The 56,839-nt window shown below is 69.9% G+C and carries 53 protein-coding genes and 1 tRNA gene (2 of these 54 running past the window's edge); 21 read left to right on the top strand and 33 right to left on the bottom strand.

From position 1 onward, the window contains the following. Both galT and galK read left to right on the top strand, forming a co-directional pair. Positions 1–383, top strand: the 3' end of a protein-coding gene (gene galT / locus ACX80W_RS10730; protein ID WP_459283081.1) for a galactose-1-phosphate uridylyltransferase. The gene continues 751 nt to the left of window position 1, outside the view; only the last 383 of its 1,134 coding nucleotides appear in the window; its start codon lies off the left edge, out of view; the stop codon is at positions 381–383. Next, positions 380–1,534 carry a galactokinase gene (gene galK / locus ACX80W_RS10725; protein ID WP_459283079.1) on the top strand — a complete coding sequence of 385 codons (1,155 nt, stop codon included), beginning with the start codon at positions 380–382 and terminating at the stop codon, positions 1,532–1,534. The genes galT and galK overlap by 4 nt, the downstream gene beginning before the upstream one ends. A 132-nt stretch (positions 1,535–1,666) precedes the next feature. Here the strand turns inward: galK and ACX80W_RS10720 are convergent, their stop codons facing one another. After that, positions 1,667–2,518 (bottom strand): Bax inhibitor-1/YccA family protein, encoded by an 852-nt coding sequence (locus ACX80W_RS10720; RefSeq protein ID WP_459283077.1) that lies wholly within the window; start codon positions 2,516–2,518, stop codon positions 1,667–1,669. A gap of 298 nt (positions 2,519–2,816) precedes the next feature. Between ACX80W_RS10720 and ACX80W_RS10715 the strand changes: the two genes are divergently transcribed. From ACX80W_RS10715 to ACX80W_RS10685, 7 genes are all read left to right on the top strand, one after another. Then, positions 2,817–4,118 (top strand): branched-chain amino acid ABC transporter permease, encoded by a 1,302-nt coding sequence (locus tag ACX80W_RS10715; protein WP_459283129.1) that lies wholly within the window; start codon positions 2,817–2,819, stop codon positions 4,116–4,118. An 8-nt stretch (positions 4,119–4,126) separates the two neighbouring features. After that, entirely contained in the window at positions 4,127–5,107 is a 981-nt protein-coding gene (locus tag ACX80W_RS10710) for a branched-chain amino acid ABC transporter permease (protein ID WP_459283075.1), read from the top strand. 113 nt (positions 5,108–5,220) lie between these two features. Then, a complete protein-coding gene (locus ACX80W_RS10705; RefSeq protein WP_459283127.1) occupies positions 5,221–6,210 on the top strand; it encodes an ABC transporter ATP-binding protein in 990 nt (329 codons plus the stop codon). Continuing rightward, on the top strand, positions 6,207–6,947 hold the full coding sequence (locus ACX80W_RS10700) for an ABC transporter ATP-binding protein (protein WP_459283073.1): 741 nt from the start codon (positions 6,207–6,209) through the stop codon (positions 6,945–6,947). The genes ACX80W_RS10705 and ACX80W_RS10700 overlap by 4 nt, the downstream gene beginning before the upstream one ends. Before the next feature lie 147 nt (positions 6,948–7,094). Continuing rightward, positions 7,095–9,287 (top strand): copper-translocating P-type ATPase, encoded by a 2,193-nt coding sequence (locus tag ACX80W_RS10695; protein WP_459283071.1) that lies wholly within the window; start codon positions 7,095–7,097, stop codon positions 9,285–9,287. Between the two features lie 52 nt (positions 9,288–9,339). Beyond that, positions 9,340–9,987 carry a DUF305 domain-containing protein gene (locus ACX80W_RS10690; RefSeq protein ID WP_459283069.1) on the top strand — a complete coding sequence of 216 codons (648 nt, stop codon included), beginning with the start codon at positions 9,340–9,342 and terminating at the stop codon, positions 9,985–9,987. A 65-nt stretch (positions 9,988–10,052) separates the two neighbouring features. After that, on the top strand, positions 10,053–10,976 hold the full coding sequence (locus ACX80W_RS10685) for a hypothetical protein (protein ID WP_459283067.1): 924 nt from the start codon (positions 10,053–10,055) through the stop codon (positions 10,974–10,976). A 171-nt stretch (positions 10,977–11,147) separates the two neighbouring features. Here the strand turns inward: ACX80W_RS10685 and ACX80W_RS10680 are convergent, their stop codons facing one another. The 19 genes from ACX80W_RS10680 to ACX80W_RS10590 form a co-directional block, all read right to left on the bottom strand. Beyond that, positions 11,148–12,551 (bottom strand): ABC transporter substrate-binding protein, encoded by a 1,404-nt coding sequence (locus tag ACX80W_RS10680; protein WP_459283066.1) that lies wholly within the window; start codon positions 12,549–12,551, stop codon positions 11,148–11,150. Between the two features lie 304 nt (positions 12,552–12,855). Continuing rightward, positions 12,856–12,931 (bottom strand) — tRNA-Leu (locus ACX80W_RS10675). A gap of 143 nt (positions 12,932–13,074) precedes the next feature. Continuing rightward, positions 13,075–14,517 (bottom strand): NAD(P)/FAD-dependent oxidoreductase, encoded by a 1,443-nt coding sequence (locus tag ACX80W_RS10670; protein WP_459283064.1) that lies wholly within the window; start codon positions 14,515–14,517, stop codon positions 13,075–13,077. A 34-nt stretch (positions 14,518–14,551) separates the two neighbouring features. Beyond that, a complete protein-coding gene (locus tag ACX80W_RS10665; protein ID WP_459283062.1) occupies positions 14,552–16,033 on the bottom strand; it encodes a S8 family serine peptidase in 1,482 nt (493 codons plus the stop codon). Positions 16,034–16,037: 4 nt separating this feature from the next. Next, a complete protein-coding gene (locus ACX80W_RS10660; RefSeq protein WP_459283060.1) occupies positions 16,038–16,982 on the bottom strand; it encodes a Ppx/GppA phosphatase family protein in 945 nt (314 codons plus the stop codon). After that, positions 16,979–17,632: a DUF501 domain-containing protein gene (locus ACX80W_RS10655; protein ID WP_459283058.1), complete on the bottom strand. Its 654-nt coding sequence runs from the start codon at positions 17,630–17,632 to the stop codon at positions 16,979–16,981. Before ACX80W_RS10655 ends, ACX80W_RS10660 begins: the two co-directional genes overlap by 4 nt. A 47-nt stretch (positions 17,633–17,679) precedes the next feature. Then, positions 17,680–18,378 (bottom strand): FtsB family cell division protein, encoded by a 699-nt coding sequence (locus ACX80W_RS10650; protein ID WP_459283056.1) that lies wholly within the window; start codon positions 18,376–18,378, stop codon positions 17,680–17,682. A gap of 75 nt (positions 18,379–18,453) precedes the next feature. Beyond that, positions 18,454–19,734, bottom strand: coding sequence for a phosphopyruvate hydratase (eno, locus tag ACX80W_RS10645; RefSeq protein WP_459283054.1), 1,281 nt, complete (start codon positions 19,732–19,734; stop codon positions 18,454–18,456). A gap of 110 nt (positions 19,735–19,844) precedes the next feature. Next, positions 19,845–20,585, bottom strand: coding sequence for a MazG nucleotide pyrophosphohydrolase domain-containing protein (locus ACX80W_RS10640; protein WP_459283052.1), 741 nt, complete (start codon positions 20,583–20,585; stop codon positions 19,845–19,847). 7 nt (positions 20,586–20,592) lie between these two features. Next, positions 20,593–21,738, bottom strand: coding sequence for an adenosine deaminase (locus ACX80W_RS10635; protein WP_459283051.1), 1,146 nt, complete (start codon positions 21,736–21,738; stop codon positions 20,593–20,595). Between the two features lie 39 nt (positions 21,739–21,777). Continuing rightward, positions 21,778–22,428: a DedA family protein gene (locus tag ACX80W_RS10630; RefSeq protein ID WP_459283125.1), complete on the bottom strand. Its 651-nt coding sequence runs from the start codon at positions 22,426–22,428 to the stop codon at positions 21,778–21,780. A 210-nt stretch (positions 22,429–22,638) separates the two neighbouring features. Continuing rightward, positions 22,639–23,925 carry a thymidine phosphorylase gene (locus ACX80W_RS10625; RefSeq protein ID WP_459283049.1) on the bottom strand — a complete coding sequence of 429 codons (1,287 nt, stop codon included), beginning with the start codon at positions 23,923–23,925 and terminating at the stop codon, positions 22,639–22,641. A gap of 56 nt (positions 23,926–23,981) precedes the next feature. Then, the gene (locus ACX80W_RS10620) at positions 23,982–24,392 is read right to left on the bottom strand and encodes a cytidine deaminase (RefSeq protein ID WP_459283047.1); all 411 of its coding nucleotides are present in this window, start codon (positions 24,390–24,392) and stop codon (positions 23,982–23,984) included. An 81-nt stretch (positions 24,393–24,473) separates the two neighbouring features. Then, positions 24,474–25,763 carry an ABC transporter permease gene (locus ACX80W_RS10615; protein WP_459283045.1) on the bottom strand — a complete coding sequence of 430 codons (1,290 nt, stop codon included), beginning with the start codon at positions 25,761–25,763 and terminating at the stop codon, positions 24,474–24,476. Continuing rightward, on the bottom strand, positions 25,760–27,157 hold the full coding sequence (locus ACX80W_RS10610) for an ABC transporter permease (RefSeq protein WP_459283043.1): 1,398 nt from the start codon (positions 27,155–27,157) through the stop codon (positions 25,760–25,762). The genes ACX80W_RS10615 and ACX80W_RS10610 overlap by 4 nt, the downstream gene beginning before the upstream one ends. Then, complete coding sequence (locus tag ACX80W_RS10605) at positions 27,154–28,698, bottom strand: ABC transporter ATP-binding protein (RefSeq protein ID WP_459283041.1); 1,545 nt, start codon at positions 28,696–28,698, stop codon at positions 27,154–27,156. The genes ACX80W_RS10610 and ACX80W_RS10605 overlap by 4 nt, the downstream gene beginning before the upstream one ends. Before the next feature lie 139 nt (positions 28,699–28,837). After that, the gene (locus ACX80W_RS10600; protein ID WP_459283039.1) at positions 28,838–29,938 is read right to left on the bottom strand and encodes a BMP family lipoprotein; all 1,101 of its coding nucleotides are present in this window, start codon (positions 29,936–29,938) and stop codon (positions 28,838–28,840) included. 242 nt (positions 29,939–30,180) lie between these two features. Then, positions 30,181–31,383 carry an amidohydrolase gene (locus ACX80W_RS10595; RefSeq protein WP_459283037.1) on the bottom strand — a complete coding sequence of 401 codons (1,203 nt, stop codon included), beginning with the start codon at positions 31,381–31,383 and terminating at the stop codon, positions 30,181–30,183. Between the two features lie 111 nt (positions 31,384–31,494). Beyond that, positions 31,495–32,631: a mannose-1-phosphate guanylyltransferase gene (locus ACX80W_RS10590; RefSeq protein ID WP_459283035.1), complete on the bottom strand. Its 1,137-nt coding sequence runs from the start codon at positions 32,629–32,631 to the stop codon at positions 31,495–31,497. A 228-nt stretch (positions 32,632–32,859) separates the two neighbouring features. Between ACX80W_RS10590 and sdhC the strand changes: the two genes are divergently transcribed. The 4 genes from sdhC to ACX80W_RS10570 are packed head-to-tail and all read left to right on the top strand — an operon-like array spanning position 32,860 to position 36,332. Next, complete coding sequence (gene sdhC, locus ACX80W_RS10585; protein ID WP_459283033.1) at positions 32,860–33,240, top strand: succinate dehydrogenase, cytochrome b556 subunit; 381 nt, start codon at positions 32,860–32,862, stop codon at positions 33,238–33,240. Between the two features lie 3 nt (positions 33,241–33,243). After that, positions 33,244–33,711: a succinate dehydrogenase hydrophobic membrane anchor subunit gene (locus ACX80W_RS10580; RefSeq protein ID WP_459283031.1), complete on the top strand. Its 468-nt coding sequence runs from the start codon at positions 33,244–33,246 to the stop codon at positions 33,709–33,711. Between the two features lie 57 nt (positions 33,712–33,768). Further along, on the top strand, positions 33,769–35,547 hold the full coding sequence (gene sdhA / locus ACX80W_RS10575) for a succinate dehydrogenase flavoprotein subunit (protein ID WP_459283029.1): 1,779 nt from the start codon (positions 33,769–33,771) through the stop codon (positions 35,545–35,547). Beyond that, positions 35,547–36,332 (top strand): succinate dehydrogenase iron-sulfur subunit, encoded by a 786-nt coding sequence (locus ACX80W_RS10570; protein ID WP_459283027.1) that lies wholly within the window; start codon positions 35,547–35,549, stop codon positions 36,330–36,332. The genes sdhA and ACX80W_RS10570 overlap by 1 nt, the downstream gene beginning before the upstream one ends. 139 nt (positions 36,333–36,471) lie before the next feature. On the opposite strand, the gene ACX80W_RS10565 is transcribed toward ACX80W_RS10570, so the two are convergent. From ACX80W_RS10565 to ACX80W_RS10545, 5 genes are all read right to left on the bottom strand, one after another. Further along, on the bottom strand, positions 36,472–37,548 hold the full coding sequence (locus ACX80W_RS10565) for a YihY/virulence factor BrkB family protein (RefSeq protein ID WP_459283025.1): 1,077 nt from the start codon (positions 37,546–37,548) through the stop codon (positions 36,472–36,474). Next, a complete protein-coding gene (locus ACX80W_RS10560; protein WP_459283023.1) occupies positions 37,514–38,098 on the bottom strand; it encodes a 2'-5' RNA ligase family protein in 585 nt (194 codons plus the stop codon). Before ACX80W_RS10560 ends, ACX80W_RS10565 begins: the two co-directional genes overlap by 35 nt. Positions 38,099–38,113: 15 nt before the next feature. Beyond that, positions 38,114–39,154, bottom strand: coding sequence for a tryptophan--tRNA ligase (gene trpS / locus ACX80W_RS10555; RefSeq protein ID WP_459283021.1), 1,041 nt, complete (start codon positions 39,152–39,154; stop codon positions 38,114–38,116). 15 nt (positions 39,155–39,169) lie between these two features. Next, positions 39,170–39,970: an exodeoxyribonuclease III gene (locus ACX80W_RS10550; protein WP_459283123.1), complete on the bottom strand. Its 801-nt coding sequence runs from the start codon at positions 39,968–39,970 to the stop codon at positions 39,170–39,172. Positions 39,971–40,062: 92 nt separating this feature from the next. Beyond that, a complete protein-coding gene (locus ACX80W_RS10545; RefSeq protein WP_459283019.1) occupies positions 40,063–40,551 on the bottom strand; it encodes a hypothetical protein in 489 nt (162 codons plus the stop codon). A 211-nt stretch (positions 40,552–40,762) separates the two neighbouring features. Here ACX80W_RS10545 and ACX80W_RS10540 point away from each other — a divergent pair, with 211 nt between their 5' ends. Beyond that, positions 40,763–41,539 (top strand): glycoside hydrolase family 3 protein, encoded by a 777-nt coding sequence (locus tag ACX80W_RS10540; RefSeq protein WP_459283017.1) that lies wholly within the window; start codon positions 40,763–40,765, stop codon positions 41,537–41,539. Positions 41,540–41,557: 18 nt separating this feature from the next. After that, entirely contained in the window at positions 41,558–42,274 is a 717-nt protein-coding gene (locus ACX80W_RS10535) for a class F sortase (RefSeq protein ID WP_459283015.1), read from the top strand. 62 nt (positions 42,275–42,336) lie between these two features. Here the strand turns inward: ACX80W_RS10535 and ACX80W_RS10530 are convergent, their stop codons facing one another. The 8 genes from ACX80W_RS10530 to glyA all read right to left on the bottom strand — a co-directional run bounded on the left by ACX80W_RS10530 (position 42,337) and on the right by glyA (position 50,075). Next, complete coding sequence (locus ACX80W_RS10530; RefSeq protein WP_459283013.1) at positions 42,337–42,693, bottom strand: VOC family protein; 357 nt, start codon at positions 42,691–42,693, stop codon at positions 42,337–42,339. 63 nt (positions 42,694–42,756) lie between these two features. Continuing rightward, on the bottom strand, positions 42,757–44,394 hold the full coding sequence (locus ACX80W_RS10525; protein ID WP_459283011.1) for a DUF5671 domain-containing protein: 1,638 nt from the start codon (positions 44,392–44,394) through the stop codon (positions 42,757–42,759). Beyond that, positions 44,391–44,849 carry an LpqB family beta-propeller domain-containing protein gene (locus ACX80W_RS10520; RefSeq protein WP_459283009.1) on the bottom strand — a complete coding sequence of 153 codons (459 nt, stop codon included), beginning with the start codon at positions 44,847–44,849 and terminating at the stop codon, positions 44,391–44,393. Before ACX80W_RS10520 ends, ACX80W_RS10525 begins: the two co-directional genes overlap by 4 nt. A gap of 66 nt (positions 44,850–44,915) precedes the next feature. Beyond that, on the bottom strand, positions 44,916–45,749 hold the full coding sequence (locus ACX80W_RS10515) for an ABC transporter permease (protein ID WP_459283007.1): 834 nt from the start codon (positions 45,747–45,749) through the stop codon (positions 44,916–44,918). After that, positions 45,746–46,627, bottom strand: coding sequence for an ABC transporter permease (locus tag ACX80W_RS10510; RefSeq protein ID WP_459283005.1), 882 nt, complete (start codon positions 46,625–46,627; stop codon positions 45,746–45,748). The genes ACX80W_RS10515 and ACX80W_RS10510 overlap by 4 nt, the downstream gene beginning before the upstream one ends. Continuing rightward, a complete protein-coding gene (locus tag ACX80W_RS10505) occupies positions 46,620–47,561 on the bottom strand; it encodes an ABC transporter ATP-binding protein (protein WP_459283003.1) in 942 nt (313 codons plus the stop codon). The genes ACX80W_RS10510 and ACX80W_RS10505 overlap by 8 nt, the downstream gene beginning before the upstream one ends. 179 nt (positions 47,562–47,740) lie before the next feature. Beyond that, the gene (locus ACX80W_RS10500) at positions 47,741–48,628 is read right to left on the bottom strand and encodes a bifunctional methylenetetrahydrofolate dehydrogenase/methenyltetrahydrofolate cyclohydrolase (RefSeq protein WP_459283001.1); all 888 of its coding nucleotides are present in this window, start codon (positions 48,626–48,628) and stop codon (positions 47,741–47,743) included. A gap of 157 nt (positions 48,629–48,785) precedes the next feature. Next, entirely contained in the window at positions 48,786–50,075 is a 1,290-nt protein-coding gene (gene glyA / locus ACX80W_RS10495; RefSeq protein ID WP_459282999.1) for a serine hydroxymethyltransferase, read from the bottom strand. A 419-nt stretch (positions 50,076–50,494) separates the two neighbouring features. Between glyA and ACX80W_RS10490 the strand changes: the two genes are divergently transcribed. The 6 genes from ACX80W_RS10490 to mmsB all read left to right on the top strand — a co-directional run. Continuing rightward, positions 50,495–51,583 carry an NAD(P)-binding domain-containing protein gene (locus ACX80W_RS10490; RefSeq protein WP_459282997.1) on the top strand — a complete coding sequence of 363 codons (1,089 nt, stop codon included), beginning with the start codon at positions 50,495–50,497 and terminating at the stop codon, positions 51,581–51,583. A 26-nt stretch (positions 51,584–51,609) separates the two neighbouring features. Continuing rightward, positions 51,610–52,470: a formyltetrahydrofolate deformylase gene (purU, locus tag ACX80W_RS10485; protein ID WP_459282995.1), complete on the top strand. Its 861-nt coding sequence runs from the start codon at positions 51,610–51,612 to the stop codon at positions 52,468–52,470. 21 nt (positions 52,471–52,491) lie between these two features. Next, positions 52,492–53,013, top strand: a complete 522-nt coding sequence (locus ACX80W_RS10480) for a gamma carbonic anhydrase family protein (protein ID WP_459282993.1) — start codon at positions 52,492–52,494, stop codon at positions 53,011–53,013. Between the two features lie 32 nt (positions 53,014–53,045). Continuing rightward, the gene (locus tag ACX80W_RS10475; protein WP_459282991.1) at positions 53,046–54,269 is read left to right on the top strand and encodes an ROK family transcriptional regulator; all 1,224 of its coding nucleotides are present in this window, start codon (positions 53,046–53,048) and stop codon (positions 54,267–54,269) included. 127 nt (positions 54,270–54,396) lie between these two features. After that, on the top strand, positions 54,397–55,935 hold the full coding sequence (gene mmsA / locus ACX80W_RS10470) for a multiple monosaccharide ABC transporter ATP-binding protein (RefSeq protein WP_459282989.1): 1,539 nt from the start codon (positions 54,397–54,399) through the stop codon (positions 55,933–55,935). A 23-nt stretch (positions 55,936–55,958) separates the two neighbouring features. Then, positions 55,959–56,839 carry the 5' portion of a multiple monosaccharide ABC transporter permease gene (gene mmsB / locus ACX80W_RS10465; protein WP_459282987.1) on the top strand. It continues 412 nt past the right edge of the window, so only the first 881 of its 1,293 coding nucleotides appear in the window; its start codon is at positions 55,959–55,961; its stop codon lies off the right edge, out of view.

Genomic DNA, 56,839 nt, shown 5'->3' with positions numbered 1-56,839 from the left:
TCGTCCCCTTCGCCGCGCGCTGGCCGCTCGAGGTGCACCTCGTCCCGCACCGCCAGGTCCCCGACCTCGCGGCACTGGACCCGGCCGAGCGCGATGACCTCACCGAGGTCTACCTGAACCTGCTGGGCAAGGTCGACGCCCTCTACTCGACCCCCACCCCGTACATCGCCGCCTGGCAGCAGGCGCCCCTCGACGCGCTCATCCGGCCGGCCAGCTACCTCCACCTGCAGCTGACCTCGCCGCGCCGCGCGGAGGACAAGCTGAAGTTCCTGGCCGGCTCCGAAGCCGCCATGGGAGCTTTCATCAACGACACCACCCCCGAGCAGGTTGCGGACCGGCTGCGCAACGCCGTGCCCGCAACCGAAGGAAAGGCCACCCCATGACTCTCTCCGCACCGGAACTCGCCGCTGCCTTCACCGCCCGCTTCGGCGCCGAACCCGCCGGCGTCTGGTCGGCACCCGGCCGGGTGAACCTGATCGGCGAGCACACCGACTACAACGACGGCTTCGTACTCCCCTTCGCCATCGACCGCTCCACCCTGGTGGCGGCCCGCCCGCGCACCGACCGCACCGTCCGGGTCGCCTCAACCTTCCCCGGGGGCGACGTCGTCACCGCGGACCTCGACGGACTGGCTCCGGGCGGCGTCGAGGGCTGGGCGGCCTACCCGGTGGGCGTGCTCTGGGCGTTCGGCCGGTCCGGCCACGAGACCCCGGGCATGGACCTGCTCGTGGACTCCTCGGTGCCCGTCGGCGCCGGGCTCTCCTCCTCGGCCGCGCTCGAGTGCGCCGTCGCGGCCGCGGCGAACGACCTGGCCAACGCCGGGCTCACCCGATCGCAGCTGGCCACCATCGGGCGGTTGGCGGAGAACGAGATGGTCGGCGCCCCGACCGGCATCATGGACCAGACGGCCTCGCTCCAGGGGGAGGTGGGTCATGCCGTCTTCCTCGACTGCCGCAGCCTCGAGACGATGCTCGTGCCGCTCGACCTCGACGGCGCGGGACTGACCCTGCTCGTGATGGACACCCGGGTGAGCCACTCACACTCGACCGGAGGCTACGCCTCCCGGCGGGCGTCCTGCGAGAAGGGCGCCGAACAGATGGGCGTGCCCGCCCTGCGCGACCTCTCGGTGTCCGACCTGGGCAACGCCGCCGGGATCCTCGACGAGGAGACCTTCCGGCGGGTGCGCCACGTGGTGACCGAGAACGCCCGGGTCGAGGACGCCGTCGCCGTGCTCACCACCAAGGGACCCGGTGCGCTGGGGCCGCTGCTGAACCAGAGCCACGCCTCGATGCGTGACGACTTCGAGATCAGCAGCCCCGAACTGGACCTCGCCGTTGACACCGCGGTGTCGGCCGGCGCCGTGGGGGCGCGGATGACCGGCGGTGGATTCGGCGGCGCCGCGATCGCCCTGGTGCACAGCGCCGACGCGGGCGCGGTCACCGAGGCGGTTACGGCCGCCTTTGCCGGCGCCGGCTACAAGGAACCGGCGATCTTCAGCGTGATGCCGGACGCCGGCGCCCGCCGGGTGGCCTGAGCCCCGGCCGCGGACGAAGCGGTGGCACCCGGTAGCCCGGGTGCCACCGGGATCCAAAAGGAAGGGCCCGCAGCGGATGCTGCGGGCCCTTCCTGGTTCATTCTTCAGTCATCGAGTGGTTCTGCCGGTCGGTTACTCGTCGCCGCGCAGGATCGCGATGAGGCGCAGGAACTCGATGTACAGCCAGACCAGGGTGACCGTGAGGCCGAAGGCGGCCGTCCACGAGTAGCGCTGCGGGGCGCCGTTCCGGACCGCCTCCTCGATCTGGGTGAAATCGATGATCAGCGAGAACGCGGCGAGGCCGATGGCGAGGATGCCGACCAGGACGCCGAGCGGGATGCCGAGGATGACCACTTCCGAGCGCAGGCCCCACGGCGAATCAATGGCACCGAAGGCCACGAGGCCGAGGTTGATCAGCGAGAACGCCAGGTAGCTCAGCATGGCGATCATAAAGAACTTCATCGCCTTCGGCGTCGCACGCACCTTGCCGCTCTTGAAGAGGGCCAGGGTCACGCCGAACACCGTCAGGGTGCCGATCAGGGCCTGGAGCGCGATACCGGGCAGGAAGGCCTCGAGGGTCATGGTGATTCCGCCGAGGAACATACCCTCGAGCGCCGAGTACGCCAGGATCAGCCCGGGAACCGGCTCGCGCTTGAAGGAGTTGACCAGTCCGAGGACGAGTCCGCCGATGAGCCCGACGATCATCAGGACCGGAGCCAGGCCCGGGAGCAGGAGCGCCGGAACAGCGGCTCCCAGCAGGACCACGGCGATGGAGAGGATGGTCTTGACGATGACGTCGTCGTAGGTCATCCGGCCGGTCTCGGCCGGGCCCGCCGCGGGGCGGTTGTACATGTGCTCCAGCTGCTGCTGGTTCAGGGCCGACTGACCAGCGAAGGTCGTCGTGCCGTAAGCCGCCGGGCTCGTGCCGCGGGCGGCTGAACGGAAGGTCTTTCCGTTGAAAACCGGATTTCCGCCGATTGCCATTTTCTGTAGTCCTCCAATTGGGGGCTGTAAGTTGACACAACCCTACACATATCAACGCATTCCGGCGGGTTTTGTTCCCCATCCTGGGCCCTCCACCACGCCGCGGCGGCGCAGTTGTTATCCAATCGCTACCTGCGCAGCCCCGATTGGGGCCGAACGGAATCGGTGCCCGAGTAACATAAGCTCCACATTGAGTGACACCAGTCACACGTATGATCTCCTGCCCGTCCGGCAGGCGGCCCCCACAGTGGAGGTTCCTATCTTGATAACCCAACCGACGCCTGCACGGCTCGGGAAGATGGTCGCTGCCCTTTTCAGCGTCCTTCTCGCCGTGCTTCTCAGCGCACCGTCAGCGCAGGCGTCCACCCAGCCGCCCGTGAGGGCGATGAATTCCGCGGTACCTGCAACTGTTCAGGCGGAAGAGTTCCAGGACCGCATCAGCGGCGTCCTCCGCGGCGTCGACGGCCCCATCGCCGATGTCACCATCACGGCCACGGGCAACGGCTTCGAAGGCGAGACCACCTCCGGCGAGAACGGCTTCTGGTCCATCGGCGTACCGGAACAGGGCTCGTACGAGGTCGAGGTCGACGAGGACACCCTCCCCGCGGGCATCACCCTCGCCGAGGGCCAGGAGAACCCGCGCACCGTCACCTTCGCCGGAACCTCCAATGCCACGACCCTCTTCCTTTTCGGTGAGGGCATCGTCGCCCAGGGCGGCACCTTCTGGGACACCCTCGCCGAGCGGGCCCTCGCGGGCTTCAGTTTCGGGCTGCTCCTGGCCCTGAGCGCTGTCGGGTTGTCCCTGATCTTCGGCACCACCGGCCTGACCAACTTCGCCCACGGCGAGATGGTCACCCTCGGGGCGGTCCTCACCTTCGGGTTCGCCGCGCTCGGGCTCCCCGCCCCGGTCGCCATCGTCCTGGCCGTGATCGGCGGCGGCGTGCTGGGCTACGTGCAGGACGCCGGGCTGTGGAAGCCGCTGCGCAACCGCGGCACCGGCCTCGTCCCGATGATGATCGTCAGCATCGGGCTGGCGCTGGCGCTGCGCTACATCATCCAGTTCAACTTCGGCGGCGCCACCACGCAGCTTCCCGGCTCCCAGGGTGAGGTCATCAGCCTCGGGGCTGTCTCCATCTCGCGGAACAACCTGAACTCGCTGGTCGTCAGCCTCGTCGTGATCCTGCTGGTGGCCTTCCTGCTCCTGCGCACGCGCATCGGCAAGGCCACGCGCGCGGTCGCCGACAACCCCGCGCTCGCCGCGGCGTCCGGCATCGACGTCGACCGGGTGATCCGCATCGTCTGGGTGATCGGCGGCATGCTCGCGGCCCTGGGCGGCATCCTGTGGGCGTACTACCGCCCCGGGGTTTCCTACAACATGGGCCAGCAGATCCTGCTGCTGATCTTCGCCGGCGTCGTGCTCGGCGGCCTGGGCACCGTCTTCGGCGCACTTGTCGGGTCGATCATCGTGGGGCTCTTCGTGGAAATCTCAACGCTCTGGCTCGAGGCCGACCTTAAGTACGTCGGTGCTCTGCTCATCATGATTCTCGTGCTCCTCTTCCGGCCGCAGGGTATTCTCGGCCGCCGCGAGCGCATAGGTTAGGGGTCACCATGGATTTCGGAAACATCCTTGTCAACGCCTTCGGTGAGCTCATCAGCCCGACGACGGCGGCCTACGCGCTGGCCGCCCTCGGGCTGGCAGTCCACTTCGGCTACTCGGGCCTGCTGAACTTCGGCCAGGCCGGCTTCATGGCCGTCGGCGCCTACGGCTTCGCCATCTCCACCCTGACCTTCAACGCCCCGCTGCCCGTCGCGGTGCTGGTGGCCCTACTCTCGTCGGTCATCTTCGCCATCGTGCTGGGCATCCCCACGCTGCGTCTCCGCGCCGACTACCTGGCGATCGTGACGATCGCCGCCGCGGAGATCGTCCGCTACGTGGTGACGACGAACGACCTGACGGAGGTCACCGGTTCGGCGAACGGCCTGGCGGCCTTCGAGGGCGGGTTCTACGGGCTCAACCCCTTCCCGGCGGGCACCTACAACATCGGCCCGCTCGCCATGAACGAACGCGACTTCTGGATCCGCGTCGTCGGCTGGTCGGTCGTGATCATCGCCTGCCTCACCGTGTGGCTGCTGATGCGCAGCCCCTGGGGCCGGGTCCTCAAGGGAATCCGCGAGGACGAGAACGCCGTCCGCGCCCTCGGCAAGAACGTCTACGCCTACAAGATGCAGGCGCTCGTGATCGGCGGCATCCTCGGCTCCCTGGCGGGAATGGTCTTCACCCTTCCCCGCGGCGCCGTCCAGCCCGCCAACTACGCTACCGAGCTGACGTTCTTCCTCTACACCTGCCTGCTGCTCGGGGGCATGGCCACTGTGCTGGGGCCGGTGATCGGCGCCATGATGTTCTGGCTGGTCCTGTCGCTGACCCAGGGCATCCTGTACGGGGCGATCGAGTCGGGTGCCATCACCTTCCTCACCAACGTCCAGGCCGGGCAGCTGCGCTACATCCTCGTCGGTATCGCCCTGATGCTGCTGATGGTCTTTAGGCCGCAGGGCGTGCTGGGCAACAAGAAGGAGCTGGCATTCGCATGAGCGAGAATCCCACCAACCCCGCCCGGTCCGGCGGCGGCGCGCACCGGGCGACGCCGTCGGAGCCCGCCTCCGCAGGGTCCGCCGTCGCGGAGGCCCCCGCCGGCGAGGACTACATGAACGATTCACGGCCCATCGCCACCGGCGAGGCCGGTCCGGGCTGCCGCAAGCGGGACCCGATCGTAGTGGCGAAGAACGTCACCCGCAGCTTCGGCGGCATCAACGCCGTCGACGTCGAGTACCTCGAGATCCCGCGCAACAAAATCACCGCCCTGATCGGCCCCAACGGCGCCGGAAAGACGACCCTGTTCAACCTGCTGACCGGGTTCGACACCCCCAACAGCGGTGACTGGGAGTTCGACGGCAAGGCGCTCGCGAAGGTCCCGCCCTACAAGGTGGCCCGCATGGGCATGGTGCGCACCTTCCAGCTCACCAAGGTCATGGGCAAGCTGACGGTCATCGAGAACATGCGCCTTGGTGCCACCAAGCAGCCCGGCGAGAGCCTGGCCAAGGCCCTGTTCAAGAACCTGTGGGGTGCCCGTGAAAAGGAGATCACCGCCCAGGCCGAGGTGCTGCTCGCCAAGTTCAAGCTTGACGCCAAGCGCGACGACTACGCGGCCTCCCTCTCGGGCGGGCAGCGCAAACTCCTGGAGATGGCCCGGGCCCTGATGGTCAAGCCACGGCTCGTGATGCTCGACGAGCCGATGGCCGGCGTGAACCCGGCCCTGACCCAGTCGCTGCTCGACCACATCAAGAACCTCAAGGCCGAAGGCATGACCGTGCTGTTCGTCGAGCACGACATGCACATGGTCCGCCACATCGCCGACTGGGTGGTGGTGATGGCCGAAGGGAAGGTCGTCGCCGAGGGTCCGCCCGAGATCGTCATGAAGGACCAGGCCGTGATCGACGCCTACCTGGGCGCGCACCACGACGTCGACCTCGGCGACTCCGCCGGCGTCGAGCGCCTCGAGGAGGAGCTCGCCCGGGACGAAGAATCGGTCGTCGGCACCGAGGACGAGGGAATCCTCGGCCACTCGATCACCGAGGTCAGCGAACCCGGATCCACCCGAACCGGATCCACCGGCACTGAGGAGACAAAGCGATGAGCGAGTACGAAGGCGACTCAGTGGTGAAGGTGACCGACCTCGTGGCCGGTTACCTGCCGGGGGTCAACATCCTCAACGGGTGCAGCATCGAGGCCCGCAGGGGCGAACTGATCGGCATCATCGGGCCGAACGGCGCGGGCAAGTCGACGCTGCTCAAGGCGATGTTCGGCCTGGTCAAGATCCACTCGGGGCAGGTCATGGTGCGCGGCAAGGACCTCACCGGCCTGAAGGCGAACCGCCTGGTGACCCAGGGCGTGGGCTTCGTGCCGCAGAACAACAACGTCTTCTCGACGCTGACCATCGAGGAGAACCTGCAGATGGGCATGTACCAGCGGCCCAAGGACTTCAAGAAGCGGTTCGACTTCGTCACCGGCCTCTTCCCCGAACTGGGCAAGCGGCGCGCCCAGCGGGCGGGTTCGCTCTCCGGCGGCGAGCGCCAGATGGTTGCCATGGGCAGGGCCCTGATGATGGAGCCGGCGGTGCTGCTGCTCGACGAGCCCTCCGCGGGTCTCTCCCCCGTCAAGCAGGACGAGACGTTCCTGCGCGTCCACGAGATCAACCGGGCCGGCGTCTCGGTGATCATGGTCGAGCAGAACGCGCGGCGCTGCCTGCAGATCTGCGACCGCGCGTACGTGCTCGACCAGGGCAAGGACGCGTACACCGGAACGGGGCGTGAACTGATGAAGGACCCCAAGGTGATCCAGCTGTACCTGGGCACCCTGGCCGACACGGCCTGATTTCCCAGCAAGGAACCTGCGGGCGGCACCGGAAACGGGCCGCCCGCAGTCTTTTAAGCCGCGGCGCCGCTCAACCCCTTGACGTATACCCCCCAGGGGTATATGTTCGGCGTGTCAGGATTTCCGGGCCAGGTCAAGGAGCCTCCCATGCAGCATCGAACCCAGCCCTCCCCCGGGGTGCACGAGCACTCCCCCGGGGTGCACGAGCACTCCCCCGGGGTGCACGAGCACTCCCCCGCGGCGGTGCATCAGAGCGCCCCGCCCACCGGTTCGGCAGGTCCGGCCGGTCATACCGGGCACGATGACCATCAAACCCACGCCGCGGGCCACCACGCCGGGCACAGCACCGCCATGTTCCGCAGCAGGTTCTGGATCAGCCTGGCCCTCGCCGTTCCGGTCGTCGCCTTCAGCCCGATGTTCGCCATGCTCCTCGGGTACGACGCACCCTCCTTCCCGGGGGCGGCGCTCATTCCCCCGGTACTGGGCACGGCCATCTTCGTCTATGGCGGCACCCCGTTCCTGCGCGGCGGGTGGGGCGAACTGAGGTCGCGGCAGCTCGGCATGATGCTGCTCATCGCCATGGCCATCACCGTGGCCTTCGCCGCCTCCTGGAGCACCACCCTCGGCCTCGGCGGGTTTGACCTCGACTTCTGGTGGGAACTCGCCCTGCTGATCGTCATCATGCTCCTGGGCCACTGGATGGAGATGCGCGCCCTCGGCTCGGCCGCCGGCGCCCTCGACGCCCTCGCCGCACTGCTGCCCGACGAGGCCGAGAGGGTCACCGCGGACGGGATCGAAACCGTGCCGGTAGCCTCGCTCGCCCCCGGCGATGTCGTCCTCGTGCGTTCCGGGTCGCGGGCGCCTGCCGACGGCACTCTCACCGACGGCGCGGCGGAGTTCGATGAATCGATGATCACCGGCGAATCGCGCACGGTGCTCCGCCGGACCGGGGATCCCGTCACGGCCGGCACGGTGGCCACGGACAACGCCGTGCGCATGGCGGTCACCGCCGTCGGCGGCGACACGGCGCTGGCCGGAATCCAGCGGCTCGTCGCGGACGCGCAGGCCTCCTCCTCCCGGGCGCAGGCCCTGGCCGACCGGGCCGCCGCCCTGCTCTTCTACTTCTCCCTCACCGCCGGCGTCGTGACGTTCCTCGCCTGGCTGGCCCTCGGAAGCCCCGAGGACGCCGTCGTGCGCACCGTGACCGTGCTCGTCATCGCCTGCCCCCACGCCCTGGGCCTGGCCATCCCCCTGGTGATCGCCCTCTCCACCGAGCGGGCCGCCCGGGCCGGGGTGCTGATCAAGGACCGGCTGGCGCTCGAGCGGATGCGCACCATCGACGTCGTGCTCTTCGACAAGACCGGGACCCTCACCGAGGGCCGTCCGGCCGTCACCGGCACCGCCGCGGTCCCCGGAATCGACCGCGCGCAGCTGCTGGCCCTCGCCGCGGCCGCCGAGGCCGACAGCGAGCATCCCGTCGCGCGGGCGGTGGTCCGGGCGGCCGCCGCGGACCCCGCGGCCACCGAGCTGGGCTACACCGGCACCGGGTTCTCCTCGATGACCGGGCGAGGGGTGCGGGCCACCGTCGCCGGCTCCGAGGTCCTCGTCGGTGGGCCGAACCTCCTGCGCGAGCTCTCCCTGACGACCCCGGCCGGCATCGCCGGGCCGGTGGCGGAGTGGATGGGCCGCGGGGCGTCGGTGCTCTCGGTGGTCCGCGACGGGCGCATCATCGGTGCGCTGGCGCTTGAGGACCGGGTGCGGGAGGAGTCCCGGGCCGCGGTCCGGGCCCTGCAGGAGCGCGGGGTGAAGGTCGCCATGATCACCGGTGACGCCCGGCAGGTCGCCGAGGCGGTCGCCCGAGAGCTCGGCGTGGACGAGGTCTTCGCCGACGTCCTCCCCCAGGACAAGGACGCGAAGGTCTCCGAACTGCAGGCGCGCGGGCTCACCGTGGCGATGGTCGGCGACGGCGTCAACGACTCCCCCGCCCTTGCACGGGCGGAGGTCGGGATCGCGATCGGCGGCGGCACCGACGTCGCCATCGAATCCGCCGGCGTGGTGCTGGCGGGCAACGACCCGCGCGCGGTGCTCTCGATGATCGACCTGTCCCGGGCCAGTTACCGCAAGATGATCCAGAACCTCATCTGGGCCGCGGGGTACAACGTGGCCGCGGTGCCCCTTGCGGCCGGTGTGCTGGCGTTCGCCGGTGTGCTGTTGTCGCCGGCGGCCGGAGCGGTGCTGATGAGCGTCTCGACCATCGTCGTCGCACTGAACGCCCAGCTGCTGCGCAGGATCGACCTCGATCCGCGGCGCCTCGCGGGCACACCCCGCTCGACCCCGTAAACGCACCGACCCCGACGTGCTTGTCCACCAGAGAACCCAAAGGATGATGAACATGAAACGCTACCCGGCCCTGACCGGCCTTGCCCTGGTCCTTGTCCTCGCAGGCTGTGGAGCCGGCCCGGAGGCCGGCCATGGCTCCGGGCATAATTCCGGGCAGGCACCGCCGCCGGCGTCCAGCTCCCCCACCGTGTCGGCCGGACTGTCCAACGCCGCCGACGTCGAATTCGCCGCCGGGATGATCCCGCACCACGAGCAGGCCGTCCAGATGAGCGGGCTGATGTTGGCCAAGGACGGAATCGATCCGGAGGTCACGGCGCTGGCCACCCGCATCCGCGACGCCCAGGCACCGGAGATCGAGACCATGGAGAGCTGGCTCGACGCGTGGGGCGAACCCGACGCGGAGGCCGACGGCGGGAGCGGTCATGGTTCCGCACATGGCGGGGAAGCCACCACCGGCGGGAGCGCCGGGAACGGGATGATGAGCGGGGATGAGCTGGACGCCCTCGCCGCCGCCGAGGGCGCGGAGGCGTCGCGGATGTTCCTCGCCGGGATGATCGAACACCACCGGGGAGCGGTCGGCATGGCGCAGCGCGAGCTCGAGGCCGGGGCCGATGCCGGCGCCAGGAAGCTTGCCTCATCGATAGTGCAAGCCCAGGAGTCCGAAATTCTGGAGATGGAAGCCCTGCTGGCGGGCCTCTAGACTTCCCGGGACCGCCTTCGGCGCCCGGGGCCGGGCGGTCCCGCCCCCGAACGTGGAAGGACGCAATGAGCACGGAGACGAGCAGCGGCACAGGAAGGGCTGCAGGCAGGGTCGCAGCCAGGGTTGCCGGCGGGGGCTTCGCCGGGGTTTTCCGGATCATGAAGATCCTCCGGCCGGTGCGCCCCATCCATCCGCACGGCGTGCGCCTGGGCGGGACCCTCACCGTCGACGGCAGTGCCACCAGCGGCATCCCCTGGCTCGACACCGCGGGGAGCACCCCGGTTCAGGCGCGGCTCTCGCGCTCGGTGGGCCTGCCCGGTCCGCTGCCTGACATCGTCGGCCTCGCCGTGAGGATACCCTCGGGCGACGCCGTCGCCGACGTGCTGCTGGCCTCGACGGGAAGCTCCCCGGTCGGCCGGTTCCTGCTGGTGCCACGGCGGGACATCGCCCGCTCCCCGCTGACCACGATGATGCCGTACCGCGGGGAGCGCGGGCCCGTCCTCCTTGCCGCGCGGACCACCGGTCCCGATGCTCCGGGAGGACCGGCGGTGGGAGTACCGGCCCCGGGAGGGCACGCCTCGGGCACGCGCACCTCGGGCGGGCGGGCCGTCGGGCCGCGGATCCCCGCAGCGGGATGGCTTGTGAGCCGGCGCCGTGCGGGTGGGTGGGCCGGACTCCGGACGCCCGCACGGTGGCGCCCAGGCGGGCGGAACCTGCGGCGGCCGGTGCGGCTTCCGGCGTCGCTGCCGGCCTTCCGGCGGACGCTCGGCGGCGGCACCTGGACGATGGAGCTGTGCTATGCCCGGCCACTGGGGCCCTGGCTCCCGTTCGGGACCCTGACCCTTGCGCTCGCTCCGGACCAAGACCGGGCGGACCTGCGGTTCGACCCGGTGCTGAATCCGCTGCCCACCGCGGCGACCTACGGGTGGGCCGCCGCGCTGCGCAGGCGCTCCTACGCCGTCGCCCGCGCCCGCACGCGCACTCCATAGCGACCGGCGCACCCGAAAAAAACGAACGGACCCGACATACCGGGTCCGTTCGTCGCTTTCGGGTGCGTTCGTCGTGGCCGGGTACGCGGAAGGCCCCGCCCTGCCCTCCGGGGAGGGTACAGGACGGGGCCTTCCGGTGCAGCGGTTGCGCGCTGGCCGGGGTTCCGGAGGTTAGAGCTTGCCAACCTCGGAACGGCTCGGCTGCGGCACGTTGTTCTCGTCGTACTGGTAGATGCCGATGGCGGCTTCGGTGGGATCACCGTTCTCGTCGAAGGAGACCGGGCCGGAGATGCCGTCGTAGTCGATGTCCTCACCGTTGCGGAGCAGGGTCACGCAGCCCGCGAAGTCGAAGCACTTCTCGCCGTCCTTCGAGACAGCCTCGAGTTCTCCGGCGATCGCGGTGCCCTCGGTGCTGCCCGCGGCCTCGGCCGCCAGCGACATCAGGTTCACGGCGTCGTAGCTTTCACCGGCGTAGCTCCAGCTGGTCAGCTTGGGATCGAGCTCAAGCAGCGCCTTCTGGAAGGCATCGCCGGTGAAGGGACCGGGGATGGTGCCCTGGGCGCCCTCGAGGGTGCCCGGCTCCAGGTCCTTGCTGTAGTCGGTGGTGTTGCCGTCGACCATGAACATGCTCGAGGGATCGATGCCCTTGCCGGTGAGCAGCGGAACGATGCTCTTGGCCTGGTCGAAGGTGATGATGACGATGGCGTCGGGCTTGGCCGCCACCACCGCGTCGACCTGGCTGCTGAACTGGGAATCGCCTTCGTTGAACAGTTCTGCGGCGACGACCTGGCCACCGGCTCCTTCAACGGTTTCGGTGATGTTCGCCTGCAGGCCGGTGCCGTAGGCGTCGTTGAGGACGATCATGCCGACGGTCTGGGCGCCGCAGGACATGATGTAGTTGCCGAGCGTGCGTCCCTGCAGGACGTCGGACGGCGCTGTGCGCCAGTAGAGGCCCTTGTCGTCCCAGTCGGTGAACTCCGGGGAGGTGTTCGCCGGCGAGAACTGCACGACGCCCGCTCCGGTGATCTGGTTGATGACCGTCTTGGAGACACCGGATGAAGCGGCACCGATGATGCCGCTGACATCCTGGGACAGGAGTTCGGTCACCGACTGGGTCGCGATGTCGGTGGTGGTGTCGCCGGAGTCGCGGTGCACAACGGAAATTTCCTTGCCGAGGACGCCGCCTGCTTCGTTGACTTCCTTGACGCCGAGGTTCACGCCGGCGATTTCCGGTGGGCCGAGGAACGAGAGGGTTCCGGTGGTCGGCAGGATCGAGCCGAGCTTCAGGGGCGTGTCAGTGACGGTCTTCGCCTCGGGGACAGCCGAGGGGTCGCCCTTTTCGCCTGCCTCGGCCGCCTTGCCGCCTTCGCTGGGCGGGCAGGACAGTGCGCCTGCGGTTTCGGCCGATGCGGAGGCGGTGGAGTCGCCCTCGCCCTCGGGCGCCGTCGATCCTCCGCCACCGCCGCCACAGCCCGAGGCAAAGAGTGCAATACCCAGGCTGAGGGCTGCGATCTTCGCTGCGCGCGGAGCATTCTCCCCGATGCCGGACCGCATCGGGTTGCGTGTTACAGTCATCAATTTTTCTCCTCGACCGAAAGGCGTCGTCAGCCTTTAATGCACTCACCAGGTGTTCCTGGTATGTAGAAAAGCTAATGCAAAAACAGGCCGAACATAAGGGAATCCGGTTACATCCTTGTAACGCTCGTCACACCCGGCGTCCTGCGGGGTTGACACCGGGACACCCGGGGCACGGGAGGCGGAAGTGCGGGTAGCGGAGGAGTCCGGGCAGACGGGGAGCCGCACCGGGACGGAGACCGGACCACGAAGGTGCTCCGGGTGATCGGGGCCGATGCCTCCGGCGGCGCGCCGGGGTTGGCCGTGGTACCCCAGGTCGGACTCGAACCGACACTTAACAGATTTTAAGTCTGGTGCCTCTGCCATTGGGCTACTGGGGCCGGGCGGCTGCGCCGCAGGTCAAGAATATCGCGCCGGGGCAGCGGCCTCCGCCACGATGTCCCCCGACGCGGGCCGGTTAAAAGCCGACGGTGGGCCCCCGCTCCTGCGGGAACCCACCGTCGTCACCGGGTAACCGGAGAGGCTAGGCGCTGGCGGCGGCCTTTCCGCTCGCCGCACCGGCCGGGGCCGGAGGCGCGGACGGCAGCGCGGTGTCCTTCTTCGGCGGCGGGGTGGCCGCGCTGCGGAACTGGCGGCGCGGGGTCTGCAGGTCCGCGATCGGCGCCAGGTCCCGGCCGAAGATGAAGCTCATCGACCAGTTGGAGATGACCCGGGCCTTGCGCTCGAACATCGGCATGGCCATGCCGTGGTAGCCGCGGTGGGCCAGCCAGGCGGGGAAGCCGCGCATCCCGAAGCCCATGATGTTCGCGACGCCCTTGAACGTGCCGAACCCGGCGACGGCACCCAGGTTGGTGTGCTTGTACTCCTGGACCCGGCCCACGCCGTAGTTCTGGGCGTAGATGTTCTTGGCCAGGCGCTTCGCCTGGCGGACCGCGTGCTGGGCGTTGGGAACGCAGAACCCGCCGACGCCACCGCCGCTGAGGTCCGGCACCGCGGCGACGTCGCCGGCGGTCCAGGCGTGCTGGAGGGGCCCGTCGTCGCCGGTGATGCGCAGTTCGGCATTCGCGCGCAGGCGTCCGCGCTCGTCGACCGGGAAGTCGGTCGAGCGGACCATGGGGTTGGCCTGCACGCCGGCGGTCCAGATGAGGGTGTCGCTGGTGAACTCGTCGGCCGGGGTCTTGTCCGGCATGTTGATCAGCTTCAGGTTGCCGTCGACGGCGCTGGCGAGCGAGGTGTTGAGCAGGACCTGGATGCCGCGTGAGCGCAGGTGCTCGACGACCCAGACGGCCTGCTGCTCGCTGACCTCGGGCATGACGCGCGGCATGGCCTCGATCAGCACGAAGCGGACGTCGGAGCGCTGGAGGCGGGCGTTCTTCTTCACCGCATCGCGGGCCATGTCCTCGATCTCGGTGATGGCTTCGATACCGGCGAACCCGCCGCCGACGACGACGAAGGTGAGCATGCGGTCCCGCTCGGGGCCGGCCGGCAGCAGCGAGCCGGTCTCGATGCGCTCGAGGATCTGGTTGCGCAGCGCAACGGCCTCCTCGATGGTCTTCAGGCCGATGCCCTGGTCCTTCAGCCCCTCGATGGGGAAGGTGCGGGTGATGGCGCCGGCGGCCATGACGATGTCGGTGTAGCCGAGCGTGAACGGCTCGCCGTCACCTGCGGGCTCGATCGTCGCGGTGCGCGCCGCGTGGTCGACCCCCGTGACCCGGCCGCTGATGAGCTCCGTCTGCGGCAGGTGGACACGGTGGGAGACGATGGCGTGGCGCGCCTCGATGCTTCCGGCTGCCACCTCGGGGAGGAACGGCTGGTACGTCATGTAGGGAAGGGGATCGACCAGGGTGACGATGCCACCGTGGGACTTAACCTTCTTCTGCAGCTTGTGGGCGACGTAGAGCCCTACGTAGCCGCCTCCGACGACGAGGATGCGCGGACGATCAGAGAACAGTGGGTTCGATGCCATGGCTCGATACTACCGGACTTTGTGAAAGTCTTCACTAGCTGTGCGGAACCTCTCGCTGGCCGGCTTCGGTGCGGTTTCCGCCCCCCTCGGCGGGCGGTCCGGGCCGGGGTGGAAGGTCGAAGACCCCGGTGTCGGCCTCCTGCTGGCCGGGCGTATCCCGCCCGGCCCGGCGGACGCGCAGGACGTGGACGGCGCCGGCGATCAGGAGCACGACGAACAGGCCGGAGAAGCCAAGGACCACCACCGGCGGCAGCACCGTCGAGGTGCCTGCGCCCTCGTGGGCCTGCGGGACCGGGGCCGCCGGGATCTCCGGCGCCGAGCTGTCACCGGCCGGCGCGGTCGGCTGGGCCTCGGCGGGCGGCTTCCCCCGCCGGTACACCTGGATCCACTGCTCGATGCTGCCCAGCCGGTTGGCCTCGGGAACCTCGAGGTCGGCGCCGACGGCGGCGGCGACATCGAGGACGCCGTGGCCGTAGATCGTGTCGAATCCCGGCGCCCCGGCGTCTCGGGCCGTGCCGACGATGCGGTTGATGACCTGCGATGCGCTGAGCTCCGGGTACTTGGAGCGGATCAGCGCGGCCACGCCGGAGACGAGCGGGGCGGCGCCCGAGGTGCCTGACCATTCGGCGTAGAAGGCCCCCGGCAGTCCGCCGACGAGGTTCTCCGACGGCGCGGCGACGGCGATGCTGATGCCCTCGGAGGAGGACTCCCGGCTCGCCACGCCGCTGCGGTCGAGGCCGGCGACCGAGAGGACGCCTGGGATGGTGGCCGGGGCGCCGACCTGGGTGAGGCCGCCGGCCCGGTTGCCGGCAGCGGCGACGATGACGACGTCACGCTGCTCGGCGTAGAGGAAGGCTTCGTCCCAGCTTTCGGGCCAGGTCGTCGAGGTGCTGCCGAGGGACATGTTGATGACCTTGGCGCCGTTGTCCACCGCCCACCGCACCGCATTGGGGATCTGCTCGTCGGTGCCGATCCCGGCCGGGTTGGGGCCGCTGTTGGGGCCCTCGATCCACACCGAGACGGCGAGCAGGTCCGCCTTCGGCGCAACTCCGACGATGCCGTCGGGGCCCTGGCCGAACCCGGCCAGCGGCGACGGCGCGGGTGCGCCGGTGGAGCGGGGCCCGTGCCCGCGTCCGGCCAGGAGCGTGGAGACGAGGGTCCCGTGTTCGGGGACCTCACCGATGCCCTGCTGGCCGTCGGCGCGCCCGGCGCCGGAGGCGTCCACGCCGGCGGAGACGGCGCCGCGCAGGTCGGGGTGGGTGCCGTCGACGCCGCTGTCGATCACCGCGACCTTGACCCCTTCGCCCTGGGTCGACTTCCAGGCCTCGGTCACCCCGTAGTCCTGCAGCCAGTACTGCTTGTCACGGATGGCGTCGGCCCGGGCCGGTGCCGCAGTGCCCAGCAGCACCGCAGCCGTGAGGACCGCGGCTGCGGCACGGGAGGCCAGGCGGCGCCGGGCCGCCAAGGCGGTTGCCGGAGGAGCTGAAGGTGCGGTGCTGGCAGGCGAAAAGGTCAAGAAATCACTTCCGGAGGGCGGGAACGCTGAGGGCGATGCCATCGAGGATGTCGTGCTCACTGGCCACGGCCGAGCCGACCCGGCCGCCGGTGGCCTCGGCGAGGTATTCGACGACGCACTTCCAGATCAGGGCCCCGGCGCCGATGACGTCGACGCGGCCGGGGTGCATGTAGGGCAGGGCGGCCCGGGCAGCGTGGTCGAGGCGCAGCAGGTCGTCGGCGGCACCGGCGATGGCGGCGGTGCTCAGGCGGGCGCCGTGGATGCGCTCCGGAAGGTAGGAGGGAAGCTGAAGCGCGTGCGCCGTCACCGTGGTGATGCTTCCGGCGACGCCGATCAGGGCGTCCACCTCCCCGAAGGGAACCTCACTGCCGGCCTCGAGGATGAGCGCGCGGACCTCGCGTTCCATCGCCTCGATCTCCGCACCGGTGGGCGGGTCGGAGCGGAGGAAGCGTTCGGTGAACCGCACGCAGCCCATGTCCATGCTGCGCGCCGCGGTCACTGCGCCGCCGCGGCCGGCGACGAACTCGGTGCTGCCGCCGCCGAGGTCCACGACCATCACGGTGTCGGTGGCGGGAACGTCGAGCACGCTCACGGCGCCGCGGAAGGACAGCGAGGCCTCCTCGTCACCGCTGACCACCTCGGGCTCGACGCCCAGGCGCTGGCGGATGCCGTCGACGAAGACATCGCGGTTCTCGGCGTCGCGGGAGGCGGAGGTCGCCACGAAGCGGAGCCCCTCGGCGCCGTGTCGGCGGATCAGTCCGGCGTATTCCTCGGCGGCCTCGAAGGTCCGCGCCAGGGCGGCCTCCGACAGCCGGCCGGTGGCGTCGACCCCCTCCCCAAGGCGCACCACCTTCATGCGCCGTTCGACGTCGGTCAGCACCCCGTCCTCGATGTCGGCGATCAGCAGCCGGATGGAGTTCGTTCCACAGTCAACTGCGGCGGTCCTCATTGCTTCTCCTGTGCTTCGGCTCGTCGCCCGGCGCGCTTGCGCTCGAGCTCCTCGGGGCTGAGCCCCTGGGTCTTGGTGTGCCGGCTGAGGTCGGCCGACGGCGCCTCGCCCGAGGTGTCCCAGGCGCCGGTGCAGTAGCACACGTCGGCGGTCCACCAGGAGGCGATGGCCTCGAGCGCCTCATCCCCCAACGGGTTGACCCCTGGGCCCGCCGCCAGGGAATGTCCGACCAGCACATGGAGGCATTTCACCCGGGACGGCATGCCGCCGGCGGACACCCCGTCGATTTCCGGGACCGGTCCGGTGCCGGCACGCTCGCCGACCTCCGCGCGGGCCGCGAGGTAGGCCTCGTGCGCGGCCCGGTAGCGTTCGGCGAGGTCGGCGTCGCGGCCGAGCCGCCCTGTCATCTCCGTCATCACACCGTCGGCCTCGAGCCGGGAGACGGCGGAGGTGATGACCGGGTGGGTCAGGTAGTAGGTGGTGGGAAAGGGGATGCCGTTGCTGAGGCGGGGGGCCGTCACAGCCACCAGCGGGTTGCCGCACACGCACCTCGCCCCGATCTCGACGACGTCGCGGACCGGGCGCCCGAGCTGGCGGCTCAGGACCTCGTGGTCCTTCTCCGTGGGGGTGCGCTCGTCCTGCTGAGCCACTGAGGCTCCTTCCTTGCTGCCCGGCGCGGGCAGGTGAACTTGTTCGATCAGTCGGTGGCGGCGCGGGAGACCGATTCCCAGAGCGAATCCACCCACGGCAGGTCCGAGGGCTGCTCCGGGGAGCCGACGCCGGTGGACTCCTCGATGCCCGAGCCGCCCTTGACCAGGTAGCGCTTCTCCCCCGGCATCACGAGGAAGATGCGTTCGCGGGCCTGCTGCTTGATGTACGCGGGGTCGTCCCAGCGGGCCAGGTCCGCCCGGTGGCGTTCCTGCGCCTGCTGCTGTTCGGCGATCTGCTCCCGGAGGGCCGCGACCTCGCCCTGCTGGCGGAGGTAGTTGCTCACCGAGGGCACCAGCAGCACGATCACCGCGACGAGGACGAGGGCCAACGCCAGGAGGCGCCCCGAAAAGGACTGCGCGGGGATGGGTTTCGCGTCCTCGGCGGGGACGATCACCCGGTTCTTCGGCCGGATGGCGCTCGCGCCCGCCCGGCGGATGGCCCCGGCGAGTTGTTCGCGTTCGGCCGCCCGGACCTCGGAGGGGGTGGCCCGTTTCCGGGGCGGCGCGGCCTGCGGGCCGGGCGCCGCCTTGGAAACGGGCTTGGTTCGGGTCCGCTCCACCGCCGGCCCCCCGACCTGGCCCGGATGGGTGCCGGGCTTCGCCGGAGGCGCGCCGGCGGCCGCCCGGTCCGCCGCGTGGGGCGACGGACGGACGGCATGCGGCACGTTGGGGCGGCGGGCGGACATGGCACTCCTCGGCTGGTTGCTGCTCCGGGATCCCTACGGACCCCGTCTAACGAGGGTAACTGCCCTCCGGTTCAACTATGCAGTGAAACGCGGGAAGGCGCTGCGCCCGGCGTAACGGGCGGCGTCGTCGAGTTCCTCTTCGATGCGCAGCAGCTGGTTGTACTTGGCCACCCGCTCGGACCGGGCGGGGGCACCGGTCTTGATCTGGCCGGCGTTCGTTGCGACGCAGATGTCGGCGATCGTGGTGTCCTCGGTTTCGCCGGAGCGGTGCGAGGTGATCGTCGTGTAACCCGAGCGCTGGGCCAGGGAGATCGCGTCGAGGGTTTCGGTCAGCGTGCCGATCTGGTTGACCTTCACCAGCAGCGAGTTGGCCGTGTCGGCGGTGATGCCGCGCTCCAGGCGGGTGGGGTTGGTGACGAACAGGTCGTCGCCGACGATCTGCACCTTGTCGCCGAGCGAGGCGGTGAGGGCCTTCCAGCCCTCCCAGTCCTCTTCGTCAAGGGGGTCCTCGATGGACACCAGCGGGTAGTCGCGCACCAGCTCTTCGTAGTAGGCGCTCATCTCGGCGGTGCTCAGGGACTTGCCTTCGAACGTGTAGACACCGTCGCTGTAGAACTCGGAGGCCGCGACGTCGAGGGCGAAGGCGATGTCGGTTCCGGGCTTGTAGCCGGCCCGCTCGACGGCGGTGGTGATCAGGTCCAGCGCGTCGCGGTTCGAGGGCAGGTTCGGGGCGAAGCCGCCCTCATCGCCGAGGCCCGTGGCGAGGCCCTTTTCCTTGAGGACTGCCTTGAGCTCGTGGTATACCTCGACGCCCCAGCGCAGGCCCTCGGAGAAGGAGGCCGCGCCGAGGGGGACGATCATGAATTCCTGGATGTCGACGTCGGAGTCCGCGTGGGAGCCGCCGTTGAGGATGTTCATCAGGGGCACGGGGAGCACGTGGGCGTTGGGGCCGCCGAGGTAGCGGTAGAGCGGCAGGGCCGAGGACTCCGCCGCGGCGCGGGCGACGGCGAGGGAGACACCGAGCATGGCGTTGGCGCCGAGGCCCGACTTGTTGTCGGTGCCGTCGAGGTCGAGCATCGCCTGGTCGATGGCGCGCTGGTCGGCGGCGTCGTAGCCGAGCAGGGCGGGCTGGATCTGGTCGATGACCGCCTCGACGGCCTGCAGGACGCCCTTGCCCAGGTAGCGGGCCTTGTCGCCGTCGCGGCGTTCGTTGGCTTCGAAGGCGCCGGTGGAGGCACCGGAGGGGACGGCCGCGCGGCCGAAGGTGTCGTCGTCGAGCAGGACCTCCACCTCAACGGTGGGGTTGCCGCGGGAGTCGAGGATTTCCCTCGCGTGGATGGCGTCGATGATTGCCATGGAAATGCTCCTTTGGTTGGAGGGGTCGAAATCGCACCGCGGGAACGGTGGTCAAAGCGTCGGCAGTGCCGCCTTAAGCGTAGTTCACCGCCGCGGCCGGCGGACGCGGATCACCCGCCGCCGGCCGGCCCGGGATCCGCCGCGGCGTCCTGGAAGCGCTGCACGGCGGCGCGCAGCGCCCGCTCGGGGTCGAGGCCGCGGGAGGTGGCTCCGCGCACGAGCGCGAAGAGCGCCTCGCCGAGCTCGTCCTCGGTGAGCGGCCCGCCCGCATCGGCCGAAGCGGCATCCGCGGTGGGGGCCCCGGCCCGCCGGAGGGTCGACGCCGCCCGGGCCAGGGCGGGCAGGTGCCGCGGAATGCCGTCGAAGGGCGAGGACCGCCCGTGACCCTCGCGGTCCTTCACGTCCTGCCAGGTGCGGGCGATCTCCTCGGCGCTGGCACCCTGCCCGCCGTCCGGGGCCGCCAGCAGGGAGCCGTCGGCCGCGAAGACGTGGGGGTTTCTGCGGATCATCTTGGCCGTCAGCCCCTCGGTGACCTCCCGCAGGCCGAAGCTGCCCTGCTCCTGCTGGAGCTGGGAGTGGAGCACGACCTGCAGCAGCACATCCCCGAGCTCCCCGCGCAGTTCGGCCCGCGTGCGGCCGCGCTCCGGTTCGGTGCCGCCGGCCCGTTCGAGCGCCTCGAGGGCGTCGACGAGTTCGTAGCTCTCCTCAATGAGGTACCGCACGAGGGAGGCGTGGGTGAGCGCGCCCATCCACGGGCAGCGGGCGCGCAGGGCGGCGATGACCTCGACGAGGCGCTCCACCGCCGCGCCTGTTCCGCCCGCCGGCGCCGCGGGTCCGGGGAGTGCCTGCATGCCGGAGCTAGGCGGCGGTCTCGAACTCGGACACCACGTACTCCGCGAGGGCCTCGCGGTCCTCGAGCGGAAGGAAGGCGGCGTCGACCGCATTGAGGGTCAGCTCCAGCAGGTCGCTGAGGTCGTAGCCGAAGGTGTCGACGAGGAGTTCGAATTCTCCGGTGAGGGTCACCCCGCTCATCAGGCGGTTGTCGGTGTTCACCGTCACCTTGAAGCCCAGCTGGTACAGCAGGTCGATCGGGTGGCTGGCGATGTCCCCGCCGAATGCCTCGACGGCCCCGGTCTGCAGGTTCGATGACGGACACAGCTCAAGGGGGATGCCGCGGTCGCGCACCCAGGCGGCGACCGGACCGAGGATGGCGGTCTCCACGCCCTCCTCGCCGTTCGCGTCGGCGTTGGAACCGGCGGCCTCGAGGGAGATGTCCTCGGCGATCCGCACCCCGTGGCCGAGGCGCAGGGCCCGCCCGGAGACGAGCGCGTCGACGATGCTCTCCAGCCCGTCGGCCTCGCCGGCATGGACGGTGGCCGGGAACTGGTGCGCCGCGAGGTAGGTGAACGCGTCGGCGTGCCGCGAGGCGGGGAAGCCCTTCTCGGCCCCGGCGATGTCGAACCCGACCGCACCCCGGTCGCGGTGGCGCACCGCGAGTTCGGCGATCTCCTGGCCGCGGTCCGCGTGGCGCATGGCGGTGATGAGCTGGCCGACCTGGATGACCCGGCCGGAGGCCAGGGCGGCCTCGACGCCGGCCTGCAGCCCCTCCTGGACCGCCTCGACGGCCTCGTCGAGGCTCAGGCCGCGGGCCGTGTGCTGCTCGGGCGCCCACCGCACCTCGCCGTAGACGACGCCGTCGGCGGCGAGGTCCTCGACGAACTCCCGGGCGACCCGCACCAGGGCGCCGCGGGTCTGCATGACGGCGATCGTGTGGTCGAAGGTCTCAAGGTAGCGCTCGAGCGATCCGGAGTCGGCGGACTCACGGAACCACTGTCCGAGCCCTGCGGGGTCGGAGACGGGCAGGGAATGCCCCACCTCGGCCGCCAGGTCGAGGATCGTCTGCGGGCGCAGTCCCCCGTCGAGGTGGTCGTGGAGGGAGACCTTGGGGAGGCGGCGCAGGTCGAATGGGGTGCCCGGGGCTGGGGTTCTTGAGGTGTCAGTCACGCGTTCAACCCTACAGGGGGCGCCGAACGGGCGGCACCCTCAGGCGGCCCGCTCGGGCCGGTCCGGTTCGGCCGCGGCCGGGAGGCTGTGGAGCCTCCCCCGGCCGGAGGCCGCGCTGAACACGCGGTCGACGACGATGCCGATTCCCACGGCCACCGCGATGGCGACGGCCACCCCGAGCAGCTGGTTGCCGGAGAACCAGGCGCCGGCGACCACCCCGACCGCCACGGAGTAGGCGCCCCACACGCCCCCGGCGATGGCCGACAGGGCAGTGAAGCGCCGCCGCGGGTAGCCGGTGGTGCCGGCGGCAAGGTTCACCGCCACCCTGCCAATGGGCAGGAAACGTCCGACCAGCAGCAGTGACGCGGCCCGCTTGTCGAGCTCGCGGGAAGCCCAGGCGAAGGAACGGCGCATGCGGGGCCGGCGCATCCACCGGAAGCGGGTCGGCCCGATGCCCCGGCCGATCGCGTAGGCGGTGTTGTCGCCGACGAACGCCCCGAGCGCGGCCACCAGGGCCAGCAGCACCGGGTGGGGGTTGCCCTGGGTGAGGATCAGGGAGGCAAGCCCCACCACCACCGACTCGCTGGGGAACGGCGGGAAGAACCCGTCGACGGTGCAGCAGGCGAACACCAGCAGGTAGACCCACGGTTGCGCCGCGGCGTCGAGAACGAAGGACTCGAGCCCGGCCAGCAGGGACGCGGTCAGGTCCACGGAGTGCCCGCCGGCGCCCTGGGCCCCCGGGGGCGGCCCTGCCTATGCTCGATGACCATTGGACAAGCCTGCCCCGGGGCAGGCGGGCACGCATCAGGGGAAGCCCCCATTACACCCCCCGCTGCGGGCCGGATCCCCTACGGGCCGGGTCGGGGCCGGGCCCGGTGCCGGGCGCGGCCCGGCGGGCGCCTAGGAGACCCGGTCGAGGATGAGCTCCTGCGCCGGGCGGGAGCCTTCGGGGGCGATGACGACGGCGTCGGCGAGGGCCTCCCGGGCCCGCTCGAACCGCTCGGGGGTGTCGGTCAGCAGGGTCATCAGGGGCTCCCCCGCCCGCACGAGCGCGCCGGGCTTGGCGTGCATCCGCACCCCGGCGCCGGCCTGCACGGCGTCCTCCTTGCGGGCCCGGCCCGCACCGAGCCGCCAGGCCGCGACGCCGACGGACAGGGCGTCGAGTTCGACCAGCACGCCGTCGGCCGGGGCGTAGATCGTCTCGGACTCCCGGGCCACCGGCAGCTCCGCCCGCGGGTCGCCGCCCTGCGCCTCGATCATGCGGTTCCACACGTCCATCGCCCGGCCGTCCTTCAGGGCTGCGGCGGGGTCGGCGTCGGTCACGCCCGCCGCGGCGAGCATCTCCTCGGCCAGGCGCACCGTCAGTTCGACGACGTCCTGCGGGCCGCCGCCGGCGAGGACCTCGACGGATTCCTCCACCTCGATGGCGTTGCCGGCGGTGAGCCCGAGCGGGGTGCTCATATTGGTCAGCAGCGCCACGGTGCGCACCCCGGCGTCGGTGCCCAGGTCGACCATGGTGCGCGCCAGTTCGAGGGCGTCCTCCCGGCTCTTCATGAACGCGCCGGTGCCGACCTTGACGTCGAGGATCAGCGACCCGGTGCCCTCGGCGATCTTCTTGCTCATGATCGAGGAGGCGATGAGCGGGATGGCCTCGACGGTGCCGGTGACGTCGCGCAGGGCGTAGAGCTTCTTGTCGGCCGGGGCCAGGCCGGTGCCGGCCGCGCAGATGACGGCGCCGACGTCGGCGAGCTGGCGCATCATCTCCTCGTTGCTGAGGTGGGCCCGCCAGCCGGGGATCGACTCGAGCTTGTCGAGGGTGCCGCCGGTGTGGCCGAGGCCGCGGCCGGAGAGCTGGGGCACGGCGACCCCGAAGACGGCGACGAGCGGGGCCAGCGGCAAGGTGATCTTGTCCCCCACGCCGCCGGTGGAGTGCTTGTCGCTGGTTGGGCGGCCGAGCGAGGAGAAGTCCAGGCGCTCCCCGGAGGCGATCATCGCGGCCGTCCAGCGGGAGATCTCGGCCCGGTCCATGCCGTTGAGCAGGATCGCCATGTTCAGGGCCGCCATCTGCTCGTCAGCCACCGCGCCGCGCGTGTAGGCGTCGATCGTCCAGTCGATCTGTTCCGGGGTGAGCGTGCCCCGGTCCCGCTTGGTCCGGATGATGTCGACGGCGTCGAAGGCTTCAGTCATGGTTCTACCTCTGGGGGTTCGTGGGGGTGGGTCTCGCAGGGGGTGGTCTCGCAGGGTCAGGCGAGGTTGTCGGGCCCGAAGGCGTCCGGCAGGACCTCGTCCATGGTGCGGATGCCGCTGACGGTCTGAAGCACCATGCCGGGCGCGCGGAATTCGTAGAGCAGCTGGCGGCAGCGCCCGCACGGCATCAGGGTGTTGCCCGCACCGTCGACGCAGCTGAAGGCGACGATGCGGCCGCCGCCGGTCATGGCCAGGCTGCTCACCAGGGCGCACTCGGCGCACAGGGTCAGCCCGTAGGAGGCGTTTTCGACGTTGCAGCCGGAGATGATGCGGCCGTCGTCGATCAGGGCGGCGGCTCCGACGGGGAACTTCGAATAGGGGACGTACGCGCGTTGCATCGCGGTGGTTGCCGCCTGCTTTAGGTCCTCCCAGGGGAGGTCGCGGGGTGCGGGGGCCGTCTCGGTCACCGGAATCGCTCCTTCGTGGTGTTTCTTGGCGGCGGGCTGCCCCGGACCGCCCGGCGCGCGGCCGGACGGTCCGGGGGTGGCTCAGCCCTTGACGTAGGGGATGCCGCTGGCGCCCGGCGCACGGGAGCGCCCGACGAGGCCGGCCACGGCGAAGACCGTCACCACGTAGGGCAGCATGCGCAGGAACTGGTCCGGGACCGGGGTTCCGAGCAAGCTGAGCACGTTCGAGAGGTTCGTGGCGAAGCCGAAGAGCAGGGCGGCGAAGAACGCACCGATTGGATTCCAGCGCCCGAAGATCAGCGCCGCGAGGGCGATGTAGCCCTGGCCCGCCGTCATGTCCCGGCCGAAGCCGGACACCGAGACGAGGGTGAAGAACGAGCCGCCGACGCCGGCGACGACACCGGCGAGCAGCACGTTGATGAACCGGGTCCGGTTAACGTTGACGCCCAGGGTGTCGGCGGCCTTGGGGTGCTCGCCGACGGCGCGGGTCCGCAGGCCCCACCGCGAGCGGTAGAGCGCGATGTACACGACGGCGACGGCGAGGTACATGAGGTAGCCGACGATCGTCTGCTCGAACAGGATGGGTCCGAGGATGGGGATGTCGGAGAGGACCGGGATGCTGAGCACCGGCAGCCGCGGCGGAGTGTTCCACATCTCGGCGTCCTTGCTCAGCACCGAGGAGAACAGGAAGCCGGTCAGGCCGGAGACGAGCACGTTCAGCACGACGCCGACGATGACCTGGTTGACGATGTAGCGGATGCTGAACACCGCCAGGAGGAACGAGACGATCACGCCGGCCAGGGCCGCGGCGAACAGGCCGACGATGGCGCTGCCCGACACCGACGCCGCCACGGCGGCGGCGAAGGCCCCGAAGAGCAGCTGGCCCTCGATGGCGATGTTGACGACGCCCGAGCGTTCGCTGAGCACCCCGGAGAGCGAACCGAAGATCAGCGGCACCGCGAGGGTGACCGATCCGGCGAGCAGCCCGTACAGGGCGACATTGGGGTTGTTGGCGCTGCCGACGACCCAGGTGAGGAAGCCGATGAGGAAGAGGACGGCGAAGACGGCGACGAGCCAGCCGGGCACCGCCTCCCCGCGCCGGGTGGCGAGGGTGGCCAGCACGGCGAGGACGGCCAGGGCCACGGCGGTGAGCCAGCCGGTCGCCGCCGCGGGCAGCACGAGGTTGGGCAGCACGATGGCGTCGCCCGGGTCCGAGAGGCGGAACGTCACGTCGTTGCCGGGCGCCCCGGCGCCGAAGACGAGCAGGGCGACGACGGCCAGGACCGCCAGCAGGATCGGGGTCTTCCAGCTGCGGAGCGCTCCTGCGGGTGCGGCGGAGCGGTCCGGGGCTGCGGTGGTGGCTGTACTCATGCTGCGCCTCCGGTGGCTGCGGTCTTGCGGTTCCTGCGGGCCCGGGCGGACGGCACGGCGCCCGGGGTGGGCAGGCGGAAGAGCGACCGCACCAGCGGTGGGGCCGCGATGAACAGGACGATCAGGGACTGCACGACCAGGACGATGTCGATGCTCGTTCCGGTCGAGGCCTGCATGGTGACGCCGCCGGCGCGGAAGGCCCCGAACAGCAGGCCCGCGGCGAAGGTGCCCCAGGGGCTCGAGCGGCCCAGCAGCGCCACGGTGATGGCGTCGAAGCCGAAGCTCGCCGCGACCCCGGAGGTGAGGACCTTCTCGGTGCCGGCGACCTGCGCGACGCCGGCGAGCCCGGCGAGGGCGCCGGCGATGGCCATCGCGAGGATGTAGCCCCGGCTGACGCTCACCCCGGCGGTGCGGGCGGCGGTGGCGTTGGCGCCCACGGCCCGCAGTTCGAAACCGACGGTGGAGCGGTTGAGCAGCCACCAGACGAAGACCGTGGCGAGGACGGCGACGACGAAGCCCCAGTGGAGCCGGAAGCCGCTGCCGAGCAGCGGCGGGTACAGCGCCGTCGCGTCGAGCTGGGGGCTGATCGGGTTGGTGGAGCCCGGGCGCTGGAAGCCCGGGGTGCTCAGCAGGTACAGCACGAGGTTGATCGCGATGTAGTTGAGCATGATGGTGAGGATGACCTCGTGGGCGCCGGTGCGGGCCTTGAGCACCCCGACGAGCCCGCCCCAGATCGCGCCGCCGAGCATGCCGGCGAGGATCACGAGCAGCAGGTGGATGCCGAAGGGCAGGTTGAGGGTGAACCCGACCCAGCCGGCGAGGGTGGCGCCGATGAGGATCTGGCCCTGGGCGCCGATGTTGAACAGGCCGGCGCGGAAGGCCAGGGCGACGCCGAGGCCGGCGCAGATCAGGGGCGTGGCCACGGTGAGGGTCTGGGTCAGCGGGTAGATCATCCGGGCGAAGCTTTCGCCGCCGGCATTGAACACCGAGCCCTGGAACAGCGCGATGTACGCCCCGGAGGCGGCCGACCAGGCGGCGCCGATGGTGTCCATCGGACGGGAGAAGAAGTAGGAGGCGGACCGCGCCACGTCCTCGTCGGTGATGGCGATCAGCAGCCCGCCCAGGATGAGCGAGAGCACCACGGCCAGGACGGCGACGAGGGCGTTGCCGGTCATGATCCGCTGCATCAGCGGCTGCCCGTCCCCGCCGCCGGCGGCGGCGAGGGCGGCCGGGGCGGCGGGCACGGCCGGCGGCGGTACCTGTCCCCCGCCGGTTTCGGCGGCGGCCTCGAGGCGGCGTTCCTCCTCGCGGGCGGCCTCCTGCGCGGCACGGCGCGTGGGCGGCTGGCTTCCGGCGGTGTCCGGTGTCACCGGCGGGTTTTCCTGCGGACTCACTTGTCCCCTCCTGAAAGTTCGGTGGCCTGCGCCAGGGCCTCGTCGGCGTGCATGCCGGCCATCATCAGGCCCAGCACGTCACGCGAGGTGTTGGCCGGGACGATCCCCATCAGGCGCCCCCGGTACAGCACGGCGATCCGGTCGGCGAGCTCGAGGACCTCGTCGAGCTCGGTGGAGACGATCATCACCGGGGTGCCGCCGTCGCGTTCGGCGACGATGCGTTTGTGGAGGAATTCGATGGAGCCGACGTCGACGCCGCGGGTGGGCTGGGACGCGATGAACAGTTTGAGCGGCCGGGAGAACTCCCGCGCCATGACGACCTTCTGCTGGTTGCCGCCCGATAGCGTTCCCGCCGCCGCCGAGGCGGACTGGGTGCGCACGTCGTACTCGGCGATCTTCTCCTCGGCGTTCTTTTCGATGACGCCGGGGCGCATCGTGAGTCCGCGGGCGAACGGCGCCTCGTCGTAGCGGTTGAGGATGAGGTTCTCGGCGACCGAGAAGGTGCCCACGAGGCCCTCGACGCTGCGGTCCTCGGGGACGAAGCCGACGCCTTCCTTGATGACGTCCCGGACGCTGCGGCCCACGAGTTCCTCGCCGTGGAGGGTGATCGAGCCGCTGACGTGGTCCTGGAGCCCCATGATCGCCTCGGTGAGCTCGGTCTGGCCGTTGCCCTGCACACCGGCGATGGCGAGGATCTCGCCCTTGGCGATGTCGAAGCTGAGCCCGTCGACGACGTGCTGGCCGTTGGCGGCCCGCACGGTGAGGTCGCGCACCTTGAAGGTCACCTCGCCGGGGGCGGCGGGTGCCTTCTGCAGGGTGAGGTTGACCGAGCGGCCGACCATGAGGGAGGCGAGTTCGGTGGTCGAGGCGCCGGGTTCGGCGGTGCCGACGACCTTGCCGCGGCGGATGACCGTGATGACGTCGGAGACGGCCTTGACCTCGCGCAGCTTGTGGGAGATGAAGACGATCGACTTCCCGTCGGCCTTGAGCTGGCCCATGATGCCGAGCAGTTCGTCGGTCTCCTTGGGCGTCAGGACGGCCGTCGGTTCGTCGAGGATGAGGACCTCGGCGTCGCGCACCAGGGCCTTGATGATCTCAACGCGCTGCTGCACGCCGACCGGAAGGTCTTCCACGGTGGCGTCGGGGTCGACGTCGAACCCGTATTGGTCGGAGATCTGCCGGATCCGGGTGCGGGTGTCCTGCAGGTTGAGGAGCCCGCCGGCGCCGACTGACTCATTGCCCAGCGCCACGTTCTCGGCCACGGTGAACACGGGCACGAGCATGAAGTGCTGGTGCACCATGCCGATCCCGGAGGCCATCGCCTCGCCGGGGCCGGAGAAGGTCACGGGCTCGTCGTTGACCAGGATGGTGCCCTCGGTGGGCTGGTACAGCCCGTAGAGGACGTTCATCAGGGTCGACTTGCCGGCACCGTTTTCGCCCAGGAGGCTGTGGACCTGTCCGGGTTCGACCACGAGGTCGATGTGGTCGTTGGCGACCAGGGAACCAAAGCGTTTGGTGATCCCTTTGAGTTCGAGTTTCACAACCCACCCAATCTGTTCTGTGCTTGGACTTCAGGTGTTCGTACCGGCACCGGGTGCCCCCGTCCCGGTCCACAAAAACGAACCGCTTCCCTCCCGGGATGGTTCCGCAGGAGGGAAGCGGTTCAAGGAGTGCCTTGTGCTACTTGGGGCTTGCTGCGGACTCAACCGCAATGTCGCCCGAGATGATCTGTTCCTTGATCTCGTCGAGCTCGCCCTGCAGCTCTTCGGGAACGTTGGCTTCCTGGTCGTGGAACGGGGCCAGGGCCACGCCCCCGTTCTCCAGGGTGCCGACATACGGGGTGCTGTCGAAGTTGCCCTCGACGTCGGAGCTGATGACCTCGTTGACCGCGTCGCCCATGAGCTTCATGACCGAGGTGAGGATGAACTCCTCGCCCTTGCCCGCGGTTTCGTAGCCGTCGGAGTCGACCCACACCACGGTGGCCTTCTTGCCGGCCTCGTTGGCTTCGATCACTGCGTCGAGGGTGCCGAGGCCGACGGGCCCGGCGACCGGCATGATGACGTCGGCGCCTTCGTTGATGAAGTTCTGGGTGTTGGTCTTGCCCGCACCCTGATCGTTGAAGTTGCCGATGAAGGTGCCGTTCTGGGCTTCCTTGTCCCAGCCGAGCAGCTCGACGTCGGCGTCCTTCTGCTCGTTGTAGTACGCGACGCCGTCGGCGAAGCCGTCCATGAAGATGGTCACCGTGGGGATGTTGATGCCGCCGTAGGTGGCCACCTTGCCGGTCTCGGAGGTCGCCGCCGCTGCGTAGCCGGCGAGGAACGCGGCCTGCGCCGTGTCGTAGATGATCGGCTTGACGTTCTCGGCCTCGATGGAGTTGTCATCGACGATCGCGAAGTGCGAGTCCGGGTTGGCCTCGGCGGCTTCCTTGGTCGTGTCGGCAAGCAGGAAGCCGACGGTGACGGTGAGGTTGCAGCCGGCCTGGACCATGGTCTCGACGTTGGGGCCGAAGTCGGTCTCGGCCTGCGATTCGGCCTGGTTGATCTCGATCCCGAGGTCCTTCTCGGCCTTCTTCAGTCCCTCGTAGCTGGACTGGTTGAAGGAGCGGTCGTCGAATCCGCCCGAGTCGGAGACGATGCAGCCGAGGTAGTCCGAGTTCTCGCCCGATCCGGCGTTTTCCTCGGCCGGCGGGGCGCCGCAGGCGCTGAGAATGAGGGCCGACGCGCCGAGGACGGCAGCCGAAAGGCCGGCGCCGCGCCGCGATGTGCGCAGTGAGTTCTTCAATATTCCTCCGATAAGAAAATTAGCCCCGCGGGTCGATCGCCAGGACGTCCCTGTCCCGAGTCGCGCTCGAAGCCTGGATGTTCCCTGGTGGTCGCGGCGCTGGCCGCACCTTGAGTGTGCGGCACAGTATGGAAACACTCTAATGGGCGGGCGACGCGCGACACTACCACCGCTGAACGGCGCCTCGGAATCGTTCGGTTTTTGTTACACGCAGTTTATCCCACCGCCGGACCGGCTGCGCCTCAGTGGCGCAGGCCCAGCACCGCGCGCAGGGCCGCGGCGGCCATGACGCGCACGCCGCAGCCGATCGCGTGCTCGTCGGGGATGTAGTCCCCGCGGTGCAGGTCGAAGGTTTCCCCGCGCGGGGTGCGGGTGCCCAGGCGCATCATGGCGCCGGGAACCTCCTGGGTCATCCAGGCGAAGTCCTCCCCGCCCATTGACTGCGGCGTGAGCATGACGGCGTCGGGGCCCAGTTCAGCGCGGGCGGCGGCCTCGAGCAGCCCGGTCTCCGCTTCGGAGTTGATCACCGGCGGCACGCCCCGGATGTGTTCGAGCTCCACCTCGACCCCGAAGGGTGCGGCGGCCTGGCGCACCGCATGGTCGAAGAGGTCGCCGGCGGACTGCCAGGCCTCGCCGTCGAGGCAGCGCAGGGTGCCCGAGAGGAACCCATGGGCCGGGATGGCGTTGGGCGCGGAGCCGGCGTGGATCTGGCCCCATACGACGGAGACGGAGCTGCGGACGTCGATGCGCCGGGAGAGCACGGCGGGCACGTTGACGGCGATCGACGCCAGCGCGAAGGTGAGGTCCTCTGTCAGGTGCGGGCGGGAGGTGTGCCCGCCGCGTCCGGTGAGTTCGACCCGCAGGGTGTCCGAGGCCGAGGTGATCGCCCCGATGCGGGTGCCCACCTGCCCGACGTCGATGCGCGGATCGCAGTGGAGGGCGAGGATGCGCGGAACGTCGGTGAGGATGCCCTGGGCGATGACCTCCAGGGCCCCGCCGGGCATCGTTTCCTCCGCCGGCTGGAAGATGATCCGCACCGTGCCGTTCAGGGGCGTCTGCGCGTCGATTGAGGCGAGCACGAGGGCGACGCCGACCATGACGGTGGCGTGGATGTCGTGGCCGCATGCGTGGGCCACCCCCGGGTTGACCGAGGCGTACTCGAGGCCGGTCTCCTCGACGATGGGCAGTGCGTCGATGTCGGCCCGCAGGCCGACCCGGATCGGGCCCTGCCCGACATCGACGCACACGCCGGTGTTTTCGAGCCGCTTGGGCTGCAGGCCCGCCTCCTCGAGGCGCTCAACGATGCGGTCGGTGGTGCGGTATTCCTTGTAGGAGAGCTCCGGGTGTGCGTGGAGGTCGCGCCGGAAACGCGTCAGTTCTTCGAGCAGGGGGGCGAGCCACACGCCGATGTGCGGGACTGCTGCGTCGGGGCGTTTGAGTTCCACCCTCCAAGCGTACCGACCCGCGCCCCCGGAACGGCAAAGGAGGGGCCGGATCGGCGTCACCGGAGGTCTCCGGGCCGGCCCCGGCGGGCGCGGCGGGGGCCGGCCGGGCGCCTAGAGGACGTCGGTGTCGCCGCTGGCCCGGAGGTGCTCGACCGCCTTCTTGACCTCCTGGGCGTGCTCCTTGGTCGTCACCAGCAGCGCATCGGGGGTGTCGACGATGACGACGTCGTTGATGCCGATCAGCGCGATCACCCGCTTGGTGTCCGAGACGACGATGCCCGAGGCGTTCTCGGAGAACACCCGGGCGCCCTCCCCCATCACCTTGAGGTCGCTGTTCTCCGTGGCGGGGTTGAGCCTGCCGATCGCCGCGAAGTCCCCGACGTCGTCCCAGGTGAACCTGCCCGGGATCATGGCGACGTCCCCGGCGGCCGCGGCCGGCTCGGCGACGGCGTAGTCGATGGCGATCTTCGGCAGGGCGGGCCAGACCCGCCGGGCCGTCTCCACCCGGTGCGGGGTGTCCCAGTCGTCGGCGATTTCGCTCAGTCCGGCGTAGAGCTCGGGCTCGTTGGCCTCGAGGTGCTTGAGCATCAGCGCCACCGGCGCCACGAACATGCCGGCGTTCCAGCTGTACTTGCCCGACTCGAGGTAGCCGCGGGCCACCGCGGCGGAGGGCTTCTCGACGAACTCGATCACGGAGTGGGCGCTGGGCGCCCCCTGAATGTCCAGCGGCTCGCCCGCCCGGATGTAGCCGAACCCCGTGGAGGGGTGCGAGGGCTCGATGCCGATGGTGACGATGTACCCGTGGGCCGCCGTGTGGATCGCCTCGCGCACCGCGGACTGGAACACATCGACGGGGGTGATGACCTGGTCGGCGGCGAACGAGCCCATGATGATGTCCGGGTCGCGGCGGTACAGGATGGCCGCGGCGAGCCCGATGGCCGCCGCGGAATCCTTGGGTTCGCTCTCAAGGACCAGGTTGTCGTCCTCAAGCTCGGGCAGCTGGGCGAGGACGGCCCCCCGGTGCACCACCCCGGTGACGACCATGGTGCGGCCGGGGCACAGCGGACCGAGCCGGTCGTACGTGGCCCGGATCAGGGTGCTGCCCGAGCCCGTGAGGTCGTGCAGGAACTTCGGCGCGGCGGCACGCGACAGCGGCCACAGGCGGGTGCCCACGCCGCCCGCGGGGATCACGCCGTGGAAACGGTCGAACACGTCTTGGGGGTGGGCGGCTGCCCTCTCAGTACTCATCGACACCCACGTTAGCCGACACCCCTTCCGAGAACAGGGCGAATACGTGGATCGGCAACCCGCACAGCCCCAGCCGTCAATGTGAACAGCCTCACAGTATAGGGAAGCCTAAATTGAAGTGAGGCTGTCTGCAGCCTAGATTATCCTTGACTTAGAGTGCTCTCGCACCGGCGACATTCCTGCGTGGAAGACACGCTAACGCCCATGCGATGCAGGGAGGTAAATTCAATGCCGAAGACACCAGCAGGCACCCTCTACCGTGGCCGCGAGGGCCAGTGGTCGTGGGTGGCACACCGCATTACCGGGGTCGTGATTTTCTTCTTCCTCCTTGTCCACGTCCTGGACACGTCCCTGGTCCGGGTATCGCCGGAAGCCTACGACGCCGTCATCGCCACCTACAAGAACCCGATCATGGGCCTGGGCGAGCTCGGCCTCGTCGGCGCGATCGTGTTCCACGCCTTCAACGGACTCCGCGTCATCGCCGTGGACTTCTGGAAGAAGGGTCCGCGCTACCACCGCCAGATGCTGTGGGGCGTCGTCGGCCTCTGGGCCCTGACAATGCTCGCCTTCTCCATCCGCCATCTTTCGGTTGTCTTCGGAGGTCACTAAGCCATGGCTGTCCCCACTGTAGAAAGCCCCCGTTCGGGGCGCGTCTCCCCCGGCTACTCCCGCACCCGCTCCTCCCGCGGCAACTTCGAGATGGGCGCCTGGCTGTTCATGCGCCTCTCCGGGGTGGTCCTCGTCGTGATGATCTTCGTCCACCTGTGGACCAGCTTCATCGCCGGCGGCGGGATCAAGCAGGTCGACTTCGGCTTCGTGGCCGGTAAGTGGGCCAGCCCCGTCTGGCAGTTCTGGGACCTCGTGCTGCTCTGGCTGGCGATGCTCCACGGCACCAACGGCGTCCGCACCATCATCAACGACTATGCGGAGAAGAACTCGACCCGCATGTGGCTCAAGGGCGTGCTGTACACGGCGACGGTCGTCATCATCCTCCTGGGCACCCTCGTCATCTTCACCTTCGACCCCTGCCCGGTCATCGACGGCGTCCCCCACGTCGCCTCCTACTGCCCCTCCGCGTAGGACCGCGCGCCGTCCCGGGCGGCCGCATCTTCGGTTTCAACAGAAAGAGCGATCAGCATGCAGGTCCACAAGTACGACGTCGTCATAGTCGGCGCAGGCGGCGCGGGGATGCGCGCGGCCATCGAGTCCGGACAGCGGGCCCGCACAGCCGTCCTGACGAAGCTCTACCCCACGCGTTCCCACACCGGTGCCGCCCAGGGCGGCATGTGCGCAGCACTGGCCAATGTCGAGGAAGACAACTGGGAGTGGCACACCTTCGACACCGTCAAGGGCGGTGACTACCTCGTCGACCAGGACGCCGCCGAGGTGATGGCGAAGGAAGCGATCGACGCCGTGCTCGACCTCGAGAAGATGGGGCTGCCGTTCAACCGCACCCCCGAGGGCCGGATCGACCAGCGCCGCTTCGGCGGCCACACCCGCGACCACGGCAAGGCCCCGGTCCGCCGGTCCTGCTACGCCGCGGACCGCACCGGGCACATGATCCTGCAGACGCTCTACCAAAACTGCGTCAAGCACAATGTCGAGTTCTACAACGAGTACTACGTCCTTGACCTGCTGATGGTCGACCAGGAAGTGACCGAGGATGGGGTGACCCGCCTGCAGAAGCGCGTCGCCGGCGTCGTCTCCTACGACCTCGCCTCCGGGGAACTCCACGTCTTCCAGGCCAAGTCGGTCATCTTCGCCTCCGGCGGCGTCGGCAAGGTCTACAAGACCACCTCCAACGCCCACACCCTCACCGGCGACGGCATGGGCATCGCCTTCCGCCGTGGCATCCCCCTCGAGGACATGGAGTTCTTCCAGTTCCACCCGACCGGCCTGGCCGGCCTGGGCATCCTCCTGTCGGAGGCGGCCCGCGGCGAGGGCGCGATCCTGCGCAACTCCGAGGGCGAACGCTTCATGGAGCGCTACGCGCCCACCATCAAGGACCTCGCCCCGCGCGACATCGTCGCCCGCTCGATGGCCAACGAGGTCCGCGAGGGCCGCGGCGCCGGACCGAACAAGGACTACGTCCTGCTCGACCTCACCCACCTCGAACCGGCGCACATCGACGCGAAGCTGCCCGACATCACCGAGTTCGCCCGCACCTACCTCGGCGTCGAGCCCTACACCGAGCCCGTGCCGGTCTTCCCCACGGCGCACTACGCCATGGGCGGGATCCCCACCAACATCAAGGCCGAGGTCCTCCAGGACAACGACACGGTGGTGCCCGGGCTCTACGCCGCTGGCGAGGTGGCGTGCGTCTCGGTGCATGGCTCCAACCGGCTCGGCACCAACTCGCTGCTCGACATCAACGTCTTCGGCAAGCGCGCCGGCATCTACGCCGCCGAGTACGCGCTCACCGCGGACTTCGTCGACATCCCCGAGGACCCGCTGGCCGACACGCTGGCCCTGCTCGACACCGCCCGCAGTTCCGAGGGCGGGGAGCGCGTCGCCCAGATCCGCAAGGAGCTGCAGGACATCATGGACGCCAACGTCCAGGTGTTCCGCACCGAGGAGACCCTCCTCGAGGCGCTGCGCGTGATCGATGGACTCGAGGAACGCTACAAGCGCATCTCGGTCCAGGACAAGGGCAAGCGCTTCAACCTCGACCTCCTGGAGGCCGTGGAGCTCGGGTTCCTGCTGGACATGGCCAAGGTCATGACCGCCGCGGCCCTGCACCGCAAGGAATCCCGCGGCGGCCACTTCCGCGAGGACTACCCCACGCGTGACGACGAGAACTTCATGACCCACTCGATGGCCTACAAGGACCCGAGCGCCGTCGAGACCAGCGGGGTCCGCCTCGAGACGAAGCCGGTCATTTTCACCCGTTACCAGCCCATGGAGCGTAAGTACTGATGAGCACCCCAACCCTCGAAAAAGAGCCGGCCTCCAAGGTCGAGCTGCCCGCCGGTGCCGGGGGCGGGGAGATCCCCTCCTTCGACATCACGCTCAAGGTCCGCCGCTACAACCCCGAGGTCTCCGACGAGGCGCACTGGGACGAGTGGCAGCTGACCATGTACGGCACGGACCGCGTCCTGGACGCCCTGCACAAGGTCAAGTGGGAGCACGACGGTTCGGTCTCCTTCCGCCGCTCCTGCGCCCACGGCGTCTGTGGTTCCGACGCGATGCGCATCAACGGCCGCAACCGCCTCGCCTGCAAGACGCTGCTCAAGGACCTCGACACCTCCAAGCCGATCCTCGTCGAGCCGATCAAGGGCCTGCCGGTGGAGAAGGACCTGATCGTGGACATGGAGCCGTTCTTCCAGTCCTACCGGGAGATCATGCCGTTCCTCGTCACGAAGGGCCACGAGCCGACCCGTGAGCGCCTGCAGTCGGCCGAGGACCGGGAGCGCTACGACGACACCACCAAGTGCATCCTGTGTGCCGCCTGCACCTCGTCCTGCCCGGTCTTCTGGACCGACGGCCAGTACTTCGGGCCTGCGGCCATCGTCAACGCGCACCGCTTCATCTTCGACTCGCGGGACGACGCCGGGGACATGCGCCTTGAGATCCTCAACGACAAGGAGGGCGTGTGGCGCTGCCGCACCACCTTCAACTGCTCGGAAGCGTGCCCGCGCGGCATCCAGGTCACCAAGGCCATCGCCGAGGTCAAGCAGGCCATCCTGACGCGCAAGATCTGATGCGGGCGGCCGCAGGCCACCCGGAGTGCCTTCGAGAAGGGCGGTCCCATTGGGGCCGCCCTTCCGCGTTCCCGGGCGCACGGGCACTCCCCGGGCGCGGACGCGGGCACTCCCCGGACGCGGGCGGCCCGGAACCGGGTCAGGAGCCGCGGCGGGCCTTCCTGCTCTGCTGCCGCAGTGTTCCGGCCTTCTCCCGGTGCTCGTGGGCGGCCAGCGCCTCGGCGTCGGCGGTCCCGACCGCGGCCCACGCCGCGGCCATCAGGTACACCTGGCTCAGCAGGTAGAACCAGACGAACAGGCCGAGGATCACGGCGAAGGGCGCGAGCAGCGGCGCATCCCCGAGGCCGCCCAGCAGCGAGGCGCTGACGGTGCGCAGCACGGTGCTCCCGACGCCGGCGAACAGGGCGGCCTGGAGCAGGACCCGCCGGGGCATGTCGATCGCGGAGGTCGTATGCAGCAGGATGGCCGCGACCGCGGTGTCCAGGACGAGCATGATGGTGAAGCCGGCGAGCTGCGTCAGCGGGCGTGCGGCCTCGGTGAGCCCCACGAGCTGCAGGGCGAAGTCGACCATCGTATTGGCGAGGAAGCCGACGCCCGTCGTCACGAGCAGCGCCACGGCGAGGACCACCAGCACGGCGAGGTCCTTCAGGATGACCTTCAGGGCGCTCTCCGTCACCGGGCCCAGGGCGAAGATGCTCCGCATGCCCGCCCTGATGCCCGCCATCCACACGAGCGATGAGATGAGCATGACCACCGTTGCCACGACGAGCGCGGTGCCGAACCCCGAACCGGAAAACAGTTCCTCCCGGGTGGCAAGCCCGCCGCCGCCGGTGTCGATGAGGCCCGGCGTGGTGGCGCCGACCGTCTCGACGATCAGCTCCTGGAGCCGGATGTCCCCAGCGATGACGAGGCCGAGGATGGAGAATCCCGCCACGAGCATGGCGGCGATGGCGAAGAACATCCGGTAGGCGATGCCGGCGGCCAGCAGCGCCCCCCGGCGCAGCGCGTACAGCTGGAGGGCGCGGACCGGGCGGAGGGCGCCCAGGCGGGCCAGTACCACCGACAGGCGGGCGCCGGCGACGGCACGGGCGCCGCTGCGGTCCCGCTCGGCGCGGGTCAGGTTCTGGCGTGCTTCGAGGACCCTCAGGACGAGCCGGTCGCGGTCGGCCGGCGACGCGGGCTCAGCGCTCCGTGCGGTCCTCGGTGTCTTCGCCAAAGCTCAGCTCTTCCCGCAGTTTCCACAAGCCAGAATGCTCATGCTCATACAGTCCCATGGTACGGACCTCGAAGGAGGCTTCGAAGGACCGCAGCCGCTGTTCGGCCTCGTCCATGCTGGCCTCGCTCACGTCGTGGGCAACCGTGACGTGCGGGTGGAAGGGGAACTCGAGGGTGCGTTCCAGCGGACCGGTCTGCAGCCGGGAGTGAAGCTCCACGCACTCCTTGAAACCGGAGCGCACGTTCAGGAACACCACCGGCGAGAGCGGCCGGAACGAGCCGGTGCCGCTGAGGGTCACGGTGAAGGGGGCCTGCTTGGCGGCCACGGCGCGCACATGCTCGAGCGTCCACTCCCAGTCGGTGGCCTGGGTGGTGGTGACAAGGGTGATGTGGGGTGGGATGAGGAAAGCCATCGGATCCCCGAAGGAGGCCCGCCAGCGTTCGAGCTCCGCGGCCAGCGGACCGGGAACGGGCAGCGTGACGCCCACGCAGGTGATCCCGGACAGCTCCCGGCCCTCCCGGGCCGGTCCCGTGCCGCACAGCTCGCTCATCCGCTGCGGCATGGCCTACCGCGCTCCGGCCGGGACCGGCGCGGGGAGGAACCCCACCTTCGCGTACACGTCGGCAAGGGTTGCCGAGGCGGTTTCCCTCGCCTTGGCGGCGCCCTTGGCCAGCAGCCGGTCGAGCTCCGCCGGATCGTCGAGCAGTTCGGCGGCCCGGGCCTGGATGGGCCCGAGGGTCCCGGCGACGACCTCGGCCAGGTCCACCTTGAGGTGGCCGTACATCCTGCCCTCGTACTCGGCCTCGAGGGCCGCGATGGAGCGGCCGGTCAGCGCCGAATAGATCGTCAGTAGGTTTGAAACGCCGGGTTTGCCCTCCCGGTCGAACACGATCTCCGTGCCCGTGTCGGTGACCGCCGAGCGGATCCGCTTCGCCGTCACCTTCGGGTCGTCGAGCAGGTTCACCAGCCCCATCGGCGATGAGGCGGACTTCGACATTTTCGCCGTCGGGTTCTGCAGGTCGTAGATCTTGGCCGATTCCTTCTGGATGAAGGGCTTGGGCACCACGAAGGTCTCCCCGAAGCGGGCGTTGAAGCGCTGGGCGAGGTCGCGGCTGAGCTCGACGTGCTGGCGCTGGTCCTCCCCCACCGGGACGCCCTCGGGCTGGTAGAGGAGGATGTCGGCGGCCTGCAGGATCGGGTAGGTGAACAGCCCGACGCTTGAATGCTCGGACCCCTGCTTCGAGGACTTGTCCTTGAACTGGGTCATCCGCGAGGCCTCACCGAAGCCGGTGATGCAGTTGAGCACCCAGGCCAGTTGGGCGTGCTCGGGCACGTGGGACTGGACGAAGAGCGTCGCCTTGTCGACGTCGACGCCGCCGGCGATGTACTGGGCGGCGGTGACCCGGGTCCGTGCGGCGAGGTCCGCGGGATCCTGCGGCACGGTGATCGCGTGCAGGTCCGGGATGAAGAACACCGCGTCGTAGTCCTCCTGCATCCGAACCCAATGCACCAGCGCGCCGAGGTAGTTTCCAAGGTGCAGCGATCCGGCGGAGGGCTGCATCCCCGAGAGGATGCGCTGGCGGCCGGTGGGCGCGGTGTTCGTCATGGACGCGGTTCCTGTCTACAGCTGGTAGTCGACGACCACTGGGGCGTGGTCGGAAAAACGGGTGTCCCACGACGGGGCGCGGTCCACGGCGGCCTGCACCGCCGCCGCCGCGAGGCCGGGGGTCGCGAGGTGGTAGTCGATGCGCCAGCCGGTGTCGTTGTCGAAGGCCTTCCCGCGCCAGGACCACCAGGTGTAGGGGCCGTCGATGTCGCCGGACAGGGCGCGGTGGACATCGACATAGCCGACACCGTCGCCGAAGAACCGGTCGAAGTAGGCGCGTTCCTCCGGGAGGAAGCCCGCCTTCTTCAGGTTGCCCTTCCAGTTGCGGATGTCCCGTTCGGTGTGCCCGACGTTGAGGTCTCCCACCACCAGCACGTGGTCCGACTCGGCGGCGAGCACCGGCAGCCGTGCCTCCATGACATCCAGGAAGCGGTACTTGTCGTCCTGCTTGGGGGTGCCGACGTCACCGGAGTGGACGTAGGCGCTCACCACGGTGAGGGAGGAGCCGTTGACCTTGAAGTCCGCTTCCACCCAGCGCCCGGAGGTCTCGAAGTACTCGTCGCCGATCGAGGAGCGGGTGGCGGAGGGCTCAACGCGGGAAGCGATGGCCACGCCGGCACGGCCTTTCGCCTCCGCCTCGGCGTGGAGCAGATGCCAGGAGTCCCCGAGGAGTTCACGCACCACGGCGTCGGGGGCCCGGACCTCCTGCAGGCACAGGATGTCGACGTCACGCCCGGCAAGCCACTGCTCCATGCCGCGCTTGTACGCGGCACGGATTCCGTTGACGTTCACTGATGCGATCCGGACGGGTTTCATCGGGATATCGGAAGCGGCACTCACTCGACCCACCTTACCCCGGCGCACCGGGCGAATCATGTTGGCGAAACCCGATCAGGGCCGCGGGTTTCCTACTCGACGATGGTGCCCTCGACGGGCCCGTCACCGGCCTTCTTCATCATCGACCGGGCGTTGTGCGAGGTGATCTCGATCGTCTCCAGGGCGCGTTCGACCATGCCCTCGTCGCGGCCGAGGTATTCGCGGACCACGCCCACCTGGACCTGGACGATCTTGAAGCTGTGATCGAGCTTCAGGTCGCGGGTGCGGGTCGCCTCATCCGGGGTGGCCGCCCCGCGCCCGCCGGCAAAGCCCTGCTGCGCTTCGGTGAGGCGGCCTGCGGCCTTCCGTGCGGCCCCGCGGAGGGTGAGGACCACGTAGGAGAAGATGAGCAGCCAACCGAGGGAGATGAGCACCACGAGCCAGCCGACGACGTCGTTCTCGTTGGCGGCGAAGACGACGGCGACGAGGAACACGACGAACATGATGGCCATCCCCGCCGTCCCCATGCGGATGCTGATACCCCGGCCGGCGGGCTTCCCTGTACTTCCCAATGACTGCATGGGCCCATTCTTCCAAACAACGGCCCGCCCTCCTGCGGCTTCCACCACCGGCGAACGCCCGGGCCGCACCCCCTTCGGGCGGGCGCGGGAAAAAGTTTGTCCTCCTCCACCCATCCGTGATCCATCTCACCCCGAACACTGTGTGTGCGCGCCGCCTACCGGCCTGCATCATCCGCACTCCTGCATCATCCGCACTCTGGAGGAATTTCTCATGAATAAGAAAATGCGTCTCCTTGCAGCCCCAGCCCTTGCCCTCGGCGCGGTCGCCCTGGCGGGATCACCCGCCCTGGCCGCCGACGGCTCCTACTCATCGACCCTTGGCCAGCTCAACGGCACCACGGGAACCGGCAGCATCACCGTCGATGTCACCGGCAACACCGCCATGGTCAACCTCCAGGTCTCCGGCCTCGCCGAGACCTTCATGGACGGCCCCTACCCCCACGTCCAGCACATCCACGGCGGCGCCCAGGGCGTCTGCCCGACCCCCGATGCCGACGCCAACGGCGACGGCATCATCAGCGTCAGCGAAGGTGCCCCCGGCTACGGAGGAATCCTTACCACCCTGAGCACCAGCGGCGCCACGACCCCCGCCGAGGGCCTGAACCTCGCGCTCGGCGGACAGGGCGGAACCTACTCCATCCAGCGGTCGATCGACCTCGACGAGGCAACGAAGGCCGCCCTTGAGGCCGGAACCGCCGTCGTCGTCGTCCACGGGCTGGACCCCGCCACCTCCACGGGCTCCCCCGAGGCCTTCAACTCGCCCAGCGACCTGAACCCGGATCTCCCCCTCGGCGCCACCTCGCCCGCACTGTGCGGCACCCTTGTCGCCTCCCAGATGGGCGCCATGCCCAACGGCGGTGCCGACACCGGCGTCGAGCAGGGCACCGGCAGCAACGCGGGCATGATCGCCCTCGGCGGCGGCCTGCTGCTGGCCGCCGCAGCCGGTGGCACCTACGCCGTCCGCCGCCGCACTGCGGACAACGCGTAACGCCCACCTCATCCCGTGATGAGCAGAACACGCGGCCGCCGCTGGGGCTTCACTGCCCCGGCGGCGGCCGCCCTTCTCTTCCTTTCAGGATGCGCGGCCGCCCCGGCCGCCTCCGAACCCGCGGCGCCCCCTTCGGGCTCCGCCAGCGCGTCCGCGGCCCCCGGCGCATCCGCGCCGGCCGCAACCCCGGCGCCCTCCGACGCTCCGGCGCCCGCCGCGTCCCAGCCACCCGCCCCATCGAAGGCCCCCGCGCCTGCCGCACCGCAGGCGCCGGCGGTCCTGGCGGCCTCACCGCCGGTGTCCCTCTCCATCCCCGCGACGGGCACCACGACGCCGCTGCTCCGGCTGGGGCTGCGGCCGGACCGCTCCCTCGAGGTGCCGCCGGACGGTCCCGGCGCGCCCGCCAGCTGGTACACCGAATCGCCCACCCCGGGCGAGCGCGGGCCCGCGGTGCTGCTGGGCCACGTGAATGCGACCGACGGCGGCAAGGGCGTGTTCGCCGACCTGCGGGCCCTGGTGGCCGGGGACCGGGTCAGCGTCGTGCGCGAGGACGGAAGCACCGCCGAGTTCGAGGTGCAGCGCGGTGAGGCGTACGCCAAGGACGCCTTCCCCACCGCGAAGGTCTACGGGAACACCGCCGGGGCCGAGCTGCGGCTGATCACCTGCGACGGCTACGACCCGGCCACCGGTGAATTCGACGACAACTACATCGTGTACGCCGCACTCGTCGGCTGAACCGCGCGGCCGGCGGGACGCCGAAGGCCGGCCCGGGCGGCCGGTTTCCGGCGGGACCGGCGTCAGCCGGAAACGAGGCAGAACGGATGGCCCGCCGGGTCCGCGTAGACGCGGAACGTTTCGGTCCCCGCCCCGAGGCTCACCGCGCCGCCGGCGAGGACCTTGGCCTCGGCCTCGTCGAGGTCGGAGACGAGCACATCGAGGTGCATCTGCTGCGGAACCTCCTGGCCGGGCCAGGCCGGCGCGGTGTAGTTCTCCACCCGCTGGAAGGCCAGGGCGGGCCGGTCGGCGGCGTCACCGATGGTGATCCAGTCATCGTCTTCGTCGACGCGGACCATGCCCAGCAGGTTCTCGTAGAAGACGGCGAGCTGCACCGGGTCGGGGCAGTCAAGGACAGTTGCTTGCCAGGATCCAATCATTGTCCAAGTATGGGTCGGCGCGCCCCGCGGCGGTAGGGCCTGCGGGAACATCGGAGCCGGGGCTCAGCCGGCCAGCGGAATCACCTCGATCCGTCCGCCGGCACCCACCACGACGAGCACGTTCTCCCCCGCCACGCCCTCGAGGGCGGCGGCGAGCTCCCCACCGGAGGGCACCCCCGCCTCCGGGCCCGGATCGGCGCGCAGCCAGAGCGTGACGCGGGCACCGGTGATCCCGCCGATCAGCTCCGCCAGCGTTTCGGCGCCGGCGCCGGCCACGAGGACCACCCGGCCGATGGCCCGGCGGGCCGGGGAGCCCCCAACCGCCACTGCCGCCCGGTCCTGCCGCCAGACGCTGAAGTGGTAGGCGGCGGTGCCCCCGGTGGCCAGGAGCAGCCCGAGCGGGGCCCGCACGCGCTCGAGCAGGGCCACCCCGCCGACGTCGGCGAGGAAGAATTCGAAGATCCGGTAGCCGAGCACGAGCAGCGTGATCAGCGCGACCAGGGCGCTGAGGCCGAAGACCGCCACCAGGTAGACGCGCCGCCCTGACCGCTCGGCGTCCCCGGGCAGCGCGGCCGGCCGCCACGCGGCCCACCACACCGGTCCCCCCACCGCCAGGGAGCTGATTCCCGCGAGCAGCAGGGTGCGGGGGTCCGAGCCGACGACGGGCGAGGCGAGGGCCGCCAGCAGGGCGTTGACGATCACCCCGGCACCGGACGCGGCCGCGGCCAGGGCAATCCCGGAGGTGACGAGCCGGCCGGCCAGCCGTGTGCCTTCGGGCCGTGCGGCGGCGATCCGCAGGTGGTAGACCCACACCGGGGCGCCGACGGCGGCGGCGGCGAGCGCCGGAGCAAGGGGCTCCAGCAGCACGGGCACCGGGTCCGTGCGGTCGAAGGCGAGCCGCAGCAGCACAAAGAGCAGCAGGCCCAGCCCGCCGAGGGTCAGCAGGCCCGCCCCGAGCACCCCGAACAGCACCAGGGCCACATTGGAGAGCCGGGTCCGGAGGCTCCGCCCACCGCCGCGTATCCAGTAGAAAACCCACAGCCCGGCTCCCCCTGCGGCCCAGACGAGCGCGGAAAGGACGGACCGCCACCAGGGCACCCCGATGGCTCCCGCCGAGGTGAGGCCCTCGACCGCCGCCCCGAGGAGGCCCGCCAGCGCGGACCAGGCGGCGCCGACCCCTACGACGAGCCCGAAGAGGTAACCGGTGACGAGGGGCAGGTCCCGCAGCCTGAGGGGTCCCTTCGTCCGGTGGCGCCACATCCAGGAGTGCCAGAAGAGGACTCCCGTCCATACCAGGCCGCGGGCCAGCCCCCACGCCCACCGCCCGGCGTCGCCGCCGACGATCGAGGACGCCGCACCGAGCAATGAGGTGACGGCGGTGATCAGCGCGACGGCGTAGACCCCGGCGATGTAGAGGCCCCATGCCGTGGAGGAGCGTTCGCCGCCCACCCGCCGCCACGCAGCCCACCACAGCAGGGCTGCCAGCGGCCCACCGATGAGGGTGAAGGCCAGCGAGCGGGCAAGGCCCGCCACGTCGTCGGCGACCAGTACATCGCCGGCGTTGAAGATCCGCCCGAGCAGCCCGCTGAGGCCGCCGGCGCCGATGACCACCAGCGCGAAGAGCAGCGTGAAGACGATCAGCCGGCGCAGCACCGGCTGGGCCGGGTTCCGGTGCGGAGCGGGCCGGAGGTCGGTGCTCACCGGGTCCCCGTCCCGCCGCAGATCCGCAGCTGCCACGGGACCTGGTCGATGAGCCAGTCCCCGTCCTCCCGCACGAGGCCGAAGTGGTCCTTGAATTCGTACTCGGAGGAGCCGAACGGGCCGCCGGCCTCGAAGGTCACGATGGACACCTCGACCTCCGCCGTGGTGCCCCGCTCCCGGGTGGAGACGAGGCTGATCCTGCGGTTGTCCCCGGTGGTCTCGTAGAACTCATCGCAGGGCTCCGCCGGCTCCGCGAGGTAGGCCGCCGCGGCCTCCTCATCCCCCTCGATGGCCGCGGCCGCGTAGCGCTGCACGACACCCCCGGGGGTCGAGGCGTCGAGCAGCTTCACCTCTCCGCGGGTGAATACGACGGCCAGGGCCACGACCACGAGGAGGCCGAGCACGGCGAGGAGGACGGGGAGGGTGCGGTCGCGCCGGACCGGTGCGGAATTCATGTGCACAGTATGCGCCCCGGCCGGGCTTCCCCCAATGCCCCCGCAAGGGACACGGGCCGGTGCCTCCTATTTCAGGAAGAGCGCCCGCAGCCGCCCGGTGGTGAGCACCACGCCCAGAACGATCATCACCGCGTAGTACAGCACGTGGACGGCCGTGGCAGCGGTGAACATCCCGGCGCTGAGCTGCCGCAGGAGTTCGACGCCGTGCCACAGCGGCAGCGCCTGGATGAACACCTGGATGGCCGGCGGGTAGACGCTCAGCGGGTAGAAGGTGGCCGAGAACAGGAACATCGGCAGCATCACGAAGTTGATCCACTCCATCTGCTGGAAGGTCTTCATGAAGCTGGTGATGGCCATGCCGAACGCCGCGAACCCGAAGGCGATCAGGACCGAGGCGGGAATCATCAGCAGCGCCCACGGCGTGGTGATCAGGCCCATCAGGCCCATCACGGCGGTGAACCCGGTCGCATAGAGCGCCCCGCGCAGCAGGGCCAGGAAGATCTCGCCGATGGCGACGTCGAGGGGCCCGAGCGAGGTCGAGAGCATCCCCTGGTAGAGCTTGGCGAAGTTCATCTTGAAGAAGACGTTCCAGGTGCTGTCGTAGACCGCGCCGTTCATCGCCGAGACCGCCAGCAGGGCGGGGGCGATGTACGCCGCGTAGCTGATCTCCGAGCCCCCGGGGCCGGTCACCGTGCCCACGAGCGCGCCGAGGCCGACACCCATCGACAGCAGGTAGAGCACCGGTTCGAAGAAACCGGAGACCATGATCATCCAGTTGCTGCTCTTCGTGGCGCGCAGGCCGCGGGCGATCACCGCGCGGGCGTTGCGTGAATACAGCGCGCCCAGGGTGCGGGTGCGGCCGGTGAGCCGGTAGTCCTCGACGGAGAGCTGGTTGGTCATGCGCCGAGCCTCCGGGCGAAGGTCCGCTGCGCCAGGCGCCAGCCGAGGAACGTCAGCAGCACCAGGAAGGCCAGGTGCACCGTGGCAAGGCCCGGCGGAACCGCGTGGCCGTACGTCAGGGCCCGCCCCAGCTCCGTGCCGTGCCACAGCGGCGAGATCCAGCCGATCCAGCGCAGCAGCAGCGGCAGGGTGTCCAGCGGGAAGAAGGTGCCGGAGAACAGGAACAGCGGTGTGGCGATGAACCGCATCACGAGGGCGAACTGGCCCTTGTCCTCGCGGATGCTTGCCGCGTAGGCCATCAGGGGCACGCCGAAGGCGAGGCCGCTGAGCACCGCAATGGGCACGGCGAGCCAGCCCCAGGGCGACGGCGAGGCTCCGAAGAGGGCGACGATGGCGAAGTAGAGAACCGACATCACGAGGAGCCTCAGGGTCACCGCGATGATGTGCCCGTTGACGATCTGGTGCGCGCCCAGCGGCGAGGCGTGCGGACCGTAGAAGACCCGGCGCCACTTGAAACCGTCCATCACCGGGTAGGTGAATTCATTGGTCGCCGCCATCAGCGCGGCCGAGGCCAGCAGCGCGGGCGCGAGGAAGGCGAGGTAGCTCACCCCGCCAAAGGTCTCCGTCCCGGAGCTGTCCACGAGGCTGGCCAGGCCGACGCCCATGGCGAACAGGTACATCACCGGGGTGCCCACGCTCGAGGCGAGGATCGTCCACCGGTAGCTGTTCATCACCCGCAGGACATGTTCGGCGTAGTACCAGGATCCGAAGGCCCGGGCACGGGCGGCGGAGACGGCCGGCGGGTGGGCGCGCAGCCCGGAGGGCATTCCGGTGCCGGCGGGGGCCGCGGGGCGCGCGCCGGCGCGGTGCTCAGTCAACGAGGCTCCTTCCGGTCAGGCGCAGGAAGACGTCCTCGAGGGAGGACCGGCGCACCAGGGAGGTGACCGGGTGCAGCCCCCGGGCGGAGACCTCCTCCAGGGCGGCCTCGCCGTCGGCGGCATAGATCAGCACCCGGTCGGGCAGGGTCTCCAGCCGTTCCCCGATGCCCTGCAGGTCGGCCGCCACTGTGGTGTTGCGTTCGGAGCCGAACCGCAGTTCGAGCACCTCGCGGGTCGAGTGTTCCCGGATGAGGGTGGCCGGGGAGCCCTCGGCCATGATCCTGCCCTTGTCCACCACCACCAGGCGGTCGCACAACTGCTCGGCCTCGTCCATGTAGTGGGTCGTGAGGATCAGCGTGACCCCGGATTCCTTGAGGCGGAAGAGCCGGTCCCAGAGGATGTGGCGGGCCTGCGGGTCAAGGCCCGTGGTCGGCTCGTCGAGGAGCAGGATCTTCGGTTCGTTGATCAGCGACCGGGCGATGGTGAGCCGCCGCTTCATGCCGCCCGAGAGCGAGTCGACCTTCGCCGTGGCCTTGTCGGTCAGCTGCGCGAATTCAAGGAGTTCATCGGCCTTGGGCTTCAGGTAGCTCATCGGCAGCCCGAAGTAGCGCCCGTACACGAGGAGGTTGTCGCGCACCCGCAGTTCCTCGTCGAGGTTGTCCTGCTGCGGTACGACCCCCAGGTGGGCGCGCACCTCGGGCCCGTGCCGTTCGGGGTCAAGGCCCATAATGGAGAGCTCGCCGGCGGTTCGCTGGGAGACCCCGCCGATCATCTTCATCGTCGTCGACTTGCCGGCGCCGTTGGGCCCCAGCAGGCCGAAGGCCTCCCCCGCCGGCACCTCGAACGAGATGCCGTCGACTGCGGCGAACTCCCCGTAGTGCTTGCTCAGGGCGCGCGCGGCAATAACAGGCTCATCGGTGAGGTTGGGAGGCACCAGCCCAGCCTAGGCGAGAAAAGCCATTGGGACTAGCCAATCCGGGCAGCAGAGCCCGGACTGGACGGTGCGCGCCGGCCCCGAAGCGACCGGCGCGCCAAAAAGCGACAAACGTGCCGGAATTATCCGGCGCGTTTGTCGCTTTCGGGCCCGTTCGTCGCTTGAGGGTGCGTGCGCCTCTACAGCCGGCGTTCGGCGGCCTCGACGACGTTGGCCAGCAGCATCGCCCGGGTCATCGGCCCGACGCCGCCGGGGTTGGGCGAGAGCCAGCCGGCTACCTCCGCGGCGGCCGGCTCGACGTCGCCCGACAGGACCGCCTTGCCGGTCCCAGGGTCCTCCACGCGGGTGACTCCGACGTCGAGCACGACCGCCCCGGGCTTGAGCTGGGCGGCCTTGACCATCGAGGGGAAGCCGGCGGCGGCCACCACGACGTCGGCCCGCCCCAGGTGCTCCTCGAGGTCCACCGTCCCCGTGTGCGCCAGGGTCACCGTCGCATTGACCTGCTTGCGGGTGAGCAGCAGTCCCAGCGGCCGGCCGACGGTGACGCCGCGGCCCACGACCAGGACGTTGCACCCGGCGAGCTCGATGCCGTGGCGCAGCAGCAGCTCGACGATGCCGTGCGGCGTGCACGGCAGCGGCGAGGCCATGGGGGCGCCCACATTGAGCACCAGCCGGCCCAGGTTGGTCGGGTGGAGGCCGTCGGCGTCCTTGTCGGGGTCGATCCGCTCGAGGATGCGGTTGGTGTCGATGTGCGCCGGCAGGGGCAGCTGGACGATGTAGCCGGTGGTGTCGTCGTCGGCGTTGAGCTCGTCGATGACCGCCTCGAGCTCCTCCTGCGTGATGGACTCGGGCAGGTCCCGGCGGATGGAGCGGATGCCGACCTGGGCGCAGTCGCGGTGCTTGCCGGCGACGTAGGACCTGCTGGCCGGGTCGTCCCCGACCAGGACGGTGCCGAGCCCGGGCTGCACGCCGCGGGCGGCAAGCGCACGGACCCGCACGGCGAGTTCGTCCTTGATGGTGGCGGCCGTGGCCCTGCCGTCGAGGACGCGGGCGGTGGTGGTGCTCATGATCGTTCTCCGGTCGGTTCTGGGTATTCGGTGAGGGCTTCGAGCAGGAACGCCTTCCCGCGGTCGCAGCACCCGGTGAAGCAGCATTCGGCTGCCGGTATGTCGAACTCGGCGGACGCCGCCGCCCGGGAGGCGGCGGCGCCTGCGGGGAGTTCTCCTACCACTCCTCGTGGCCCGGGTACAGCGGGAAGTTGGCGGCCAGCGCCTTCACCCGCGCCCTGAGGGCGTCGACGTCGGGGGCGGGCTTGAGGGCCGCCGCGATGATCTCGCCGACCTCGGTGAATTCGGCGGCGCCGAATCCGCGCGTGGCCAGTGCCGGGGTGCCGATCCGCAGCCCGGAGGTGACCATCGGCGGCCGCGGGTCGAACGGGACGGCGTTGCGGTTCACGGTGATGCCCACCGAGTGGAGGAGGTCCTCCGCCTGCTGCCCGTCGAGGCTCGAGTTCCGGAGGTCGACCAGCACGAGGTGCACGTCGGTGCCGCCGGTCAGCACCGACACGCCGTGCTCGGTGACGTCGGATCCGGTGAGGCGCTCCGCGATGATCCGGGCGCCCTCGAGGACGCGCTCCTGGCGTTCCTTGAACTCGGCCGAGCCGGCGATCTTGAAGGCCGTCGCCTTCGCGGCGATGACGTGCATCAGGGGCCCGCCCTGCTGGCCCGGGAAGACGCTGGAGTTGAGCTTCTTGGCCCAGTCCTGCTTGGCGAGGATGACGCCCGAGCGCGGCCCGGCCAGGGTCTTGTGGACGGTGGAGGTCACGACGTCGGAGTGCTGGACCGGGCTGGGGTGCAGGCCGGCGGCCACCAGGCCGGCGAAGTGGGCCATGTCGGTCCACAGCAGCGCCCCGGTTTCGTCGGCGATGGAGCGGAAGGCCTCGAAGTCCAGGTGGCGGGGGTAGGCGGACCAGCCGGCGATGAGGACGTCGGGCTTCTCGGCGAGCGCCTGCGCACGGACCCTGTCCATGTCGAGCCGGTGGGTGTCTTCCTCGACCCCGTAGGCGGCGACCTCGTAGAGCTTGCCGGAGAAGTTGAGCTTCATGCCGTGGGTGAGGTGCCCGCCGTGGGCCAGCGACAGGCCCATGATCTTGTCGCCGGGCCGAATCATCGCGGCAAGGGCGGCGGCGTTGGCCTGGGCGCCCGAGTGCGGCTGGACGTTGGCGTACTCGGCGCCGAACAGATCCTTGACGCGGGCGATGGCGAGGTTCTCGGCGACGTCGACGTGCTCACAGCCGCCGTAGTAGCGGCGTCCCGGGTAGCCCTCGGCGTACTTGTTCGTGAGGACCGAGCCCTGGGCCTGGAGCACCGCACGGGGTGCGAAGTTCTCGGAGGCGATCATCTCGAGGGTGTCACGCTGGCGGCCCAGCTCGTCCCGCAGGACGGCGGCGATCTCGGGATCGATCTCGGAAAGCGGGGCGTTGGTGACGGAATCGGTCAGGGGCGAAGTGGTCACAGAAGGTCCTTCGGTGGTGGGGTGCTTTACAGCTCAGGCTACCCGCAGCACTGTGGTGCAGCCCACTCGGGGCGGCGCACGGCGGCGGAAGCAACCCCCGGCCCAGGCGTGCGATCCGTGGTTGACGCAGTGCTTCGTCGGACCCCGGGCGGTGGACCCGGCGCCGATGATGCGTGCCGCTTCCCGGTGGTTGCCCACCCTACGCCAGTCGCGGCGCCTTTCATCCTAGCCGGAGGGCTCCCGCCGGTGCCAGCCCGCCGGGGCGCCCGGCCCCGGCGCCGGTTCCACCGCAGCGGCCGGGCGCCCCGGCAAAACACCCCGGAATACGGGTGCGGCCGGTCGGGTTGCTACCTTTCGGTGCCCGGCCTCCGCCGGGCCGGTGCATCCCGGCAGAACAGCCGGCGGGACAGGGCGGGACAGTGGATACCGAAGTACGGGAGACGGAGATCGTCGTCGTCGGGGCCGGCCAGGCCGGGCTGAGCAGTGGCTACCACCTGCGAAGGCGCGGGCTTGAGCCTGGCAGCGGCTTCGTGCTGCTCGACGCGAACGAAGGACCCGGTGGTGCCTGGCGCCACCGCTGGCCGTCGCTGACCTTCGATGCCGCCCATGGGCTTCACCCGCTGCCGGGCCTCCCGCTTGAGGCTCCGGACCCGAAGGAGCCGTCCTCGGCCGTGGTGACCCGCTACTACGGCGCCTACGAGGCCGAGTTCGAACTTCCGGTGCTGCGTCCCCAGCGCGTGGACCGGGTCGAACGCGTCGACGGCGCCGGGCTCGGGGTCACGACCCGCGCAGGCATCTCCTGGCGCGCCCGCGCCGTCATCAACGCGACCGGCACCTGGGACAGCCCGTACCTTCCCTACTATCCCGGGCGGGAGATCTTCCGCGGCGTGCAGCTTCACACCCGGGGGTTCCGCGCCGCCGGGGACTTCGCCGGCAGGCGGGTCCTCGTGGTCGGCGGGGGAACCTCGGCGGCCCAGTTCCTGCTGCAGCTCAACGAGGCGGGAGCCTCGACGCTCTGGAGCACGCGCAGGCCCGTCGAATGGATCGAGCGCGAGTTCGACCAGGAGTGGGGGCGGGACGTCGAGGCCGCCGTCAACGCCCGCACCCGTGCGGGGCTTCCCCCGAAGAGTGTCGTCGGGACCACCGGCATCGCCCTGACGGCCCAGTACAAGGCCGGGGTCGACGCCGGAATCCTCCTCTCCCGCGGGCCGCTGCGCCGGCTCACCGAATCCGGCGCCGAGCTGGCGGACGGCAGCTACGAGCCCGTCGACGCCGTCCTCTGGGCCACGGGCTTCCGGGCCTCGATCGACCACCTGGCCCCGCTGCGGCTTCGCGAGCCCGGCGGGGGCATCCGCATGGACGGAGTCCGCGTGATGCGCGAGCCGCGGCTGCTGATGGTCGGCTACGGCGCCTCGGCCTCCACCGTCGGCGCAACCCGCGCCGGCCGCGCCGCCGCACTGGCGGCGCTTGAGGTGCTGGGCTCCCGGGATCCGGTGCCGGCCCGGTGACCGAGCACCCCGGGTAGCCTAGGACGGTGACCTCTCCAGCACCGGACAGCTCCTATTCCCTCACCCTCTCCTGCCCCGACCGGCCGGGCATCGTCCACGGGGTCTCCGGCGCCCTGGTTGCCGCCGGTGCGAACATCACCGAGTCGCAGCAGTACGGCAGCCCGGACACCGGCACCTTCTTCATGCGGGTGGCGCTGACCACCGCGGCCCCGGAGGCCGAACTGCGCCGGCACCTGGAGCCCGCCGCCCGGTCCTTCGGCATGGACTGGGAGCTCAACGCCGACGGCACGCCCACCCGGACGCTGATCATGGTCTCGAAATCCGCCCACTGCCTCAACGACCTGCTGTTCCAGCACCGCTCCGGCACGCTGCCGATCGAGATCCCCGCGATCGTCTCGAACCATCCCGACCTGGCCGACCTGGCCGCGTTCTATGGGATCGAGTTCCACCACATCCCCGTCACCCCGGAGACGAAGGATGAGGCCGAGGAGCGGCTGCGCGGGCTCATCACCGAACACCGGATCGACCTCGTGGTCCTGGCCCGGTATATGCAGATCCTCAGCGACGGCCTCTGCGCCGACCTGCGCGGGCGTGCCATCAACATCCACCACTCGTTCCTTCCCTCCTTCAAGGGGGCCCGCCCGTACCACCAGGCGCACGCCCGGGGCGTGAAGCTGATCGGTGCCACCGCGCACTACGTCACCGGGGCGCTCGACGAGGGCCCGATCATCGAACAGGAAGTCACCCGCGTCGACCACGCCCGCAGCGTCGAGCAGTTCGTAGCGATCGGGCGCGAGCTCGAGGGCCGGGCCCTGGTGCAGGCCGTGCAGTGGCACGCCGAGCACCGGGTCCTGCTCGACGGTCACCGCACCGTCGTCTTCAACTAGCCCGCCCCTATGCTGGGCCCTATGGCCTATCGCATCAGCATCTCCGGAACCAGCCCCACCGTCGCGGCGACGGCGTTCACCGCGCCCACGGCGTCGCTCATCGGCGACGTCGTGCTCGCCGAATCCGCAAGCGCCTTCTACGGTGTCAGTGTCCGCGCCGACACGGCGCCCATCCGGGTGGGTGAGGGAAGCAACCTGCAGGACAATGTGGTCGTCCATGCCGATCCCGGCTTCCCCACGACCATCGGCAGCGGGGTCAGCGTCGGCCACGGAGCCGTGGTCCACGGCTGCACGATCGAGGATGACTGCCTGATCGGGATGAACGCCACCGTCCTCAACGGGGCGGTGATCGGCTCGGGGTCCCTGGTGGCCGCCGGCGCCGTCGTGCTCGAGGGAACCATCGTCCCGCCCCGCTCGCTGGTCGCCGGGGTGCCGGCGAAGGTCCGGCGGCCGCTCTCCGACGAGGAGGTCGCGGGAGTCCGGGAGAATGCCCGCGCCTACCGGAAGCTCGCCCGGCAACACCAAGCTGCGTTAACTTCTTGACTACAAGGACGGCCTGAGGCACCCTTGGTTACATGCGCGCAGAACCCACCTCGACGGCGAGGATTCGTCCCGGCGCCCTGCTTCCCCGGCCGGGATCCCAGTCAGCACTGAGGGAACAGAACCAGCAGCGCATCATCCGCGCCCTCGTCAATGGCGGCCCCCAGACCCAGGCCGAACTCGCCCGGCAGACCGGGCTCTCCACCGCAACGGTCTCGAACATCGTCAAGGTGATGGCCGGGGGCGGGATCGTCACCACCGCCCCCACGACGAGCTCGGGACGGCGGGCCCTGTCGGTCATCCTCAACGACAACGGCTCGGTCGCCGCCGGGATCGACATCGGCCGCCGCCATGTCCGGGTCGTGCTCGCGGGCCTCGACTACCGCATCCTGCAGGAGGAGGCGGCCAGCCTTCCCCTCGGGCACAGCGCGGCGGAGGGACTTCGGGCCGCCGCGGACCTGCTCGACACCGTCCTGCGCCAGGCCGGCATCTCCCGGTCCGCGGTGCTCGGCGCCGGCATCGGCATCCCGGGCCCGATCGACCGGCGCACCGGCACCGTCGTACAGGGCGCCATCCTGCCCGAGTGGGTCGGCATCAACATCCGGGAGACCTTCGGCGCCCGGCTCGGCATGCCCGTCTACATCGAGAACGACGCGAACCTCGGCGCCCTGGCCCAGATCACCTGGGGCCGGCACAGCAGCGTGGAGAACCTCATGTTCATGAAGGTCGGCTCCGGCATCGGCGCGGGCCTGATTCTCAACGGCGCGCTGTTCTACGGCAATGTGGGGATCACCGGTGAGCTTGGACACACCACGATCAGCGAGCACGGGCTGGTGTGCCGGTGCGGCAACCGCGGCTGCCTCGAGACCGTGGCTTCCACCTCCACCATGATCGAACTCCTCAACCGAGGCTCGACCCAGCCGGTGGACACCCAGGGCATCATCGAGCTGGCCGTGAGCGGGGACACCGCGGCCCTGCGCGTCATCGACGACGCCGGGCTGGCCATCGGGCGCGCTGCGGCCCACGTGGCCAACCTGATCAACCCCGAAGTCATCGTCATGGGCGGCCCCCTGACGGAGCTCGGGGACATTCTGCTGAACCCCATCCGCCGCGGACTGCTGCGGCATTCGGTCCCCATTGTCGGCGAGACGACGAGTGTCCATATGTCGGCGCTCGGGGCCCGGGCGGAAGCGCTCGGCGGTGCCGCCGTCGTGCTGTCCCAGCCGGCCCGGGCGGTCGTCCCGCTGGCGCGTTCGTAAAGGTTTAGAGACAAATCCCAGCCTGTTGCGTTCAAGACTTGACGGCAAGCGTACGGGCGGGGTTCAATGCATTTGGGTCGCTTCAGGGCCTGCACCAAGACAACGTAGTCATTGCCGGGAGGCTTCAATGGAGAACCACACGATCCTTGAGATGCGATCCATCACCAAGGAGTTCCCTGGCGTCAAGGCACTGTCGGACGTCTCGATTACCGTCCGCTCCGGCGAAATCCACGCGATCTGCGGCGAGAACGGGGCCGGCAAGTCAACGCTGATGAAGGTCCTCTCGGGCCTGTACCCCTACGGTGACTACTCCGGGTCGATCATCTTCCAGGGCAAGGAAGTCCAGTTCAAGGACATCCGCTCCAGCGAAGCCGCCGGCATCGTCATCATCCACCAGGAACTCGCCCTCATCCCCGAGCTCTCCATCGCCGAGAACATCTTCCTGGGCAACGAGCCGACCCGCTTCGGGGTCATCGACTGGGACAAGGTCAACCGCGAAACCCTCGAACTGATGGCCCGGGTGGGACTCTCCGAACACCCCACCACCAAGATCAAGGACATCGGCGTCGGCAAGCAGCAGCTCGTCGAGATCGCCAAGGCGCTCAGCAAGTCGGTGAAGCTGCTCATCCTCGACGAGCCCACCGCCGCCCTGAACGAGACCGACTCCCAGCACCTCCTGGACCTCATGTCCGGGCTGCGCTCCAAGGGGATCTCGTGCATCATGATCTCCCACAAGCTCAACGAGATCGAGCAGATCGCCGACTCCATCACGATCATCCGCGACGGCAAGTCGATCGAAACCCTCCATGTGAAGGAGGACGGCGTCGACGAGGACCGCATCATCCGCGGCATGGTCGGCCGCTCCCTCGAATCCCGCTTCCCGGAGCACACCCCGAAGCTGGGCGAGGTGTTCTTCGAGGTGCGCGACTGGACCGTCGGCCACCCCTCGGTCCCCGACCGGCTCGTCGCCAAGGGTTCAAACTTCTCCGTGCGCCGCGGCGAGATCGTCGGGTTCGCCGGCCTCATGGGCGCCGGACGCACCGAACTGGCGCGCTCCGTCTTCGGCCGCTCCTACGGCAACTTCAAATCCGGACAGATCTTCATCAACGGCAAGGAGGTGACGCTGAAGTCGGTGCCCCAAGCCATCGAGGCCGGCCTGGCGTACGTCACCGAGGACCGCAAGTCCCTCGGCCTGAACCTGCTCGACGACATCAAGTCGACCACCGTGTCGGCGAACCTGAAGAAGATCACCCGCAACCTCGTCGTCGATAAGGACGAGGAGTACAGGATTGCGGAGGAATACCGCAAGTCGCTGCGCACCAAGACGCCCAGCGTCAACGAGGGCGTCGCGAAGCTCTCGGGCGGGAACCAGCAGAAGGTGGTCCTGTCGAAATGGATGTTCACCGACCCCGAGCTGCTGATCCTCGATGAGCCCACCCGCGGGATCGATGTCGGTGCCAAGTTCGAGATCTACGGGATTATCCAGCGCCTCGCCTCGCAGGGCAAGGGAGTCATTGTCATCTCCTCCGAGCTTCCTGAACTGCTCGGGCTGTCCGACCGTATTTACACAATCTTTGAGGGTGCCATCACCGGTGAGATCGCCCGGGAGGACGCAAGCCAGGAATCCCTCATGAAACTGATGACCGCCAGCAAAAAAGCTGCCTGACCGAAGCCCCTAGGACGCCAACCATGAATTCCCTCAAGAAAATCTTCGGCGGAGACACCCGCCAGTTCGGGATGATCTTCGCGTTGATCGCGCTGGTTATCTTCTTCCAGTGGCAGACCGGAGGCAAGACGCTGACCTCCGGCAACATGATGAACCTCTTCAACGGCAACTCCTACATTCTGATCCTCGCGATCGGGATGGTGCTGGTCATCATCGCCGGGCACATCGACCTCTCCGTCGGTTCCGTGGCGGCCTTCGCCGGCATCGTCGTCGCGATCGCCATGCGTGACTGGGGCCTGCCGTGGTTCGGCGGGATCCTCGTCGGCCTGCTCCTGGGCGCCCTGATCGGGGCCTGGCAGGGCTTCTGGGTCGCCTACGTCGGCATACCGGCGTTCATCGTGACCCTCGCCGGCATGCTGCTCTTCCGCGGAGCCAACCAGTTCGTCGGCAAGTCCAACACGGTCCCGGTTCCCGAGGGCTTCCAGTACATCGGCTCCGGCTACCTCCCCGAGGTCGGCCCGGTCACCGGGTACAACAACCTCACCGTCCTGCTGGGCCTGCTCCTTGTCGCCTTCGTCATCTACAGCGAACTGCGCAGCCGCAAGCGCCTGGCCCGGGTCGGCGCCGAGGTGCCCGAGATGTGGATCTCCCTCGTCAAGGTGGGCCTGATCTCGGCAGCCATCCTGTACGCGACCTACCTGTTCGCCACCGGCCGCCCCGGCACCTCCTTCCCCATCCCGGGCCTGATCCTCGGCGCCCTGGTGGTCATCTTCGGCTTCATCTCCAACAAGACCATCGCCGGCCGCCACGTCTACGCCGTCGGCGGCAACCGGCACGCCGCGGAGCTCTCGGGTGTGCAGAGCAAGAAGGTCAACTTCATGGTCATGATGAACATGTCGATCCT

It is taken from the genome of Arthrobacter melezitosi, assembly GCF_054511055.1.
The sequence above is the reverse complement of the archived record's forward strand: the minus strand, read 5'-3'. Positions and strand labels throughout refer to the sequence as shown.

Excerpts from the sequence above, each read along its gene's own strand:
- galK (WP_459283079.1), top strand. The coding sequence starts at position 380 with ATGACTCTCTCCGCACCGGAACTCGCCGCTGCCTTCACCGCCCGCTTC.
- ACX80W_RS10720 (WP_459283077.1), bottom strand. The coding sequence starts at position 2,518 with ATGGCAATCGGCGGAAATCCGGTTTTCAACGGAAAGACCTTCCGTTCA.
- ACX80W_RS10715 (WP_459283129.1), top strand. The coding sequence starts at position 2,817 with ATGGTCGCTGCCCTTTTCAGCGTCCTTCTCGCCGTGCTTCTCAGCGCA.
- ACX80W_RS10710 (WP_459283075.1), top strand. The coding sequence starts at position 4,127 with ATGGATTTCGGAAACATCCTTGTCAACGCCTTCGGTGAGCTCATCAGC.
- ACX80W_RS10705 (WP_459283127.1), top strand. The coding sequence starts at position 5,221 with ATGAACGATTCACGGCCCATCGCCACCGGCGAGGCCGGTCCGGGCTGC.
- ACX80W_RS10700 (WP_459283073.1), top strand. The coding sequence starts at position 6,207 with ATGAGCGAGTACGAAGGCGACTCAGTGGTGAAGGTGACCGACCTCGTG.
- ACX80W_RS10695 (WP_459283071.1), top strand. The coding sequence starts at position 7,095 with ATGCAGCATCGAACCCAGCCCTCCCCCGGGGTGCACGAGCACTCCCCC.
- ACX80W_RS10690 (WP_459283069.1), top strand. The coding sequence starts at position 9,340 with ATGAAACGCTACCCGGCCCTGACCGGCCTTGCCCTGGTCCTTGTCCTC.
- ACX80W_RS10685 (WP_459283067.1), top strand. The coding sequence starts at position 10,053 with ATGAGCACGGAGACGAGCAGCGGCACAGGAAGGGCTGCAGGCAGGGTC.
- ACX80W_RS10680 (WP_459283066.1), bottom strand. The coding sequence starts at position 12,551 with ATGACTGTAACACGCAACCCGATGCGGTCCGGCATCGGGGAGAATGCT.
- ACX80W_RS10670 (WP_459283064.1), bottom strand. The coding sequence starts at position 14,517 with ATGGCATCGAACCCACTGTTCTCTGATCGTCCGCGCATCCTCGTCGTC.
- ACX80W_RS10660 (WP_459283060.1), bottom strand. The coding sequence starts at position 16,982 with ATGAGGACCGCCGCAGTTGACTGTGGAACGAACTCCATCCGGCTGCTG.
- ACX80W_RS10650 (WP_459283056.1), bottom strand. The coding sequence starts at position 18,378 with ATGTCCGCCCGCCGCCCCAACGTGCCGCATGCCGTCCGTCCGTCGCCC.
- eno (WP_459283054.1), bottom strand. The coding sequence starts at position 19,734 with ATGGCAATCATCGACGCCATCCACGCGAGGGAAATCCTCGACTCCCGC.
- ACX80W_RS10640 (WP_459283052.1), bottom strand. The coding sequence starts at position 20,585 with ATGCAGGCACTCCCCGGACCCGCGGCGCCGGCGGGCGGAACAGGCGCG.
- ACX80W_RS10625 (WP_459283049.1), bottom strand. The coding sequence starts at position 23,925 with ATGACTGAAGCCTTCGACGCCGTCGACATCATCCGGACCAAGCGGGAC.
- ACX80W_RS10615 (WP_459283045.1), bottom strand. The coding sequence starts at position 25,763 with ATGAGTACAGCCACCACCGCAGCCCCGGACCGCTCCGCCGCACCCGCA.
- ACX80W_RS10590 (WP_459283035.1), bottom strand. The coding sequence starts at position 32,631 with ATGAGTACTGAGAGGGCAGCCGCCCACCCCCAAGACGTGTTCGACCGT.
- sdhC (WP_459283033.1), top strand. The coding sequence starts at position 32,860 with ATGCCGAAGACACCAGCAGGCACCCTCTACCGTGGCCGCGAGGGCCAG.
- ACX80W_RS10580 (WP_459283031.1), top strand. The coding sequence starts at position 33,244 with ATGGCTGTCCCCACTGTAGAAAGCCCCCGTTCGGGGCGCGTCTCCCCC.
- sdhA (WP_459283029.1), top strand. The coding sequence starts at position 33,769 with ATGCAGGTCCACAAGTACGACGTCGTCATAGTCGGCGCAGGCGGCGCG.
- ACX80W_RS10570 (WP_459283027.1), top strand. The coding sequence starts at position 35,547 with ATGAGCACCCCAACCCTCGAAAAAGAGCCGGCCTCCAAGGTCGAGCTG.
- ACX80W_RS10560 (WP_459283023.1), bottom strand. The coding sequence starts at position 38,098 with ATGAGCGAGCTGTGCGGCACGGGACCGGCCCGGGAGGGCCGGGAGCTG.
- trpS (WP_459283021.1), bottom strand. The coding sequence starts at position 39,154 with ATGACGAACACCGCGCCCACCGGCCGCCAGCGCATCCTCTCGGGGATG.
- ACX80W_RS10550 (WP_459283123.1), bottom strand. The coding sequence starts at position 39,970 with ATGAAACCCGTCCGGATCGCATCAGTGAACGTCAACGGAATCCGTGCC.
- ACX80W_RS10545 (WP_459283019.1), bottom strand. The coding sequence starts at position 40,551 with ATGCAGTCATTGGGAAGTACAGGGAAGCCCGCCGGCCGGGGTATCAGC.
- ACX80W_RS10540 (WP_459283017.1), top strand. The coding sequence starts at position 40,763 with ATGAATAAGAAAATGCGTCTCCTTGCAGCCCCAGCCCTTGCCCTCGGC.
- ACX80W_RS10535 (WP_459283015.1), top strand. The coding sequence starts at position 41,558 with ATGAGCAGAACACGCGGCCGCCGCTGGGGCTTCACTGCCCCGGCGGCG.
- ACX80W_RS10530 (WP_459283013.1), bottom strand. The coding sequence starts at position 42,693 with ATGATTGGATCCTGGCAAGCAACTGTCCTTGACTGCCCCGACCCGGTG.
- ACX80W_RS10520 (WP_459283009.1), bottom strand. The coding sequence starts at position 44,849 with ATGAATTCCGCACCGGTCCGGCGCGACCGCACCCTCCCCGTCCTCCTC.
- ACX80W_RS10515 (WP_459283007.1), bottom strand. The coding sequence starts at position 45,749 with ATGACCAACCAGCTCTCCGTCGAGGACTACCGGCTCACCGGCCGCACC.
- ACX80W_RS10500 (WP_459283001.1), bottom strand. The coding sequence starts at position 48,628 with ATGAGCACCACCACCGCCCGCGTCCTCGACGGCAGGGCCACGGCCGCC.
- ACX80W_RS10480 (WP_459282993.1), top strand. The coding sequence starts at position 52,492 with ATGGCCTATCGCATCAGCATCTCCGGAACCAGCCCCACCGTCGCGGCG.
- ACX80W_RS10475 (WP_459282991.1), top strand. The coding sequence starts at position 53,046 with ATGCGCGCAGAACCCACCTCGACGGCGAGGATTCGTCCCGGCGCCCTG.
- mmsA (WP_459282989.1), top strand. The coding sequence starts at position 54,397 with ATGGAGAACCACACGATCCTTGAGATGCGATCCATCACCAAGGAGTTC.